The organism is Paenibacillus farraposensis, from assembly GCF_020736845.1.
In the GTDB taxonomy this organism is placed as follows: domain Bacteria; phylum Bacillota; class Bacilli; order Paenibacillales; family Paenibacillaceae; genus Paenibacillus; species Paenibacillus farraposensis.
In genome coordinates, this window is record NZ_JAFFQR010000112.1 from 479,574 (window position 1) to 537,244 (window position 57,671).

Annotated in this window: 54 protein-coding genes, 1 tRNA gene and 1 riboswitch (2 of these 56 cut by a window edge); of the genes, 5 read left to right on the forward strand and 50 right to left on the reverse strand. The window is 46.6% G+C overall.

Annotation, left to right across the window (positions count from 1 at the left end):
• From JO375_RS20800 to metA, 8 genes are all read right to left on the reverse strand, one after another.
• On the reverse strand, positions 1 to 1,296 hold the 5' portion of the coding sequence (locus tag JO375_RS20800) for a S1C family serine protease (protein WP_229526250.1). 285 nt of this gene lie to the left of the window's left edge; only the first 1,296 of its 1,581 coding nucleotides appear in the window; the start codon lies at positions 1,294 to 1,296; its stop codon lies off the left edge, out of view.
• Between the two features lie 195 nt (positions 1,297 to 1,491).
• Positions 1,492 to 1,800 (reverse strand): hypothetical protein, encoded by a 309-nt coding sequence (locus tag JO375_RS20805; protein WP_229526251.1) that lies wholly within the window; start codon positions 1,798 to 1,800, stop codon positions 1,492 to 1,494.
• 84 nt (positions 1,801 to 1,884) lie between these two features.
• Positions 1,885 to 2,460 carry a 3D domain-containing protein gene (locus JO375_RS20810; RefSeq protein ID WP_229526252.1) on the reverse strand — a complete coding sequence of 192 codons (576 nt, stop codon included), beginning with the start codon at positions 2,458 to 2,460 and terminating at the stop codon, positions 1,885 to 1,887.
• A gap of 61 nt (positions 2,461 to 2,521) precedes the next feature.
• Complete coding sequence (locus JO375_RS20815; RefSeq protein WP_229526253.1) at positions 2,522 to 3,403, reverse strand: putative sporulation protein YtxC; 882 nt, start codon at positions 3,401 to 3,403, stop codon at positions 2,522 to 2,524.
• A 403-nt stretch (positions 3,404 to 3,806) separates the two neighbouring features.
• The gene (mqnC, locus tag JO375_RS20820) at positions 3,807 to 4,940 is read right to left on the reverse strand and encodes a cyclic dehypoxanthinyl futalosine synthase (RefSeq protein WP_229526254.1); all 1,134 of its coding nucleotides are present in this window, start codon (positions 4,938 to 4,940) and stop codon (positions 3,807 to 3,809) included.
• Positions 4,941 to 5,370: 430 nt separating this feature from the next.
• Entirely contained in the window at positions 5,371 to 6,549 is a 1,179-nt protein-coding gene (locus JO375_RS20825; RefSeq protein WP_229526255.1) for a trans-sulfuration enzyme family protein, read from the reverse strand.
• The gene (locus JO375_RS20830; protein WP_229526256.1) at positions 6,549 to 7,730 is read right to left on the reverse strand and encodes a PLP-dependent transferase; all 1,182 of its coding nucleotides are present in this window, start codon (positions 7,728 to 7,730) and stop codon (positions 6,549 to 6,551) included. Before JO375_RS20830 ends, JO375_RS20825 begins: the two co-directional genes overlap by 1 nt.
• A gap of 124 nt (positions 7,731 to 7,854) precedes the next feature.
• On the reverse strand, positions 7,855 to 8,772 hold the full coding sequence (gene metA, locus JO375_RS20835; RefSeq protein ID WP_229526257.1) for a homoserine O-acetyltransferase MetA: 918 nt from the start codon (positions 8,770 to 8,772) through the stop codon (positions 7,855 to 7,857).
• Positions 8,773 to 8,890: 118 nt separating this feature from the next.
• Positions 8,891 to 9,016: riboswitch (SAM riboswitch) on the reverse strand.
• Positions 9,017 to 9,553: 537 nt separating this feature from the next.
• On the opposite strand from metA, the gene corA reads away from it, so the two are divergent.
• A complete protein-coding gene (corA, locus tag JO375_RS20840; RefSeq protein WP_229526258.1) occupies positions 9,554 to 10,489 on the forward strand; it encodes a magnesium/cobalt transporter CorA in 936 nt (311 codons plus the stop codon).
• A 113-nt stretch (positions 10,490 to 10,602) separates the two neighbouring features.
• Here corA and JO375_RS20845 read toward each other — a convergent pair whose 3' ends face one another.
• From JO375_RS20845 to JO375_RS20910, 14 genes are all read right to left on the reverse strand, one after another.
• A complete protein-coding gene (locus JO375_RS20845) occupies positions 10,603 to 11,610 on the reverse strand; it encodes an HRDC domain-containing protein (protein ID WP_229526259.1) in 1,008 nt (335 codons plus the stop codon).
• A 165-nt stretch (positions 11,611 to 11,775) separates the two neighbouring features.
• Positions 11,776 to 12,651, reverse strand: a complete 876-nt coding sequence (locus JO375_RS20850) for an ROK family protein (protein WP_229526260.1) — start codon at positions 12,649 to 12,651, stop codon at positions 11,776 to 11,778.
• Positions 12,652 to 12,873: 222 nt separating this feature from the next.
• Entirely contained in the window at positions 12,874 to 13,770 is an 897-nt protein-coding gene (locus tag JO375_RS20855; protein WP_229526261.1) for a 5'-3' exonuclease, read from the reverse strand.
• A 72-nt stretch (positions 13,771 to 13,842) separates the two neighbouring features.
• A complete protein-coding gene (locus JO375_RS20860) occupies positions 13,843 to 14,208 on the reverse strand; it encodes an arsenate reductase family protein (RefSeq protein ID WP_229526262.1) in 366 nt (121 codons plus the stop codon).
• A 47-nt stretch (positions 14,209 to 14,255) separates the two neighbouring features.
• The gene (locus JO375_RS20865) at positions 14,256 to 15,212 is read right to left on the reverse strand and encodes an RluA family pseudouridine synthase (protein WP_229526263.1); all 957 of its coding nucleotides are present in this window, start codon (positions 15,210 to 15,212) and stop codon (positions 14,256 to 14,258) included.
• A 21-nt stretch (positions 15,213 to 15,233) separates the two neighbouring features.
• Complete coding sequence (locus JO375_RS20870) at positions 15,234 to 15,797, reverse strand: cob(I)yrinic acid a,c-diamide adenosyltransferase (protein ID WP_229526264.1); 564 nt, start codon at positions 15,795 to 15,797, stop codon at positions 15,234 to 15,236.
• Positions 15,798 to 15,815: 18 nt separating this feature from the next.
• Complete coding sequence (locus tag JO375_RS20875; protein WP_229526265.1) at positions 15,816 to 16,382, reverse strand: type 2 periplasmic-binding domain-containing protein; 567 nt, start codon at positions 16,380 to 16,382, stop codon at positions 15,816 to 15,818.
• 100 nt (positions 16,383 to 16,482) lie between these two features.
• Positions 16,483 to 16,689: an aspartyl-phosphate phosphatase Spo0E family protein gene (locus JO375_RS20880; RefSeq protein ID WP_229526266.1), complete on the reverse strand. Its 207-nt coding sequence runs from the start codon at positions 16,687 to 16,689 to the stop codon at positions 16,483 to 16,485.
• 125 nt (positions 16,690 to 16,814) lie between these two features.
• A complete protein-coding gene (locus tag JO375_RS20885) occupies positions 16,815 to 17,876 on the reverse strand; it encodes an acyltransferase family protein (RefSeq protein WP_229526267.1) in 1,062 nt (353 codons plus the stop codon).
• Positions 17,873 to 18,067 (reverse strand): YqaE/Pmp3 family membrane protein, encoded by a 195-nt coding sequence (locus tag JO375_RS20890; protein ID WP_229526268.1) that lies wholly within the window; start codon positions 18,065 to 18,067, stop codon positions 17,873 to 17,875. Before JO375_RS20890 ends, JO375_RS20885 begins: the two co-directional genes overlap by 4 nt.
• Positions 18,068 to 18,123: 56 nt before the next feature.
• Entirely contained in the window at positions 18,124 to 19,335 is a 1,212-nt protein-coding gene (locus JO375_RS20895) for an aminotransferase class I/II-fold pyridoxal phosphate-dependent enzyme (RefSeq protein WP_322098765.1), read from the reverse strand.
• Between the two features lie 12 nt (positions 19,336 to 19,347).
• On the reverse strand, positions 19,348 to 19,848 hold the full coding sequence (locus JO375_RS20900; RefSeq protein ID WP_229526269.1) for an Lrp/AsnC family transcriptional regulator: 501 nt from the start codon (positions 19,846 to 19,848) through the stop codon (positions 19,348 to 19,350).
• A gap of 144 nt (positions 19,849 to 19,992) precedes the next feature.
• Positions 19,993 to 20,379 carry a spore coat protein gene (locus JO375_RS20905; protein WP_229526270.1) on the reverse strand — a complete coding sequence of 129 codons (387 nt, stop codon included), beginning with the start codon at positions 20,377 to 20,379 and terminating at the stop codon, positions 19,993 to 19,995.
• Between the two features lie 33 nt (positions 20,380 to 20,412).
• Positions 20,413 to 20,649, reverse strand: coding sequence for a hypothetical protein (locus JO375_RS20910; RefSeq protein WP_025716151.1), 237 nt, complete (start codon positions 20,647 to 20,649; stop codon positions 20,413 to 20,415).
• Between the two features lie 114 nt (positions 20,650 to 20,763).
• Between JO375_RS20910 and JO375_RS20915 the strand changes: the two genes are divergently transcribed.
• Positions 20,764 to 22,002, forward strand: coding sequence for an NAD(P)/FAD-dependent oxidoreductase (locus tag JO375_RS20915; RefSeq protein ID WP_229526271.1), 1,239 nt, complete (start codon positions 20,764 to 20,766; stop codon positions 22,000 to 22,002).
• Positions 22,003 to 22,078: 76 nt separating this feature from the next.
• Here JO375_RS20915 and JO375_RS20920 read toward each other — a convergent pair whose 3' ends face one another.
• The 4 genes from JO375_RS20920 to JO375_RS20935 form a co-directional block, all read right to left on the reverse strand.
• Complete coding sequence (locus tag JO375_RS20920; RefSeq protein ID WP_229526272.1) at positions 22,079 to 23,332, reverse strand: MFS transporter; 1,254 nt, start codon at positions 23,330 to 23,332, stop codon at positions 22,079 to 22,081.
• Between the two features lie 112 nt (positions 23,333 to 23,444).
• Complete coding sequence (locus JO375_RS20925; protein WP_229526273.1) at positions 23,445 to 24,164, reverse strand: hypothetical protein; 720 nt, start codon at positions 24,162 to 24,164, stop codon at positions 23,445 to 23,447.
• A gap of 54 nt (positions 24,165 to 24,218) precedes the next feature.
• Positions 24,219 to 24,632, reverse strand: coding sequence for a DUF350 domain-containing protein (locus tag JO375_RS20930; protein WP_229526891.1), 414 nt, complete (start codon positions 24,630 to 24,632; stop codon positions 24,219 to 24,221).
• A 60-nt stretch (positions 24,633 to 24,692) separates the two neighbouring features.
• A complete protein-coding gene (locus JO375_RS20935; protein ID WP_229526274.1) occupies positions 24,693 to 27,062 on the reverse strand; it encodes an endonuclease MutS2 in 2,370 nt (789 codons plus the stop codon).
• Between the two features lie 150 nt (positions 27,063 to 27,212).
• Between JO375_RS20935 and JO375_RS20940 the strand changes: the two genes are divergently transcribed.
• Positions 27,213 to 27,572 carry a phage holin family protein gene (locus tag JO375_RS20940; protein ID WP_229526275.1) on the forward strand — a complete coding sequence of 120 codons (360 nt, stop codon included), beginning with the start codon at positions 27,213 to 27,215 and terminating at the stop codon, positions 27,570 to 27,572.
• A gap of 151 nt (positions 27,573 to 27,723) precedes the next feature.
• On the opposite strand, the gene JO375_RS20945 is transcribed toward JO375_RS20940, so the two are convergent.
• The 3 genes from JO375_RS20945 to pheS form a co-directional block, all read right to left on the reverse strand.
• Positions 27,724 to 29,748 carry a DNA repair protein gene (locus tag JO375_RS20945; RefSeq protein ID WP_229526276.1) on the reverse strand — a complete coding sequence of 675 codons (2,025 nt, stop codon included), beginning with the start codon at positions 29,746 to 29,748 and terminating at the stop codon, positions 27,724 to 27,726.
• Between the two features lie 205 nt (positions 29,749 to 29,953).
• Positions 29,954 to 32,401 carry a phenylalanine--tRNA ligase subunit beta gene (gene pheT / locus JO375_RS20950; RefSeq protein ID WP_229526277.1) on the reverse strand — a complete coding sequence of 816 codons (2,448 nt, stop codon included), beginning with the start codon at positions 32,399 to 32,401 and terminating at the stop codon, positions 29,954 to 29,956.
• Between the two features lie 28 nt (positions 32,402 to 32,429).
• Positions 32,430 to 33,461, reverse strand: coding sequence for a phenylalanine--tRNA ligase subunit alpha (gene pheS, locus JO375_RS20955; RefSeq protein WP_322098766.1), 1,032 nt, complete (start codon positions 33,459 to 33,461; stop codon positions 32,430 to 32,432).
• 105 nt (positions 33,462 to 33,566) lie between these two features.
• Here pheS and JO375_RS20960 point away from each other — a divergent pair, with 105 nt between their 5' ends.
• Positions 33,567 to 33,707, forward strand: coding sequence for a hypothetical protein (locus tag JO375_RS20960; RefSeq protein ID WP_229526278.1), 141 nt, complete (start codon positions 33,567 to 33,569; stop codon positions 33,705 to 33,707).
• A gap of 183 nt (positions 33,708 to 33,890) precedes the next feature.
• On the opposite strand, the gene abc-f is transcribed toward JO375_RS20960, so the two are convergent.
• The 12 genes from abc-f to ilvB all read right to left on the reverse strand — a co-directional run bounded on the left by abc-f (position 33,891) and on the right by ilvB (position 49,429).
• Positions 33,891 to 35,756: a ribosomal protection-like ABC-F family protein gene (gene abc-f / locus JO375_RS20965; RefSeq protein WP_229526279.1), complete on the reverse strand. Its 1,866-nt coding sequence runs from the start codon at positions 35,754 to 35,756 to the stop codon at positions 33,891 to 33,893.
• Between the two features lie 364 nt (positions 35,757 to 36,120).
• The gene (locus tag JO375_RS20970) at positions 36,121 to 37,158 is read right to left on the reverse strand and encodes a polysaccharide lyase family 1 protein (RefSeq protein ID WP_229526280.1); all 1,038 of its coding nucleotides are present in this window, start codon (positions 37,156 to 37,158) and stop codon (positions 36,121 to 36,123) included.
• 271 nt (positions 37,159 to 37,429) lie between these two features.
• Positions 37,430 to 37,500 (reverse strand) — tRNA-Gly (locus JO375_RS20975).
• 107 nt (positions 37,501 to 37,607) lie between these two features.
• Entirely contained in the window at positions 37,608 to 39,749 is a 2,142-nt protein-coding gene (locus JO375_RS20980) for a bifunctional diguanylate cyclase/phosphodiesterase (RefSeq protein ID WP_322098767.1), read from the reverse strand.
• 337 nt (positions 39,750 to 40,086) lie between these two features.
• Complete coding sequence (locus JO375_RS20985; RefSeq protein ID WP_229526282.1) at positions 40,087 to 41,190, reverse strand: ATP-binding protein; 1,104 nt, start codon at positions 41,188 to 41,190, stop codon at positions 40,087 to 40,089.
• A 337-nt stretch (positions 41,191 to 41,527) separates the two neighbouring features.
• Complete coding sequence (locus JO375_RS20990; RefSeq protein WP_229526283.1) at positions 41,528 to 41,944, reverse strand: hypothetical protein; 417 nt, start codon at positions 41,942 to 41,944, stop codon at positions 41,528 to 41,530.
• A gap of 259 nt (positions 41,945 to 42,203) precedes the next feature.
• Positions 42,204 to 42,743: a peroxiredoxin gene (locus JO375_RS20995; protein ID WP_229526284.1), complete on the reverse strand. Its 540-nt coding sequence runs from the start codon at positions 42,741 to 42,743 to the stop codon at positions 42,204 to 42,206.
• Positions 42,744 to 43,086: 343 nt separating this feature from the next.
• Positions 43,087 to 44,163 carry a 3-isopropylmalate dehydrogenase gene (leuB, locus tag JO375_RS21000; protein WP_229526285.1) on the reverse strand — a complete coding sequence of 359 codons (1,077 nt, stop codon included), beginning with the start codon at positions 44,161 to 44,163 and terminating at the stop codon, positions 43,087 to 43,089.
• 206 nt (positions 44,164 to 44,369) lie between these two features.
• Positions 44,370 to 45,911: a 2-isopropylmalate synthase gene (locus JO375_RS21005; RefSeq protein WP_229526286.1), complete on the reverse strand. Its 1,542-nt coding sequence runs from the start codon at positions 45,909 to 45,911 to the stop codon at positions 44,370 to 44,372.
• A gap of 125 nt (positions 45,912 to 46,036) precedes the next feature.
• Positions 46,037 to 47,029: a ketol-acid reductoisomerase gene (gene ilvC, locus JO375_RS21010; protein ID WP_229526287.1), complete on the reverse strand. Its 993-nt coding sequence runs from the start codon at positions 47,027 to 47,029 to the stop codon at positions 46,037 to 46,039.
• 167 nt (positions 47,030 to 47,196) lie between these two features.
• Positions 47,197 to 47,682, reverse strand: coding sequence for an acetolactate synthase small subunit (gene ilvN, locus JO375_RS21015; RefSeq protein WP_229526288.1), 486 nt, complete (start codon positions 47,680 to 47,682; stop codon positions 47,197 to 47,199).
• A 1-nt stretch (position 47,683) separates the two neighbouring features.
• A complete protein-coding gene (gene ilvB / locus JO375_RS21020) occupies positions 47,684 to 49,429 on the reverse strand; it encodes a biosynthetic-type acetolactate synthase large subunit (protein ID WP_229526289.1) in 1,746 nt (581 codons plus the stop codon).
• A 614-nt stretch (positions 49,430 to 50,043) separates the two neighbouring features.
• Between ilvB and JO375_RS21025 the strand changes: the two genes are divergently transcribed.
• The gene (locus JO375_RS21025; RefSeq protein WP_229526290.1) at positions 50,044 to 50,484 is read left to right on the forward strand and encodes a GNAT family N-acetyltransferase; all 441 of its coding nucleotides are present in this window, start codon (positions 50,044 to 50,046) and stop codon (positions 50,482 to 50,484) included.
• 33 nt (positions 50,485 to 50,517) lie between these two features.
• On the opposite strand, the gene JO375_RS21030 is transcribed toward JO375_RS21025, so the two are convergent.
• The 9 genes from JO375_RS21030 to JO375_RS21070 form a co-directional block, all read right to left on the reverse strand.
• Entirely contained in the window at positions 50,518 to 50,838 is a 321-nt protein-coding gene (locus JO375_RS21030) for a hypothetical protein (RefSeq protein WP_229526291.1), read from the reverse strand.
• 259 nt (positions 50,839 to 51,097) lie between these two features.
• Positions 51,098 to 52,057 carry an ABC transporter permease gene (locus tag JO375_RS21035; RefSeq protein ID WP_229526292.1) on the reverse strand — a complete coding sequence of 320 codons (960 nt, stop codon included), beginning with the start codon at positions 52,055 to 52,057 and terminating at the stop codon, positions 51,098 to 51,100.
• Between the two features lies 1 nt (position 52,058).
• Entirely contained in the window at positions 52,059 to 53,138 is a 1,080-nt protein-coding gene (locus JO375_RS21040) for an ABC transporter permease (protein WP_229526293.1), read from the reverse strand.
• Positions 53,131 to 54,669 carry an ABC transporter ATP-binding protein gene (locus tag JO375_RS21045; RefSeq protein WP_229526294.1) on the reverse strand — a complete coding sequence of 513 codons (1,539 nt, stop codon included), beginning with the start codon at positions 54,667 to 54,669 and terminating at the stop codon, positions 53,131 to 53,133. Before JO375_RS21045 ends, JO375_RS21040 begins: the two co-directional genes overlap by 8 nt.
• A gap of 135 nt (positions 54,670 to 54,804) precedes the next feature.
• Positions 54,805 to 55,842: a BMP family lipoprotein gene (locus JO375_RS21050; RefSeq protein ID WP_229526295.1), complete on the reverse strand. Its 1,038-nt coding sequence runs from the start codon at positions 55,840 to 55,842 to the stop codon at positions 54,805 to 54,807.
• 368 nt (positions 55,843 to 56,210) lie between these two features.
• Positions 56,211 to 56,570, reverse strand: coding sequence for a 50S ribosomal protein L20 (gene rplT, locus JO375_RS21055; protein ID WP_229526296.1), 360 nt, complete (start codon positions 56,568 to 56,570; stop codon positions 56,211 to 56,213).
• A gap of 52 nt (positions 56,571 to 56,622) precedes the next feature.
• On the reverse strand, positions 56,623 to 56,823 hold the full coding sequence (gene rpmI / locus JO375_RS21060) for a 50S ribosomal protein L35 (protein WP_042205713.1): 201 nt from the start codon (positions 56,821 to 56,823) through the stop codon (positions 56,623 to 56,625).
• A 20-nt stretch (positions 56,824 to 56,843) separates the two neighbouring features.
• A complete protein-coding gene (gene infC / locus JO375_RS21065; protein ID WP_229526297.1) occupies positions 56,844 to 57,341 on the reverse strand; it encodes a translation initiation factor IF-3 in 498 nt (165 codons plus the stop codon).
• Between the two features lie 320 nt (positions 57,342 to 57,661).
• Positions 57,662 to 57,671, reverse strand: the end of a protein-coding gene (locus JO375_RS21070; RefSeq protein ID WP_229526298.1) for a glycosyltransferase family 2 protein. It continues 1,229 nt past the right edge of the window; only the last 10 of its 1,239 coding nucleotides appear in the window; its start codon lies beyond the right edge, outside the window — the gene reads right to left on this strand; it ends in the stop codon at positions 57,662 to 57,664.

Here is a 57,671-nt window from a genome sequence, read left to right on the forward strand (position 1 = left end):
CAAATTTAACAGGCTTGCACCAATGAAAGGTACAGGTTCTTTCGGAATAGGCTGATTATTTTTCAGCTTATCGACAACTTCCAGAATCGTATTGGACGGAATCGCAAAACCGATCCCCTGTGCGTCTGCACTCACAGCTACGTTCATGCCAATAACCTGGCCTTGCAGGTTCAACAGCGGTCCACCAGAGTTACCTGGATTTATGGACGCATCCGTTTGAATAAGATGCTTGTATTGAGTCGGTTTTCCAGTCGATTCACTATTAATGGTGATGGTACGTTCTTTTGCACTCAGCACCCCGGCTGTTACGGAATGTTCGAAGCCTTCAGGGTTACCGATTGCTACCATCCACTCACCGACTTTAGCCTTGTCGGAATTCCCTAGCGTTACCGTTGGGAAGTTATTTTTACCGTCTATTTTAAGTACCGCCAAGTCAAGGTCTGCATTTTTGCCTAACACCTTAGCCTCATACGGTTTATTAGTTCCTTCTACAGTAACCTGAACTACGCTTGCACCTTCAACAACGTGGTTGTTAGTCAGAACATAACCCGATTTATCAAAAATAAAACCGGAACCAATGCCAAGCGGGGTCAGTTGTCCGCTGTCGCTGTTGCTGCTGTCGTTTCCATTATTGCTGTTTCCATCACTGTCTCCATACTGATTTCCAAAGAAGTATTGATACAGCGGGTCATTAAAATAAGGGCTGCTTTGTCTGCCGCTTGACTGCTTGGCAAGTGTTTCGATTTTGACGACCGCAGGTCCCGCCTTTTCAACAACGGATTGAACATCTGCGGTACCTGAAGGCATCATCGCCGGAACTGCAGTTGGCGCAGAACCTGCCGATCCTGAATTTGTCGTTTCTCCGCTTTCCGCTGCTGCCGAGGTCATCGCCGTCTCCGGTGTAAACATATTGGTTCGGTCAGCCGTGTACATCAAGACCGTAATAACCAGCATCCCGGCTAAAAAAGATAGAAAAATTGTTTTGAACTGCGACTTGGGTTTATTCGGCTTGAATTGCCAGTTGCCTCCATTTCGACCTGAACCGTTCTGCTGCTCAAACTCAGCTCGATGGTAAGAAGGAGGAAGAGATCTTACTGCCTGCGGTGGCGTAATTTCAACGTCCTTCTCCACTGAATATCCCTCTCTGCGTTGCGCGTCGGACTGAACTGAAGAAAAGGGACCGTAGGAATAATAATATGAAGAACCATTTGATTCGTTCGGTCCAGTTGTTCTATCGGTATCAGCCTGATCGTTGTCGTTCCGGCGTCCGGAATGATCATTTTTGAATTCGTCCATTGTATATCTCCTCCCAAACCCTATGCTTCAAGGTGGTGTTGTTTAACTGACTTTATTGTGCACTTCAAACCTTAATTCCACCTTAAAAAAAATTAAAAAGCAGCTAAAACCTTTGACCTATATGTACTTGCCTATTTCTAGTCAATACGAAATGCCCCGGAAAATTCCGAGGCATTGTTGATTGTATATGCTTTTTTATTTCGTGTTGAAGTTTTCATCGAACTTTTGGTTCGGTGTTTGAGCATTGCTTTGAATTTTATTGCGACTGGAGTTTTGTACTTTTTGGGCTACTGCGCTTGTACCTGCTACATCTGTTGCAAATTCTTCACTATACTTCTCATTAGGTGTTTGGTAGTTGTCTTGAATTTTATTTTGTTCAGATTGCTTCACCTTTTGAGAAACGACACCTATCGTACTGTCTTGTGCAAATTCTGCTTTAAACTGATTGCCTGCGCTTGCTTGGGCACCTTGGTTCATGTTTGAGCTTCCACCTTGCTTTGGCATAAATTTCAACCTCCCAATATGTTTTGTGGGATAAGCTTATCCCGCAACATAGTATGCGGAGTCAGAAAGCACAATATTCAAGGATTAAATGGAAGCATCCAGTGTCGCGGTCGGAATTAATTTATGTCTCTCTATCGCCTTTTGGAGCGATTGTATCATCTTTTCCGTACATTTTCCGTTCCCTTTTTTTATAATTTGCACATTCACATCTTTCTTGCCCCATTCGGAGTACACCTGCCGGATTGTTTTAAAATACAAGTCGATTTTATTGCCCTTAATCGCTGAGCCTGTATCTGCTACAATTCCGTAGCCGTAACCTGGAATGTACAAAATGCTGCCCAAAGGAAACGTCTTGGGATCAGCCGCAATCGTAGACAGTGTGTTTTTGTCACGACGCACTTTTACACCCGAATACGTAATACCATAACCGGGATGATTTGGCCGTTTGCCAGTCGATTCATAGCCTGCTGTATATCCTGTTGCCGTGACCGTCATGGTCGTAATGACCTGCTCCTCGGGCGGGGCCAAAACAGGAGTTGATTGCCATCTCTTGTGCTGGACCGGTTCTTTGTGACCGTAAACCTCATTACCGGGCGTGAATAAACAGCTTGCAATGATCACGGTACCCAAACACCGTTTCCATACCAACATGGATCTCATAAAAAACCTCCCCTTGAGGCACAGGCTTTCCAGAAATCCGCTCGATTATACGAACCATTTATTATTTATGAACATCCTGACCTGGATAGAGGCTGCTCAGCTTTACTTTATCTTCAAAAATATGCAGCAACGTTCGCACAATGGGGGTGTGCTCATCATGTGTATGCAATATAATGGAAGCAGGGGAAATCGAAATCAGCGTGCTGACAATTCGATCCTCAACCTCCATTTCCAGCTCCATTCCCGGCATTTCCACGATGATGTCATCTGCATCCGGAGCCGAGATAGGAACCATGGCACTATCGAGAATGGTAAAATCATGCCCGCCTTGATGAAGCACATGCACGAGCGGAACTTTACTTTCCTGAAAAAACACAAAGTGTTTGAGCAGCCCCATAAATTCTTCATACTGCCTGTCTGCCCAAAATTCCTCCATGGCATAGTCAACAATTTCTTCAAGCTCTTTTTTATATGCATGCAGCCTGAATTGAATAAGCCCTTCTAAATTAATGACAGGAAGCTCCTTAAAATCTTTTTCCAAAAGAGTGGTCAGTTTACCGTGGCGCTTTAAACGTCCATTTGGGCCATCGTCGTTTAACAGGCAGCGAATCATGCTGCAAATTCGGGCCGTGTCCTCTTTGTCCAGCAGCGAACAGGCTTTATCGAGAGTTTGATTCAGCAGCTGCCATTCCTTAACCTGGATAATATAATCCGCTATTGCCGAAGACATGATGCCGTATACACAGGGTAAAAAGCTTGCAAAAGCCTCATTGCTTCCTGTGCCCTTGCAGGTCCATGCCACTTTATTTTTCAGCTGTCTGAAAGTGAATCGAAATCCGCGCCGTGACATATGTAGTCCCTTGGTTCTACTCTTGACCACCTCATAAAAACGATCGGCTTCCTGATCTCCGTCTGTTTCGGTCCATACAGTAAAAAGTTCCATTGGCTCACTCCTTTCGATCACTGCTTTCAGTATATGGCGGCCTCCGAAGGGTTATACGAAGTGAACGGCTGGAAACAGGAAGTCACATATATAAGAGAACAAAGGCCGTTCCCCTGATTCATCTTTTGGATTTGCAGCGCTTCAAGGCGATCATTCAAATGACTGACCCACAGACTGAGATGATATATATGAAGCAATGGAAGATGTAGTAAAAACAAAGGATTTTTACGGCAATACGCTTGTACTCCATTACTCATGCTGACTGGCCATATGATAAAATACAAATAAGATGGATACACTAAAAAAGAGTAAAGATGTTGTAGCATCCTCACTCTTTAGCAACAGCCGTTTATTAAGCGTTTTTAATGATTACGAATATTTACGAATATTTACGAATGTATTTTTAATTTTGCATAATAAAATCATGCTCAATATTGCTGGCGCTATCAAAAGTACGAATAATATCATAGCGGGTATTACGCTGCGCCGGAATGTGACCTGTCTCGCGGATCAACTGCAAGATGGACTCGATGTTGACCTTATGCGTTGCGCCTGCGGCGGAAACGACATTTTCCTCAATCATCGTGCTGCCAAAATCATCGCAACCATAGTATAGCGATTTTTTGCCGACTTCCGGCCCCATCGTTACCCACGAAGATTGGATATGCTTGATGTTATCCAATACAAGACGGCTGATCGCAACAGTTTTTAAATATTCCTCCGGCGTCTGACGCTCCTTCTTCAGGTTCGTGTTGTCTGGCTGGAAGGTCCAAGGAATAAAGGCCAAAAATCCTTCAGAATTATATTTGTTTTCAATACATTCATCCTGGGCATCACGAACACGCAGCAAATGCAGCGCACGCTCCTCCATCAACTCACCAAAGCCGATAACCATCGTGGCAGTCGTGTTCATCCCAACCTTGTGAGCCGTTTGCATCACGTCCATCCAATCTCGCCAAGAGCCTTTGAGACGGCTGATTTTACGGCGAGTGCGGTCATCCAAAATTTCTCCGCCTCCACCCGGCAATGAATCCAGTCCAGCCTCATGAATGGCACGAATGGTTTCTTCCATCGAAAGGCCGGATTTTTCCTTCATCTTATGAATTTCTGCTGGCGAGAAGGAGTGCATCGTAATATCGGGAAAACGCTCTTTAATGCCTTTCAGCAAATCTGTATAATAACTGAACGGCAGATTCGGATTTACACCGCCTTGCATCAGAATTTCGGTGCCTCCTACCTCCTGCGTTTCCTTGATCTTCTGAAAGATTACCTCATCTGGCAGAACATAACCTTCCTCAGAACCCGGTCTGCGGTAAAAAGCACAAAAGCGGCAATATACGTCACACACGTTCGTATAGTTAATATTTCGTCCGATGACGAAGGTTTTAATCGGATTCGGATGCATGCGATTCATGACTTTGTTCGCCGCATCGCCGATTTTTTCTACTTCATCTGATTCGAACAAAGCAACCGTATCCTCTAAATTCAGGCGTTCGCCGCGCAGGGCTTTATCTAAAATATGGTCGATTACACTCATGGTGTATCCTCCTTCGCTTTCACAGGGCAACGAAATGAAAGACAGGACTTATGAACGAGAATGCTTTCACAAACCTGCGTTCGAACCCTGCCGTAATGTATGTTCATGACTGGCCTTGTATGTTGTATTTGCTATTTAGCATAGTAAAACCTACTGATAATACTAACATATCTTTAGGTAAGGAACCATACATATTCCCGCTCCTTTCTGCTTTTCACTTGGAAAAAACATGCACCTGCCACGCTAATTGACAATAATTTATGTATACAAGTGAGAAGAAAGAGGATATCAACATGCAATTCTTCACACTGCCCCTCATGTAAATTATACAGGAAAACAGCAGGCTTCCAGGAGCATTGGAAACTTGCTGTTTTCTACAATGTCTATTCCCTCTCTATCAAACGCAAAATGTTGCGGAGATGCTGACGCTCTAGCGCAGAGCCTCGTTCAAATCGATGATCAGGTCGTCAATATCCTCCAGACCTACTGAAAAGCGAAGCAGTCCGTCTGTAATCCCGCGCTCCAGGCGCACACTATGCGGCATAGCCGCATGTGACATCATCGCCGGGTAAGACAAGATACTTTCCACAGCTCCCAAACTCACCGCAACAATCGGAATGCGCACGCGACTCAAAACTTCCTTTGCCCGCTCACCAGAACCAACATCAAACGATAAAACGGCACCGTAGCCGCTGGATTGGCGCTCGTGGACAGAACGCCCCGGATGATTCTCCAGCCCCGGGTAGTATACAGCTTCAATATCGGTCCGCTCGTTCAGCCAGTTCGCAAGCTTAGCCGCGCTCTTTTCACTGTGTGCCATACGAGCTTCCAGCGTCTTCATGCCGCGCATGAGCAGCCATGACTCTTGCGGGGCCAGTACTGTTCCCATTCCGTTTTGGAGCTGCTTGATCTGTCTCCCCAGCGATTCGGTACGTGCAACGGCAAGCCCTGCCAGCACATCACTGTGCCCACCGAGAAACTTGGTCGCACTGTGCAGAACAATGTCGACGCCTTGCTCAATCGGCCGCTGATAATAAGGGGTCATGAATGTATTATCCACCAGCGTCAAAAGCCCTTTCTCCTGAGCCCAGGAGGTTACTGCTGCCACATCGATAATTTTGAGTGTAGGATTGGACGGAGTCTCCATATACACAGCCTTTGTATTTTCCTGCAATGCCTCTTTTACAAGCTTGAGGTCCGTCATATCAACAAAGGTGGTTTCAATATTCATCCGTTTTAGAATGGAGGTCAGCAGTCGATACGTGCCCCCGTATACGTCCTCAGAAACAATCACATGATCTCCAGCGGACAGAAGCATAAGCACCGTTGAAATGGCTGCCATGCCCGATGCAAAGGCAAATCCTCTGGCCCCGCCTTCCAATAAGACAATATAATCTTCCAGCGCTTGACGTGTCGGATTACCGGAACGGCTGTAGTCATGCTGCGGCGGATTTAAGATATCATGATGATGAAAGGTAGAAGCCTGGTAGATAGGGACACTCGACGCTCCTGTAACACTGTCAATTTCAGATCCAAAATGCAGCAGCTTGGTAGCGAATTTCCGCTCCTTTTCCAGAGCCTGCTCAGCTCCGCTCACATCCTCAATCATTACTGTTCCCCTCCTTCAACTTCTTGACGTGCCGCTTCCAGAGCCGAACGCAAATCTTCAATCAAATCGTCTGTATGCTCAATGCCTACGGAGAAACGCAGGAGCCTGTCATCAACCCCAACGGCATCCCGGATTTCTGCCGGGATATCGGCATGTGTCTGCACAGCAGGATAGGTCATCAGTGACTCCACGCCGCCCAGACTTTCGGCAAAAGCAATCAGCTTAATGTGGCGAAGCAGAGGCTCCACATAGCGTGCATCCTTTACTTTAAAGGAGAAAATACCTGTGTTGCCGCTGGATTGCTTGTTTTGTATCTCACGACCGGGATGACCTTCGAGCCCCGGATAAAATACTTCTGCCACTGCAGGGTGGGTCAATAAATAATTAGCCAACACCGTCGCATTATGCTCATGTCGATCCATACGCAGCGCCAGCGTTTTCATCCCCTTCATCAGTTGGTAGCAGTCACTCGGAGAAAGCACAGCTCCTATCGAATTGTGAAGAAAGGAAATTTCGTCTGACAGCTCCTTGCCCTTGGTTACGATCAAACCTGCCAGTACATCGTTATGACCGCCCAAATATTTGGTCGCACTATGTACCACAATATCTGCTCCCAGTTCCAAAGGACGCTGGAAATATGGCGTTAGCAGCGTATTATCTACAATGGTAAGCAGCTTACGTCGTGATGCCCATCTTGCTACCGCCTGAATATCCGTAATCATCATCAGTGGGTTCGTGGGCGTTTCTATAAATACAGCTTTGGTATTCGGTCGACATGACTGCTCGAGTGCCTCAAGATCGTTTGTATCCACATAGTTTGCCGTCACACCAAATTTAGATAAAATGCGCTCCAGCAAACGATATGTCCCGCCATAGAGGTCCAGCGATACAATGAGATGGTCTCCCTGTCCAAACAATGCGAATACCGTTTGCAGCGCCGCCATGCCGGAACTGCATGCAAAGCCGGCATCACCTGATTCCAGCGCTGCGGAAGCCTCCTCCAGTATCTTTCGCGTCGGATTGGTCGTCCGAATGTAATCAAATCCTGTGCTTTGACCCAGACAGGGATGACGAAACGCGGTAGCCTGATAAATCGGATAATTAATAGCCCCGGTTACTGGTTCCTCAACGGAACCGATTTGTGCCAATCTGCTTTCGATTTTCCACTGTTTCTCACTCATATGAATCCTCCTTTTAACTTCCATTGCAGGTGTATGGCAGATGCTGCAAAAATGGATGATCTAATACTATACTGCTGCGCTGCTGCAGGGTGGTACTGCGAGAGGATAAATTTCAAAGCCCCTTTTAAATCTGGGGCCCGATATCATAAGGTGTTTCTTGGTATACATAATAGTTAAGCCAATTCGAAAATAATAAATTGGCATGCGCACGCCAGATTGAAGGCGGTGTGCGTTTGGGATCATCGCCCGGAAAATAATTTTTGGGGACTTCGACCTCCATGCCTTTGGCCACATCTCGATCATATTCCCATTTCAGCGAAAGCGGATCATATTCAGAATGGCCTGTCACAAAAATTTGTTTCCCATCGCGCGTAGCGATGAGGTACACTCCGGCTTCCGCGGATTCGGATAAAACCTCCAATTCGGCAATACGATCAATATCCTCGCGCCGAACCTCCGTATGCCGGGAATGAGGAGCATAAAAAAGCTCATCGAAGCCGCGCAACAACTTTACCTTAGGCTTACTAACGATGTGTGAAAACACACCAAAGCATTTATAATCAAGTCCATATTTGGGAATCCCGAAATGGTGGTATAGAGCTGCTTGCGAGGCCCAGCAAATATGCATGGTCGAAGTAACGTTTGTTTTCGTCCATTCGAAAATTTGCTGGATTTCCTTCCAGTAGTTCACATCTTCAAACTCAAGCTGCTCCACCGGGGCCCCTGTAATGACCATGCCGTCAAAACGGCTGTTTTTGATCTCGTCAAACGTTTTATAAAACATGTTCAAATATTCCTGCGATGTATTTTTGGATACATGAGACTTCATATGTACCAAAGTAACGTCGACTTGCAACGGAGTATTGCCGACCAGGCGTAACAATTGAGTTTCTGTCGTCTCTTTCGTAGGCATCAAATTCAAAATAGCAATGCGTAACGGACGAATATCCTGATGATAAGCCATGCTTTCATCCATTACGAAAATATTCTCGCCCTCCAGTACTTCCTTGGCAGGCAGTGTATCCGGAATTTTAATCGGCATGCAACTCACTCCTTGTTCGGAAATTTTGCGAAAACCGTCTTGTTGAGATACCGGGGCAATAATATAAAAAAACCTTTCTCAGTTTAGAGAAAGGTCATATTTGTATCGATATGCGCCTCTCTCATCTCTCAGGGCAGCGCACGGTGTATAAAGCGCGCGTCCTGCAAGAATTAGCACCGTACGATCAAAATCGCCGGTTGCCGGGTATCATCGGGCTAGTCCCTCCACCTACTCTTGATAAGATTTCGCTAATATTCATTTGGGGTTCACAAAGTACTTTTTGTTCACTTTAATGCATCGGCTGAACTTCGTCAAGATGAGACTAGCAATTTTGTATTCTGATTCACATTTTGTCTTGCTTATCATAGGTTAAATCATCTGTCTCCTTTTGCTGAAGCTCTTATCATTGCTGTTGATTTAACCTGCGATTTTGCGCTTGAAAGGCCGTAGGCCGAGCGTTATACTATACAAGTGCTAACAGGCCGAACAGCGTAGATAGGAGTGTTCCCGGCGATATTGTGGCAACCTAAAATGACCCTAGTGAGGTGAATCCGGAATGGAAGGCGACCCGAGTCCGAATAGGCGGCGATCCCTGAACAACAGCATAGGAATGACTTCAGCTTGCCGAAAGACGGGACGCCAGGCTCAGCATGCTCCAAAAGCCTGCGGCTTTTGACCGGAATGCTCGCTTATCCGAACCGGCTATCTGGCTAACTGAGTCCATTCCTTATGCTAAAGGTACACGTATTTCCGTTACGACGGAGCATAAGGAGTGACATATATGAAAATCCGTTTGGTAAACAACGGGGTTTTTACCCCTGTCGAAGAAATCGAAAAGGTGCTTGCTGCACCGGCGGAGGGTTTTTATTGGATTGATGCTGATGTTGAAGATCTGGCAGTACTACAGCCTTTATTCTCTATGCATGATCTTGCGGTGGAGGACTGTTTGAGTGAAGAAGAGCAGCGTCCGAAGATTGAAATTTACGAAAGCCACTATTTTATTGTTGTAAATAGTATTCGTTTTGATGATGAAGAAATATTTTTGCGGGCATTAAACATTTTTCTCGGCCGTCATTTTATCATTACAGTAACCAAGCAAAAAATCAATGAGCTTCGCAGCCTGAAGCCTTTACTTTGGGAGCAGGAAGTGAGCCAGCCGGACCGTTTTATGTATCTGCTGATCGACTTGATCGTCGATAACTACTTTCTGGTTGGTGATCGGATTGAGGTACGTATTGAAAAGCTGGAAGAAGATATCCTCATGCACACGAAAAAGTCGCATTTGAATGAAATCATCGGCTTACGCAGTGAAATTCTGTGGCTGAAAAAGGTGCTGGGACCGCAAAAAGAGGTTATAAACACCTTGAATAAACGGGATTTGCGACTCATCGACGATCAATTGCAAAAGTATTTTAGCGACATTTATGAAAATGCGGTGAAAATTTCGGAGACTTTCGAAACTTACCGTGACCTGATGGGCAACCTTCGAGAAGCTTATCAATCCAGCATTGCCAACCGTGCCAATGACATTATGCGCGTATTTACAGCAATTACAACTATATTTATGCCATTGACGGTGATCACCGGTATATATGGGATGAACTTCGATAATATGCCTGAGCTGCATACACATTATGGTTATTTTGTTGTTATCGGTGTTATGGTGGCGCTAGGTGTGAGTATGTTCTTTATTTTCCGTAAGAAAGACTGGGTTTGAAAAGAAACGAGTAGCCAAAGCAGCAGCCGTATCTCTGAAGGATATAGCTGCTGTTTTGTTGTATTGCCTATGCTGCCATTCGGCGAATGACCGGGTCCTCCAATGTGCCCTGTTTATCCCACCTGCAGGTCTGACGCCTCCTGATGCCGATAACGGATACGAACCAGACGCAGGCGCTCATAAACCTGATCCAGCCCGGTTTCTGCCGCCTTTTCCTCCCCATATACTTGCAGCATAACGGGTTTGAGGAGCGTATCCCCCAACTCTTCATACGCTGACCAGATCGCTGCCTGTTCTTCCTCGGATACGTCCGCCAATTCCCTGCGAATGAGCTCCTCCATATCTATTCCGTCCCTGTCCAGCTGCTCCATCGCCTCAATCATCTCTTTGCGCTGCAAATCTGCCTTCATTCCGATGTGCTCCAGCGAAAGGCCATCAGAGATACCTTCCAAGATCATTTTGGTCAGGCTGAATTTGTCCAACTCCTGCCTGTACTGGTTTTCTTTTTGTTTGTATATCCATGACAAAAAGGCTTCTTCTTCCAGCTTCTCAGCTACCCAATCCAGCGGGAATGGTGTAGTCCGGTCACTTTGTGTCGTAATGGTCAACAGCTCCTTCCCATATTGCGACACCTTGCCCTGGCCCATGCCAGGTAGTTCCAGCAATTCCTCTTTCGTATGGGGAAGAAACACGCTAATGAGTCGAAGCAGCCGATTCGTAGCTATAAAATAAGGAGCCTTTCGCTCAGCGACTGCCTTTTGCCGTCTCCACATTGTCAATTGCTCATAAACATCATCACGCGGAAATAAATCGCTGTAGCAGTACAGCTTTTGCAGCGTTTGTCCCCGTCCTGCTGTTCTTTCTTTCTCATGAAAAACCCCATGAATTAAGGGCCTGTAGCCCTCAGCCATCTTGAGCGCCAGCTCGTGGCGGTACACATGCAGTAATTCCTGCCACAAGCTGCCTTCATACCACAGATCATCTGTACTTTCATCCGTTCCATGATGCGTGCTCCAGCCAGCACTCCATATCCCTTCATGCTCCCCTATCCATACCTGGGCAAAGCTCTCATCCCCATGTTCATTTTGCTTGGACAAGCGATTTAAAAATACAACCTCCATAGTTTTCCTCCTGTGCATCATTGATTACAGTCCCGCACAACACAAAAACGCAAAAAAGCACCTATCTCGCTTATTCGCAAGAAAGGTGCTTCCCTTTTTGAGCCGTACTATGCTGTTGCCTATATAATAACCGTACCTTGAATCCGCGTCAACCAGAAATTCTCATTATTTCAGCTTTTCTTTTGCCAAAGCAAGCGCGCCGCACAACCCGGCATTATCCCCCAATCCTGGGGCTACGATATATTGATCAATATCTGTAGTCAGACTCGGATGTTGTACGTAACCGTTCAAAAGCTCTTGAAGCTTGCTGCGAATAAGTGGGAACAACTGCTGCTGTTTCATCACGCCTCCACCCATAATAATCTTTTGCGGTGACAAGATTAATACATAGCTCATCAAAGCCTGTGCCAGATAATAAGCTTCCATTTCCCAGGCTGGGTGATTGACTGAGAGCTCATGCCCCTTAACCTTCCATCTTTTTTCCAGCGCAGGCCCCGCCGCCAATCCTTCTAGACAATCGCCATGATAAGGGCAAGTACCTTCATAGGTATCTTCCGGGTGACGGCGTACCAGAATATGTCCCATTTCCGGGTGGGACAATCCATGAACCAGCTTTCCTCCAACCAAAGCTCCTGCACCGATACCTGTACCTATGGTGATATACAGACAGTTGTCCAATCCTTTGGCCGCCCCCCAGATAGATTCACCCAACGCTGCTCCATTCACATCGGTGTCAAATCCCGTCGGAACATCAAAATGCTCTTTCAGCTTGCCAATCAGATTGTAATTTCCCCAATGCGGCTTTGGTGTTGTCGTAATATACCCGTATGTATCACTGCCCTCAATAGGATCAATCGGTCCAAATGACCCTACTCCCAGCGCTTCAATACCCTTCCCTTCAAAAAATGAAATCACATTCTTCATCGTTTCCGCTGGTGTAATGGTTGGAAAGCTTACACGCTCCAGTACCTCTCCCCGTTCATTGCCAATTCCACATACAAATTTGGTACCGCCTGCTTCAATTGCTCCCAATACTGTCATAGCTTGTGTTGTCCCCTTTCATTCGAAGTCCGTTGCCTTTCACTATATTCACCTGAAACGTCCCTAAGGTCAATCCTCATATCGCAATTGTATACAAATCTTTCACAGGATCGATCCATTTCAGTTGATTCCCATGTACACCAAAAAGGACACTAACACACAAACGTTAGCATCCCTTATGTATGCTTAGTCCGAATGATCATGCGAAGCCCGACTGCAGCATTACGACCCCATCGCTACACCCATCAATGCACATAAGCTTTTCATTTCAAGCTGCTCAAACTTGTCGACAATTTGCACATGATTCAGTGACAGCAGACAGCTGTCCAACCCACATGCTACTGGTACCTCACAGTGAATTGTAGCAAGCTTGCGTGAAATATGCAGCATATCCAGATCGCTTTCAATCTTTTTGCGCACCGATGGCGTCAACTGTTCCAAATTATCCAGAATACCTTCAATAGAGTCGTATTCCTGCACCAGCTTGAGCGCCGTTTTCTCACCTATACCGCGTACTCCCGGGTAATTGTCGCTTGCATCCCCCATTAAGCCCTTGAGATCCACGATTTGGCGTGGCTTAAGCCCTTTTTCGGCCAACAGCGTCTCCGGTGTGTATACCATATAGTTGCCGTGGCCTTTTTTCATAATAATGACCCGTGTCCGCTCATCCACCAATTGGAGTAAATCATGATCGCCTGAGAGAATCATTACATCGATATCCTCATGTTGCGTATAATGGCGTGCGAGCGTACCAATACAATCATCCGCTTCAAAGCCTTCTGCTCCAATGTTGGGAATGCCAAGACTGTCCGTTACTTCACGAATCAATGCAAATTGGGGAATCAAATCATCCGGCGCGTCGCCGCGATTTCCCTTGTACGCAGCAAAATGCTCTCCGCGAAAAGTCGTTCCGCCCATGTCCCAGCAGCAAATGACATGCGTAGGATCAAACGTTTGAACCGCATCCCAAAAATATCGAATAAAACCATATATAGCGTTCGTTGGCACCCCGGCTTTTGTGCGACGGATATATCCGTTAGCAGCGGTTGCATAATATGCGCGAAATAGCAGGGCCATGCCGTCAACCAGCATTATGGATTGTTCATTACGGTGTGTCACAGATTGTATTGCTCCCATTCATCATATTATCTAACCCCAACAGTATAACATATGACGAAGCGGAATTGGGCATTATTGAATGCCCCATACCTTCTCAAATGTTTCCTCCTTGAAACCTACCGTTACTTTGTTCCCGTCTGTTACGATCGGACGCTTGATCAATCTTCCATTCGAGGATAACAGCGAAATTTGCTTATCACGGCTCATATCTCCGAGCTTGTCTTTTAAATTCAGCTCCTTATATACCTCACCGCTCGTATTGAAAAATTTTTTCAGTTCCAGCCCGCTTTTGCTGATCAATTGTTCCAGCTCCGCTGAAGTGGGCGGTTGTTCAAAGACAGGAATCAATTCCAGTTCATATCCCTGATTTTGCAGCCATTTTACTGCATTGCGGCAGGTGCCGCATTTGGAATACTGATAAATTTTCAGTTGACTCATTGTTAGGTTAGCCCTCCATTTGGTTTCAACTACTTTTGCAGATTGTATTACGTACACCCCTGCGTTCTCAGCAACCTCTGCATTTGGGCCATATCGTCCGGTAGAGGAGCGTAGAACGTCAGCCGTTCCCCTGTCACAGGATGCATCAGGGACAACTCTGAGGCGTGCAGCGCTTGTCGGGACATTCGGGCATCCAGCTGTTCATATCGCTCCTGATGCGCCGCCTCATCGGGTATAGCCCGGTACATTTTGTCTCCAATCAACGGACAACCGATGTACGTCATATGCACGCGAATTTGGTGCGTACGCCCGGATTCCAGTTTCAGACCGATGCGGCTTCCTTCGCTCCATGCTTCCTCAAGCTTATACAGCGTCAAAGCGGGATAACCGTCTGGAGTTACCATTCTCACATGCGGATGATCCGGATTGCGGTCAATCGGCCCATCCACCCGTCCTTCCTGTTGCTCAGGGCGTCCGTGTACCAGAGCCGTGTAGCGTTTATCTACCGTTCCCGCGATCATCTGCTCGGAGATATGCTGGTGCACATATGGATTTTTAGCCACAACAAGCACACCTGACGTCTCCTGATCCAGACGATGAACAGGCCGGAACCGGAACTTTTCGCCTTTAGCCTGCCAATAATGCACAACCCCGTTGGCCAGTGTGCCTGTATAATGGCCATGAGTCGGATGGACAATGATACCCGCCGCCTTGTTCACAACTAACAGGTGCTCATCCTCATATAAAATATCAAAAGGAATCGGTTCGGGCAAAATATCATCGGAGCTCTCGCGCTCCATCCGAATTTCCACCCGATCTCCTGCCTTTACCTTGACGCTGATATACACGCGTATCCCGTTCAGCATAATCCCCTGCTCTGTCAGCTTGAGTCTGGAGATCAGCTTTCGTGATATATTCATTCTTTTTTGTAAAATCGTCTTCAGCAGCATGCCCTCCTCCTCGGGAGAGATCATGTAGACGATAGGTTCATAGTACAAGCTCATCACAAACTCCTGGCTGCCTCCTTATTTGCGGAACACTTTCTTGCTCCGTACATATTCGACATCGGGTACACCTTGGCGTACATTCGCCGTGCGGGCCACGACAAAGAAATAGTCGGATAGACGGTTCAAATATCGCCGTACTGCAGGATTGATTTCTGTATGCTTACCCAGTGTGACAGCACGGCGTTCTGCACGGCGGCATACGGTACGGCAGACATGAAGCGTAGAAGCCAAGGTGCTGCCACCCGGTATTATAAAACGCTCCACCTTGGGATTTTCCTCCTGGCATGCATCAATCCAGCCTTCCAGCCGCTCTGCCAGCTCGTCCTTCACCTTATATTTGCTTTCATTGATTTTAACAAAAGCCAAATCCGAGCCGCAATCAAACAGCTCCTGCTGTATTTCCTCCAATTGAGCCCGGATATCCGCGAATTTTTCTCCTTCGGCAAAGCTGATGGCTTGGCCTACAAAGCAGTTCAGCTCATCAATTGTGCCGTATGCTTCCACACGGTCATCGTCTTTGGACACCCGACCGCCGATCACCGAGGTTTGCCCTTCATCTCCTGTTCTCGTATAAATTCCCACCGTACCTCATCCCCCTTATCATTCCGTGAGTGCTTTCAGCACCTTGATCGCTTCTTCCTTATTGCTTGTACGTGGCGGTACGGTAGCAAATAATGTGTTGGAGTTGTATTTTAATTCCCTGAACATTTTCATCTGCTCCACAGGAATACCATATAAATGAGTTTCCTGAATTACATCTGTCCCTTCTTCCCCCTGCTTTCTCTGAAATACGCCGCCCTCAAATACACCTCGGGGATACGTTTTTTTGTCAAAGGCATCGTCTAACGGCAGATTCGAGCCATTCTGTCCGTACAGCTTCATATCCTCTTCCGGTAAAAGAAACAGATCATGCTCGCCAGCCGCATATTCAACGACCAGCTTTTGCTGGTTATACAGCGGGCTGACTGAAATTTCGATTTTGGGAGCCTGCTCTCCCAGCTTGTCCTTAAGCTTTTGTGTCAGCTCATCTCGAAGGACTGAAGCATCCCCTTTATCCATAATAAAAATGGAGAAGCTGTCCTTGTCCCGTCCGCCGCATCCAGCCAATAGTACGAGTGTGAGCATTCCGATCAACCAAGGAGAAAGCCTTTTTAGTCCTGCTCGCATATGTACGCCCCCTCTTCCATGCCACTAATATATCATAAGAGGTGAACGCAAAAAAAGAAGGCCTAGCGGCCTTCTCGAACCTTCAACTAACCTGGCACAGTTATATCCTGCATTCTATACCATACAGCTTCATGTATTCATTGATTTTCAAATCGAGCTTACAGCTAATCTCGATAACAAGATCAGAGGTGAAGGACTGCTCTTCCTCAAATAACCGCAGCATCTCATTACGCAGAAGCAAAACTTCATTTTCCAGGGAGATGTCGTGTCCTATGGAACGCGGTATATGATAAGCAATAGATGACATGAGCATTCCTCCTGCAATGGAAAAATGAATTTTGCTGCTTCGAAATAAAATACTTTTTTTATGATTTACCCACGAGTGGTATTCCAAACTATCATGCAGTATGCACATTATGATTCTGAGAATGTTTATGCTTCATTTAGCGCCGTCCTTTTATCTGGAGAAACGGCTTTTTTCGTTTTTCGAATCCGATCCGTGAACCACCGCTCAATGATCCGGTAGGACAGATCCGAGACGATAAGGGACAGGCTCAGCGATAAGACCGCATAGACCCAGAATGTGGGTGCTCCGATCATAGCGCTGAGTTTTGGGGCGAGTATCTTTAAACCAAACATGACCATCGTGTGCCACATGTACAAGCTAAAACTGATACGTCCAAGGTAGTGCATGACTTGGGATCGGAGCAACTGCGCTAATAGTCCGGACTCTTGCACAATACCGATAAACAGCAGAAAGGCCAGCGGAAGCGCGATGATGATAGGCGTATCCAGCGCGTAGTAGCTCCAAAACATCCCCGATAGATATATTATTCCGCTGAAATAAAAGCCCGGACTCCGATCCCAGCTCCTTGATAGGCTGTTCCGGCTGATATAAAAGATCACTCCCACGGCAAAAAACAACATATCCTTACGGTAATACACCAGCACGACACAGAGCGTAACCAGCAGGGCGTAGACTGCATATTTCGCAATTCTAGGGAGCGAGCAACTTCGGGCGGTGGCCCATACTGAGGCAGCAATTAGATAGAACGCTAATTCATAACTTAACGACCAAGCCACGATCTGAGCAATCGGCAGCGGGAAGATCCCCGGCAGCATAAGCGCGTTTGAGAAGAAATGGATAATGTAATCCCTGACACTTATCCCGGTCATCCATTTATACCCAACGAACGGCCCGACAGCAAATATCATCAAATGGATTGTAAGGAATACCGGGTATATCCGGAGGAATCGATTTTTGGCAAACTCCCAGATGGATCCCTTACTGACGAGACTTCCTGTAATTAGATAGCCGCTTATCACAAAAAATAGATTTACGGAAATTGGCCCCGCGTAGTTCAGGAGGAAGATGGAATTTGTTTGTTCCGGGATGTATCCCTCAAGTACCGATGATCCATAAATATGGTACAGGACAATAGATAGGGCCAAAAGTCCTCTGAGGCCCGTTAATGACTTATTTTCGTTTTTCATTCATTTTGGATCGCTTTGATCAGTTTTTCGTTACGTTTGTCCGCCTTGTGGCTACCTACGACCGCGAATGCATGTATAACCCCTAGTATCCAAAATAGACATCGAAGCAGCAGATTTAATAGCGCCTGACCAGGTTTGCCGCATAGTAGCACCGCTCTAGGTGGTAGAAAAGGGGCTATTAAATATCTCATCCGAACACGTCCCTCTATTTGTATATCCTTCCTTCATTAAATATAAAAAAATAATTTTAACCTTCTTTTTTTATTTTTTCTACAAAATGGCCAATCCGATCCAACGCTTCTGTCAGCTGGCTGACTGAGGTTGCATAGGAGCAGCGAAGGTAGCCTTCGCCTCCCAATCCGAACACATTCCCCGGCACAGCCGCAACCTTCGCTTCTGTCAAAAGGCGCTGTGCAAATTCATCCGAGCTCATCCCTGTGCTTTGAATGCTAGGGAAAACGTAGAAAGCCCCTCGCGGCTCGTGGCATTCCAGACCAATCTCCCGGAATCCGTCAACCATCAGACGGCGGCGCTGATTATACGCTTCGACCATCCGGTCCTTCTCGCCCAAGCCATTTTGCAGGCCTTCCAGTGCCGCAACTTGTCCCATAGAGGGGGCGCACATGACGGTGTATTGATGAATTTTGAGCATAGCTGCAATCAGATCGGGATGTCCGCACGTATATCCAATACGCCAGCCTGTCATAGCAAAGGCTTTGGAAAAACCGCTGACAAGAATGGTCCGATCCATCATCCCCGGCACAGAAGCAAAGCTGACATGCTTCCCGTCATAATTCAATTCAGCGTAAATTTCATCTGAAATAACGATTAAGTCATGCTTTTCCACGACTTCCGCAATCGGGAGCCAATCTTCATAAGTCATCGTAGCCCCGGTCGGATTGCTCGGATAACATAAAATCAGCACTTTGGATTTAGGCGTAATTTGGGCCTCCAGGGCCTCAGCGGTCAGCTTGAATTCATCTTTGGCAAACGTTTCAATGCCAACCGGAATCCCGCCCCCAATCGAGGTGATTGGAGAATATGAAATATAACATGGCTCTGGAACGAGAATTTCGTCACCGGGTACGATCAACGCACGTAAAGCAAGATCAATCGCCTCGCTGCCGCCAACCGTTACGATAATTTCCTTTTTCGGGTCATAATGGACGTCAAATTGCTCATTCAGATATTCACTAATCGCTTCACGCAATTCTGGTGTTCCCGCATTGGACGTATAGCTGGTAAAGCCCCGCTCTAATGAATAGACGCAGGCTTCCCGCATATGCCAAGGGGTTGTGAAATCCGGTTCGCCTACCCCAAGCGTAATAATATCCTTGTTGCCTCCCACCAAGTCGAAAAACTTGCGGATGCCCGAAGACGGGATTTCGCGCACCAGCGGGGACAAATAGGAACTCATAGCTTTGCTGCTATCGGTAAATGCTTCTGATTTGAGATTCATCCTGATCTTCCTTTACGGCGAAATCATCAGACGATTATCTTCCTGATGGTCTTCAAAGATAATTCCGTCCTGCTTATATTTTTTAAGCGTAAAATTGGTCTTGGTCGATAATACCGAGTCAATCGGTGACAACTTTTCCGATACAAAATTAGCAACCTCACGAAGATTTCGGCCTTCAACTTCCACCAGCAAGTCGTATGCCCCGGACATGAGATAAACGGATTTAACTTGCGGATACAAATAAATCCGTTCGGCAATGCCTTCAAAACCTCTTCCGCGCTCCGGTGTAATCTGTACTTCGATCAAAGCAGTGACCTTCTCGTCATCGACTTTATCCCAATTGACCACAGCGGCGTACTTGACAATCACATGCTGGTCTTCGAGCTCTTTTATTGATCTACGCACATCCTGCTCGTCAACCCCCAGCAAAGTAGCCAGCAAAGTCGGTGTTCTTCTTGCATCTTCTTTTAACAATTCCAGTACTTTTAATTTCAAATCATCCAGTTCTGTCATTCTACATAAGACCTCCATTAAAAGAGATTACTATACATCATACAATACGTACTTTAAACCTGCAAAGAAAAACCGTCCGACCCGGTAAATCCGGCAGACGGACGGCTATTATGGGAATTTGCTTTTAAGGATGGAGTGTCGCGTTTACATATAATAAGGGTTGTGCTGTTGGGAAGGCTGACCCTGCTGCTGCATAGGCTGACCATATCCTCTTACAGAGGACGATTTTTGCTGAATGAACTGCTGGCACTCCTGTTGTTTCTTGCGAGCCTCTTGAATCTGTTTGTCCAAATCGACGCGCAGTGCCTTGGACGAGGCAGAATACATATTGTTCTGACTCATCAGACGGTACAAATCGCCTTGCAGACGAAGCGTATCATTCGTAAGGTCGGTGAACAGCTGGCGTACAGATTGACAATTGGACTCGGTAGTCGCCGTTGTATACTCCCCAACTGTACGTTTCATATCAGTAAGAATGGTATGGAGCAAATCTTGTTCGGGCATAAATGACATATTGTTCTGTGAATACATCCTGTCATACCTCCTTTATTGGTGAATGCTAAGTTACTGCTGCGGTTGCATAGGAGCAAGCTGTTGGTGCTGTTGAAGGGCATTGAAGAGCAAGTTTAAGTGGTGTTCGTGTGTTCTCGCGAACTGCAAGCAGGCTTGTTGAATGGCTGGCTGCTGAATAGACGCTGCTGTCGCCGCACATTGCTTGAGCAAAAGTTCTTCATTAGAAATGGAGTCCACGATGTACTCCAGCTCTTTGCCAGTCAAAGGTTGCATGTTCATAGATTGCATAGTCTGTGCCTCCTTAAATGTTTTGTTGCACACTGGTTATCTTGTCCGTTTCACGAAATACTATGTACGACATATATGAGATACTACATATTGCCTATAAGGAGTGCTATGGTTATGGATCTAATTAGTGGAAATACGTTTTGGCGGAGTACCTTGAAGCAGACGCCGGACTTTCCGCCTTTGGCTGAGGATTTGGATTGTGACGTGCTGATCATCGGAGGCGGGATAAGTGGGTCGCTCTGCGCTTGGCTGTTGGGAGAACGACATGTAGACACCGTGGTTATCGACAAGCGCAAGCTGGTACATGGAAGTTCTTTGGCGAATACCGGATTGCTGAAACATAGCAATGATAAGACCTTGACCTCTTTCATCCATACGTTCGGTGAGGCTAACGGCGTGCTGTTTTACCGTATGTGCAATGATGCTCTGGATCAGTTGGAAAAGCTGGCTACCACACTGGATATCGATCCTTTTTTTATTCGACGGAGCAGCCTGTACTATGCGAGTACACCGGAGGATGTGCAGATTCTACAGGAGGAATACAAACAGCTAACCCAGTTTGGGTTCCCGGTGGAATACTGGGATGAGCCGCAGGTGGCTGCGCGGTTTCCTTTTCGAAGACCAGCGGCATTGTACACCCGCGAGGATGCCGAGGTTAATCCATTTCGGTTTGCCCATGGATTGCTGCAATCCGCGAACCGTCTTGGTGTGCGCTTGTATGAGTATACGGAAGCCAAGCATTTGGAATTTGGCAAAAATGAGATCGTTTGCCATACCAGCGATGGCGCCATTCGGGCGAAAAAAGTCATTTTTGCGACAGGATATGAAACTCAGGAGATTAAAAAAGATCGAGGAGCCATACTTGAAAGCTCTTATGCCATCGTCACCAATCCCGTTGGAAATTCATCTTTGTGGCATGAGCAGTGTCTGATCTGGGAAACCGCACGGCCCTATCTATACATACGCTCGACCCGGGAAGGACGTATCATTATCGGCGGTTTGGATGAACCAGTGCTGGACTCGAACCAGCGTGAAATCAGGCTGCTGCACCAACAGAAAAAGCTGTTGCAAGCATTACAGGAGCATTTTCCCGATGTGCCATTTCGGATTGATTATGCATGGGCTGCCGTGTTTGGCTCCTCTCATGACGGACTGCCGTATATTGGTCCGCATCCGCGTTTCCCGAACTGCTACTTTGTAGAGGGATATGGTGGAAACGGGACGGTTACCAGTATGATAGCCGCGCAACTATTGGCTGATGAACTGACAGGCACACAGCGACCTGAACTGGAGCTTTTTTCACTGACTCGCACGACCAGACCATCATCCGAAACAACCAAGCCGCTGACTTAATCATAGGGAAACGCAAAAAACCTCCTTTCGACATCTATACCGATGCTGGAGGTTTTTTTAATTTGAATTTACAAGGCTATTCGGTTTGCTTCTGCCAGCGTTGCGTTTTGGAATGAGTCGCGTCCTGACTTTCTTTTTGTTCCATTTTTATCACATTTCGCATAAAAAACCATCCGCCTACCGGCACTAATGCAAGTCCAATTAACAGCCAAATGATTGCCCCAGGGGCTTTGCTGATACTTAATACACCCAAAAAAATGAAAGTTCCGGTCAACCGGCCAACCATGAGGCATATCTCGCGTAGTACAACCAGTTCCACTCGCTGATTGGCATCACCTTTACTCGTCCCCATCAGATCAAAGCTTGCCGAGATCATAGGAATCAAGTATAGAGGCATGAACAACGCAGTGCCGGTCCCCATGATCAGCAGGGTGCTGTACTCCATACGCCACAATAATGGTAAAATCACAATGACCAACAGCACGGCACCCAGCAGCATTCCAACCGAGCGGTAGCGTGGCTTGAGCCATTTGCCAGCAGCCCAAAAGCTGAAAAATGAAACCGCCGACGTAATAAATGAAAACTGTGCCAGCTTCCACTCCTGCTTTGTCACTACATACACAAGCAGTGTAATCAGAAAGGCAAAAACACCTTCCCGAATGCCTTGTGCTGCAAGAGCTAAAGACAACGGTCGCCACATACTTCCCTGCTGTGACAATCGCTGCTTGGGCTCCTGCCAATTGTAATTTCCTGTGGGTTTGCGCTTACGAAGAAAGAAACTCAGCACCACCCCTATTACATAAAATGCCAGAGAAATACTAAAGATTACGCGATAACCTGCATCATCCTCCATCCGTGCAATAATCCATCCGGATAGCCAAGGACCCACAATACCAGAAAATGAGCCCAGCAAACCGACCCAGCCGTTAAAATGATCACGGTTTACCCGATCGGTGACCTCAAAAAAAATCACATTAAACGCCAGCCAGAATAAGCCTAGCGCTGCCCCCAACAACATTCCGAGCGGCCATATGTAGTTCACAGCCTGCTTTCCTGTATATAATACGATCAGGTAAAATAAGCCGGACATCGCGGTCCCTACGCGCAGGGCATTCATTTTGTTATGTTCTTTGACCCATTTTCCAGCCACCCAGACCATAATCCCTAGTGCAATCTGTTGGCTGACATTAAACCAGCCGATCATTGCGAAATCCTGCCTGCTTTTCCACAAATACACGTTAAGAAAAGTACCTGACAATGCCGCTGCAAATACAAACAATCCATTCAAGCTTAGTAGCAGAATGGATTGTCCGTTAAGGTTTGATTTCAATGCAGTTCCCCCTAACCGAATCACCAATCAGCTTCATACGAGTCAGTTTGCTTTAAGGTCTCTTTGGTTTAAGATGCCGTATGAAGCTTGACACTATCCGGGGAATTGCTATTTAATTGTTGGAAATATCGCTGAGCTTCTCCAGCATCCGCAGTCGATCATCCTCTGAAAGCGTCTGCTGAACGTGGAAGCAGCTAGGGCACACATAAACATTGAAGACAAACGGCAAATCCAGTACAGGTCTGCCAAGCACTGGAGAGGTCGACGGTTCGAATCCTTCCCGTGTTACCGTTTGTGAGCCCGCATGCAGCATGTATTCTCCACACTGGGAGCATTCAAGCACTTCATCCTGTCTATCAAGTATTTGTTCAGCACCTTGCTCATAAGCCATCAAATCCGCACCGCTTTCTTCAAATTTTTGCAACGTATGCAGCACTGGCAGCTTATGAAGCTCATTATCCTGCAACAATGGAGCAGTCCCAGGATTTTTTCTCTTCGCTTCATCCTCTACTTGATATAAAATATTCTGTTCCTCATCATCACCAAGCTGAATGTTCAGTGTGCGATAGCCCTTTAGTTCTTCCTTCTCATGAGAACGGCCCGATGCGTCGGCAGACACCGCATGATCATGCTCATGTTTTACATATTTGTGCGCATGGTCGGCTGCATGTCTGTGTACAGATGTAGAAGCTGCCTCAGACTCATCTTCATCATCAGCTATGTCCGAATACCCTTTCAGGTCATTATGGCAATAAGGACACTCCTCTTCGGGCCCCAATTCTTCATCCCAAATAATCTCCATGTTGCACCATGGACAAATTGTCATTTCCAAGCTTTATCATCCTTCCGTTCCAAGCGTATACCAAGCTCTAGTATACGGGATGTGTCAAGTTACACTGGCACCAATGACGTAAGATAGCGATATTGAAATAATCATGGAGAATAACCCGACAGCACGGTTATCCTCTTTAATCTCTTGATCAATGGAAAATACCGGTGTCAAAAACTCAAACAGAAAGTACGCTGCAAGCAACAGTAAAAAGCCAACGAACGACCAAATCATCGTATCATACACACTGGATTTGGCTTCCATCGAAAAGCGGAGCACGTTGCAAATGCCGAACATTTTCCCGCCTGTAGCCATCGCCACGGAAATATTGCCGTGCTTGATTTCATCCCAGCATTTATAACGGGTTACCAGCTCAAAGCATGATAGAAATACAATAAGCTCCAGCACCGCCACCGAGAAATAGCCCAGCATCATTCCCAACGGATGTGACAGCAATTCATCAATCGCCATCTTCACTTTATCCCTCCCGTTCTACAGAGCGCTGCCGGCCAAAGCCCAGCAACCCCGAGCTCATTTCAGTTCAGCAACAGTCACGCCTGTGCCGCCTTCATTGTAATTACCGATGCGGTAGCTTTTTACATGCTTATGCTTGCGAAGATATTCCTGAATACCGGTGCGTAATACTCCTGTACCTTTGCCATGAATAATATGCACTTGACCCAGATTGGCCAAAAACGCTTCATCCATGAAACGATCTACCTCTATCAGCGCCTCTTCCACGTTTGCTCCGCGAAGATCCAGCTCGTTTCGCACGTTTTCATCCCGCGTTCGTTTGACACCCGTCACTGGCTTCTGCACCATTGGCGCAGCCGTTTGGGCAGGCTGCAGCAGTTCCACATCGTCCAGACTCACTTTCATTTTCATGATGCCCAGTTGAACGACAGCTTCCTTGCTGCCGGATAGCTCAACCACATGGCCTTTTTTGTTCAGGCTATGAACGGATACTTCATCACCAGGCATAATGGAACGAGTACGTACAGCAACAGAACGTTTGACCGCATTTTTCTTGCGCTGCTTCGGTTCAGCCTCATCCAGCTCTTTACGAGCTGCAATCAGCTTATGCTCCTTAACTGATGCTCCTTCTTCCTGAGCCAGCTTGCGCAAATCTGCAATGATTTTTTCTGCTTCGCTTCGAGCCTTATCCACGAGAACTCTTGCTTCATCCTCGGCTTTCTCCAGCATACGGTCCCGTTGTGATTCCAGCTTTTCCAGCTCTGTCTGGTGACGGCTGCGCAATGCTTCCATTTCTTTGCGGAGCTGCTCTGCTTTTTCCCGCTCCTGCTCGGCTGTCAAACGGTTCTGCTCCAGGGACGCGATCATGTGCTCGACGCGCTGGTCTTCTTCCGTTACCTCACCCCGGGCATAATCTAAAATACGGCTCGGCAAGCCCAATCGCTCAGCAATGGCAAAAGCGTTACTACGCCCGGGTACACCAACCAAAAGGCGGTAGGTCGGGCTTAATGTAGCGACATCAAACTCCATGCTTGCATTAATGATTCCTTTTCGCTCATAGGCATAGGCCTTCAATTCGCTATAGTGAGTCGTCGCAACCATACGACAGCCCAGGGCATGAATATGCTCCAAAATCGCAACCGCCAGGGCTGAACCCTCTGCCGGATCGGTTCCGGCTCCCACCTCATCCAATAATACCAGGCTTTTAGGTGTCATATTTCTCAGAATACTAATGATGTTCGTCATATGGCTGGAGAAGGTACTCAAGTTTTGCTCAATGCTTTGCTCGTCACCAATATCTGCATAGATCGCATCAAATACACATAGCTGGCTTCCATCCTCAACAGGCACAAAGAGTCCTGACATCGCCATCAGGCTTAGCAGACCGATGGTTTTCAGTGTAACGGTTTTCCCGCCTGTGTTCGGTCCCGTAACGATAATGGAGGTATAGGAATTTCCCAGCTCCACATCAATAGGAACGACCTTTTCCAGTGGAATTAAGGGGTGTCTGCCCTTTTTCAGCCTCAAAAACCCGCGGTCATTCATTAAAGGCAAGGCGGCCTTCATCTCGCGAGCGAGGCGCGCTTTGGCAAAAATAAAATCCAGATTGCCTAAAATGTCCACATCATACAGCAGCATATCCGCTTGCTCAGCGACAAGAGCAGTCAATTTCTGTAAAATAACTTCAATTTCACGTTCTTCTCTCAGCCGTGTTTCCCTCAGCTTGTTGTTCATCGCTACAATGGATTCAGGCTCAATAAACAACGTTGCACCAGATCCGGATTGATCATGCACAATTCCACCAAAATAAGAACGGTACTCGGCCTTGACCGGGATTACAAAACGATCTCCACGAATCGTAATTAACTGATCCTGGAGCATTTTGGAGACAGTGGAGGAACGAATCATGGAATCCAGCTTTTCACGAATCCGTACTTCACCTGAGCGCAACTCCCCGCGGATTTGCAAAAGCTCCGCACTGGCAGAATCCAGCACCTCCGCATTTTCATCAATGCAGCCTTTAATCGAGTTCTCCAAACTTCTCTGCTCTGACAGCTGCTCACTCCAAAACAGCAAGGTTGCGACAGGGTTTTCCTCGTGCAGACTTGATACGTACACCTGTATACGGCGCGCAGCCTGTACCGTAGTCCGGACACCAAGCAGCTCATGCGGGCTCAGCGTTCCGCCAATACGAGCACGCTTCACTGCCGGAGTAATGTCCACCACTCCGTTAAATGATGGTACCCCTTTGAGCCGATCAGCGGCGTATGCCTCATCTGTGCCTTTCAGCATGTTCTTAATATGCTCCAAATCACCACTGGGCTGTAATTGAAGAGATATTTGTTGTCCCGCTGCCGTTTGGGCATAGTGACTTAGTTTATTTAGAATTTTTTGGTATTCAAGGGTCTTGAAAATTTTAGAGTCCAACTTCACTACTCCTTTCACGTATATCTATATTATACCGAAAGCCGCAAACTTACGCTATTTGCCAGCTCTGTTTTACACATAAGAAAACACCTTATGCCATACACTATTCTTTGTCTAACCCTGATTTCAAAAAAAGAAGGAGGTTATTCCGTGAACATTCTTGGGCACATCGTGCGTTTCATTGTGGCAGCTCTGGTTCTAATGGTCGTAAGCTGGATCGTTCCCGGATTTAGTGTAGGCGGCTTTTGGAGTGCGCTGATTCTTGCGATTGTCATTGCCTTAATTGGCTATATCATTGAGGCAATATTCGGCCGGCGCGTTTCTCCATTCGGACGCGGTATCGTAGGTTTTCTGGTGAGCGCTCTGGTTATCTGGGTCTCTCAATACATCGTGACCAGTGTGAGTGTTTCTGTTCTGGGCGCATTGCTTGCTGCATTGGTTATCGGGATTATCGACCTGTTCATTCCAGTCTCGACACCTTTTGAAGCTGGTCGAAAGAACACAAAATAATTCCAGTTTGCACCTCAGCAAAGCTGTCCCAAGCAGATTTATTCTGTAGAGGACAGCTTTTTGTTAGGTACTTACGTATAATGAATCCAAATTACACAAATAATCCCCGGTGATAAGCAGCCGGGGATTCGCTTGATATCTATATCCGTATCTACTGATCCTGTTCGATAAGTTCAATCCACTCGTTGTACTCCGTTTGAAGCTTGGCGTATTCTTCCTGCAATTGATGTAATTCCTTCGAAACCTTCTCTGCATTTTCCCGGTCTACATCCTGCTGAACTTGTAGCAGACGAAGCTGATGAGCCGCCAATTCGTATTTTTGGCCCACTTCCTCAAGCTCAGCCTGCAAAGCCAGCCGTGTCTGCTCGGTAGATTGCTGCTCAGCCTTCGCAGCTTCGGCCGCTTTAATGGCCAAACGAACTTCGTCCTGCAATTGCTCCTTCTGCTCAACCGCTACGGCTATTTCCCGTTCCCAAGAGGAAAATTCCTCCTTGCGCGCCGCATCTTCGGCCTCCCAACGTTCCACCTCGGTCTTTAGCTGCTCGTATTTAAGCTGCCACTCCAACAATTCCTCTTCGGTACGCTTCAATTCGCTCTGCCGCTGGCTATCTTCGTGCTGAAGCTTCTTTAGGTTCTGCTCCAAGTGCTCAGCCTGGTTCTTCATGCTGCTATGCTGCTCCTGAAGCGTTTTGTAGGCATGTATCCCTTCTTGCTCACGATCGTTTGCCTGCTCCAGTTCATCCTGAACGTGTACGAGTTCAGATGAAAGCTCCTTGATTTTGGCTTCCAGTTGCAACAGACGCTGCTGTTGTTCCGCAAATTTGGTATTGGCCGCTTTGGCTTCAGCTTCAGCCTGCTGCAATTGCTCCTGCGTGAGTTCCTTCTGCTCACGTGCCTCCTGAATCGAAAGCTCCAGCTCGCCGACAGCCTGCTGGCGCTCCTCAGCAAGTTTCTGCCACGACTTCTCACTTTCAGCCAATGCAGCCAGTTCGCTTTGCAGCTTGCGAGAAGCTACATGTGCCTGCTCCAGCAGCTTCTGCATACGGCGCTGCTCTTCCTCCAGCTTGGCCGCTTGCTGCTGTGCGGCCTTGGCTTCCGCAGCCAAAAGATCATAACGGCCTTGCAGCTCTTCACGCGCAAGCGTATCCGCTTGCTCCCGTTCTGCAGCAGACTGACGCTGCGTTTCCAGCTTCGACTCCAGCTCGGCCTGTTGCTTCTTTAATGCTGCAGCTTGCTCCTGCGCTTCTTCCAAACAGGAACTCAACTCCGCTTTCCCTGCTTGGAGCTTATCCAATTGTTCCTGAAGCTGCTCAATCCGAATCTCTTGCTCGAGCGCAGCTTCCTCGGCTTGTTTCTCCGCTTCCTCGTATTGGAGCTTGTTCTCATTCAACACTTGCTGCGCCTGTTTACGCTCCTGTTCCAGCTGCTCATCCAGAGCGGAGCACTTCGTCTGCCATTCAGTTACCTTTTGGCCATGCTCCTGCTGCAAAGCGGTACGCAGCTTGTTCAATTCTGTGCGCAGACGCTCCTGATAAGCCTTCTCTGCAGCCAAAAGCTTGGCTTCAGCCTGCTTGGCTACTTCAGCCAAATCCTTTTTTGTCTGCTCCTCCGCCTGCCGGATACGAGCATTTGCCGCTTCCTGCTGCTCTTTCAGTTTCCGGGAAGCTTCTTGCCGGGACTCCTCCAATTCACGTTTCGCCTGCTTTTGTTCATGTTCAAGGTCGGCTGCTCTTTTCTCCTGCTGTTCCAGCCTTACCTTTAATTCAGCAATTTGCTTGGCTGATGCGGTTTCGGTCTCCGTCAGCTTTTTTTGGGTCGTCTCCTTCTCTTCCTTCAATTGAATTAGGGACTCCTGCATATCTGAATTTTTCTGCTGTTGCTCTCCCAGGACCGTCTGGAGTTGTGCCAACTCTCCCCGGAGCTCCGCCCGTTCTGCAGTTAATCGGTTCATATGACTCTGAATCTCCTGAATTTGTACAGCCTCTTCAGCCATGTGAACTGCAGCCAGCACGGCAATTCGGGGCATATCCAGACGCGAATGAACTTGCGAAATACTGTGCATGCGTTCGTCCACGTAATTAGCAACCTGTTTCATATAATCGGGATTGCTGCCGACAAGTTTATAAGAAGTACCGTAGATTTCTACAGTGACGCGAGTACGATTCGGTGTAGTCACAATTATGCCCTCCTTCAATACTACTGTATGTTGATTCTAAGATGTATCCGATTCTATGGTATCCCGCCTTCGTGAAGCGTTCAACCCATAGTCCGGCTTCCCCGCAGCGGGTGAATATCAGAGTAGAGAGCTTCCATGATGATAGGCCAAAAAGCCGTATCGAACCTCTGTCACTAAGATTCGATACGGCTTCCTGCATTTCCTGCTACTTTCTCAATTCCGCTCCAAAAGTTTGCTCCAGAGACGTAACGACAGGAGAGTGCGCCGCACTAATCTCTTCATCCGTTAGCGTGTGCTCCCGGTGACGGTAGGTCAGGGAAATCGCCACGCTCTTCTTGTCTTCACCAAGCTTGCTGCCTGTAAATACGTCAAACACCCGTGCATCCTGCAGCAGTTCTCCACCTGCAGCATGAATAACACGAAGCAGCTCGCCTGCCTCAACGTCTTTATCAACCACAAGAGCAATATCGCGTTCCACGGACGGGAAGCGAGCCAGCTCTCTGAACTGGATATGACTATCGGCATGTTCAATGACTTGCTGCAAAGCAATTTCAGCTACATACGTATCGTTCAGCCCATAAGACTGCTGCAGCTCCGGATGGATTTGCCCAATGGTACCGATCCGTTGGGAGTTTCCATTCACATCCAGCCAGATTGAAGCAGAACGTCCCGGATGATAGCTTTGCGGCTGGTCAGCTACATAACGAATGCTTGCACTCAAGCCGAAATAGTCAAACACCGTTTCAAGCGCCCCTTTTATATCAAAGAAATCGACCTTCTCAGCACCGATGTTCCATTGTTTTTCACGGCGTACCCCAGTCAACAGCAAGCTGAGCACCTGAATCTCCTGCGGCTGGCGGGTCAAGGTTTGTTCCTCTGTATAAAATACAGTCCCTATTTCGAAGATCGCCAGATTTTCCTGCTTCCGGTTCATGTTGTACACCGCTGTATCCAGCATCTGCGGGATCACACTTGTACGCAGAACACTGCGGTCTTCGCTCATAGGCATCGACAAACGAACCGGATGGCTGCCTTCTGTCAGCGCATTAAACAAGCCTGTACTTTGCGGGTGTACAAATGAATAACTGATCGTCTCTTGCCAGCCGCCATGAGCCAGCAATTGGCGCAGCGAACGGCGCAATGATTGCGATACCGTCAAAGCCCCCGGTGTTGTCGGCCCTTCAATCGGCGTAGTCGGAATGTTGTCGTAGCCATACAGACGAGCCACCTCTTCGATCAGATCCACATCAATAGTAATATCGCCGCGGCGTGTAGGCACTTCAACTTCAATCACACCTTGCTCCGCATCGCCGCAAGCAAAATGAAGTCTGCTGAAAATCGCTTTGACTTCAAGCAGAGACAGTTCTGTCCCCAAATATCGGTTTATTTTGTCTAACGACAGCTTGATCACGCGATTTTTAGCTTTTGCAGAAGCAGCTTCTACAATGCCTTGGTGCACAGTGCCCCCGGCATAACGTTGAATCAACGCAGCCGCATGATTCAAAGCAGGTATAACCGCACCTGGATCAACCTCTTTTTCAAAACGCAGGCTCGCTTCGGAACGAAGCCCAAGCTGACGGGAGGTTTTGCGAACCGTACCGCCGTCAAACTTTGCAGATTCCAGCGCAATGCTGACTGTCGCATCGGTTACCTCCGAATTGGCCCCGCCCATCACACCTGCCAGTGCAATCGGCTTCACGCCGTCTGTAATCAGCAGCATGTGCGGGTCCAGCTTACGCTCCTGATCATCCAGCGTAATTAAGGTTTCGCCTGCATGTGCAAGCCGGACTTCAATGTTGCCATTTTCCAGCTTATCCGCGTCAAAGGCATGCAACGGCTGGCCGTATTCCAGCATGACATAATTCGTAATATCTACGATGTTGTTGATCGGACGAACCCCTGCCGCCATCAGACGGTTTTGCATCCACAACGGGGAAGCGCCCACTTTTATACCTGTGATATATCGGGCCGCGTAGTGTGTGCACAGCTCAGGGGTATCCACCTTTACAGACAAATGCTCTGCCGCCGCATCGCTGATTTCGACCAGTTCTTTGGCCGGATCAGCCAACGTAATGTCACGTCCCAGGATCGCGCTCACTTCATAAGCCGCTCCACGCATGCTCAGGCAGTCCGAACGGTTGGGGGTCAGATCAAAATCCAGCACCTGATCATCCAGCCCCAGCAGCTTCGTAATCGGCGTACCAATTTCAGCATCCTTCGGCAGCACCAGAATCCCTTCCTGCAATTCCTTTGGCAGCAGCTTGTCATTCATGCCCAGCTCCTTCGCCGAGCAGATCATGCCCATGGATACAACACCACGCAGCTTGGCCTTTTTAATATGAAAATCTCCCGGCAGTTTTGCGCCCACCACGGCAACAGGCACCTTTTGCCCTGCATCCACGTTTTTGGCGCCGCACACGATTTGCAGATCTTCTCCCTGACCCACATCCACAACACACACATTCAGCTTATCCGCATCCGGATGCTTTTCCTTGCTTTTAACATAGCCTACAACAACGCCCGTAATCCCTTGGTTGCGATGTTCGACTCCATCAATTTCAATGCCCGAACGGGTAATTTTTTCTGCCAGCTCCTCCGCGCTTACCTGATCCAGCGATACATAGTCGGACAGCCACTCGAATGATACTTTCATATGGGTTCACTTCCCTTGATATAGTTGTTTATTGACGCGCAAACTGTTTCAGGAACGACAGGTCGCTGGTATAAAAATGGCGAATATCGTCAATGCCATATTTCAGAATGGCGATCCGTTCTACACCCATACCGAATGCAAAACCACTGTATACCTCGGGATCAAAGCCGCCCATTTCCAGTACCTTCGGATGCACCATACCACAGCCTAAAATTTCAATCCACACGCGTTCACCATTTTTCTTTACAAAAGTAACGTCTACCTCAGCACTCGGCTCAGTAAACGGAAAGAAGCTTGGACGCAGACGAATTTCGGTCGATTCCCCGAACATTTCGCGTGCAAATTGCAAGAGAGTTCCTTTCAAGTCACTCATGCGAATGTCTTTTCCAATCACAAGCCCTTCAATTTGGTGGAATTGGAAAGAATGTGTTGCATCGTCATCATCACGACGGAAAACCGCACCTGGACAAATGACCTTAATAGGTGTTTCACCCTTCATTGCCTCCATCGCACGAATCTGCACCGGTGACGTATGAGTACGCATCAATAAATCATCGGTCAAATAAAATGAATCCTGCATATCGCGTGCCGGATGGTTTTTAGGCAGATTCAATGCTTCGAAGTTGTAATAATCCGTCTCTGCCTGCGGACCCTCTGCAACTCGATAACCCATACCTGTAAAAATATCTTCGATCTGCTCAATCACTTTGTTGAGGGGATGAAGTCCACCTTGCGGCAAGGCGCGTCCAGGCAGGGTAACGTCGATTTTTTCTGCCTGCAGACGCTCATTCGTTTCCGCCTTTGTGAACTCATCCTGCTTGCGGTTGACCACTTCTTCAATGGCCTCGCGCACTTCATTGGCTACCTGTCCGACAATCGGGCGTTCTTCCGCACTCAGCTTGCCCATACCGCGCAAAATCTCGGTCAACGCCCCCTTTTTACCCGAATATTTAACCCGCAGCTCAGCCAGTTCCTTGGCCGTTGCCACCTTCTCCAATACTTCCAGTGCTTCTTCCTTCAAGGCTAGCAAATGTTCCTTCATTTGGATGGTTTCGCTCATCGCCTGTTCAGTCCCCTTTCTTCATTTCCAGCTTTTCAGACAACAAAAAAAGGTCCTTTCTCCCGGTAAGGGACGAAAAGACCGTGGTACCACCCTCGTTAAACAATGAAGCCCAGCTCACCTGTTGTTCTGCCTGCCAGCCATACAGGTGCTTATTACGCTACGCATCATCATCTCGCTCTGCACGTTGTAACGGTCGTGAACCGGTATCCTCTACTTGCCCATTCGTCACCACTTGACGCCTGAGATTCAAGGAACTGCTCCGGAGCGAACTTCAACAGCCCAATACTTGTAGAAACGCTCTCAATCCTACGGCGCTTCCTCCCTGTTCAATCGGCCACTGCCTACTCTTCTCCATCAAGACATTTTTAAAATTTCGAACTATTGTTCATTATTATATGCAAACTGCCGCCCTTTGGCAAGCCGAGCCTATGTTTCACTCCTATTGATGCTAGAAAAATCCAACCTATTCAGCCTGGCACGAATACGTCTGATTTCTCTCAGATGGTCATCATGTTCATCCAACATCCCGGTCATGCCCATCAGCTCTGTCAGACGCAGCTCTAATCGCATACGCTCCTCGCGCTGCTCCTGATCTTCCGGCTCCTGCTGACGGCTTCGCTCATCCTCCTGCTTTTCGTCGGCTGTTCCCTCATAGATTTCGAATCCGCCTCCAGGCTTCATATCGAGCAGCCGGGTTGCCGTACACCGTATCAGCTCCCGGTCATGTGAGACCAGTACCATGGCCCCGTCATAGCTGCGCAAAGAATTCTCTACAATTTCACGGGTTTCAATATCAAAGTAATTCGTCGGCTCATCAAGCACCAGTAGATTGGCTCCACTAAAGTACAAGCGTAGAAAAGCTGCTCTGCATTTCTCTCCCATACTAAGCGTCCCGATCCTTTTGAATACATCCTCTTTGGCAAACAGAAAGCAGCCCAGCACTGTTCTCGCTTCCGTTTGTGTCATCGTCGGGAGGGAAAGCAGGCTGTCCAGTAATGTCTGATCCTCCGGAAGCTGCTCCAGCTCCTGTGAAAAATATCCGATGTTCAGCTGTGGATTGGCTGTGATGCTCCCGGTCTGTATCTTCAGCTGACCCGTCAATAACCGAAGCAGCGTAGTCTTGCCGATTCCGTTCGGCCCCCGAACAGCAAGGCGGTCACCACGCGCAATGTTCAGATTAAGCTCCTTCACAATAACACGGTCGCCGTAACTAAAGCCAACCTGCTCGGCACGCAGCAAATATTTAGCCTGAAATCCGCTATCGCTTAATTTCATATGCAAAGACGCAGCTTCACGCGGCTTTTCCACCCGATTGGCCTCTAGCCGCTCCAGTTCCCTCTCCTTTGCATGATAACGGGAAATATTTTTATTAGCCCTGGCCTTATAAAAGCTCTGCGTCACAGCCATCTCAACCTTGGAGGCTGCACGATGCGCTCGATTAAACCATTCATTGTAATTTCGAATCGTCTCTTCCAACGCCTTTCTTGCCAGCTCCTGCTTCCGGTATTGGGTTTCCTGCTCGCGCAATTCCCGCTCCTTTTGCGCTTTATACTCCTGATAGCCGCCTTTATAGCGCTCAATGCCTGTGAATGTCAGCTCAACGATGCTGGTAGCCACCTTATCCAAAAAGGCTCTGTCATGCGATACAAACAGCAGCGTTCCATGATACGTAGACAGCCACTGCTCCAGCCACAGCAAGCTTTCGGCATCCAGATGGTTGGTCGGCTCATCCAGCACCAATAGCTTCGGCTGACTGACCATCAGCCCGGCCAACCGCACTCTCGTCTTCTGCCCGCCACTCAGGTCACCATAGGCAATGGACCACGTCTCCGCAGGCATTCCCATTCGGGTTAGTGCCTTTTCGACCTCTGACTCCCAGGCAAAGCCCTGCAGACGTTCATATTCATTCATGAGCGCGCCGTAACGCTCGAGATGACGATCCGTATCCTTCCCGGCACCGGCCAGGTCCGCTTCAAGCTGCCTCAATGCTTGCTTGAGCCCCCAATGCTGAGGGCTAGCCTGCTGTGCTGCCTCCAGTGCGGTTCGAGATCCATTCACCGTATTCTGCTGTTTTAGCCAGCCCCGCTCTTCCGGTGGCAATTCATGCTCGACCTTACCAGAGGTTGGAGCTTCATCACCCAGTAATATTCGTAATAGCGTCGTTTTGCCCGCTCCATTTCTTCCAAACAGCGCGAGCCGTTCTCCCTCCGCCACATCCAGCGACACATGCTCGAACAAAGAAATTCCGTTCCATTCCTTTACAACATCACGAACACGTAAAATGGTCTTCATACCATCATCATCCTTTCCAGTCCGGCCTTTTCGACCGGAAGCAATAAAAAAAGCCGCAGAAGGCTGCGACTTGCATACGAGGAAATAGAATGACTGCTATGAATTGTTTCAAAATACGCTTATGCAAAAATAAAACCATGAACGAAATAAACGACTCCCGTCCTGGAATAAACGTATACGTCCCAATCTCATTTCAGACACACTTCTCCCCGTTGCAGCTTGCAGCCGCCTGCCAGTAACTGTGCAGTTGAATGGGAAAATTAGTGTGCTTACTTCATCGGACGTATGGTTACCTTCCTTTTCATGGGATACTTGCATGCAGTCAGTATAGCAGATCCAATCGCATTTGCAAATAAAACCGGGGTTATTTTCCAAATACCAAGGTTGTATTAGACGAACCGGCATATTTGGTTACAAACTCTTTGGTATACTCAGGAGTTCGAACCTGGTAGCTGTAGTTCTTGCTTGGATTCCAGCTGGTTACACGCGATTTTTGGTTTTTGATGGCGGGATAACTCCCCACATCTTTAAACTCGCCATTGGCTTTATCATCAAGAATACCACCCTTTTCACTACCTTTGCCAAAGTAGTTGTACTCGGAATAAATTCTTGCATTCGTAGCGATGGTGTAAGCCAGTTGGAAGTTATTAATATAGTTATTTTTAACATGGAAATATCCATATCTCATAAGCCCTGGGCCACGGACAAGCAAGTTTTCAAAATAATTATTGGCAATTGTCATATGAGGCATGCCATCATAATTTTTATTGCCATCATCAGGGTAACCCAGAATGAGACCATATTTATGATTAGCAAACTTCGAATTACTAATGGTTACATAATCAGCCGATTGTCCTATATACAAAAGTTTGTCCAAATCTGAACCATTCGGATTATAATTGTGACCCGCAAAAGTAACATGATCAATCCAATAATTAGTACCCGCAGTAAGATTTAGCTGGATGTCATCGTTGCCGTTAATGTTGGCACTGTGCTCAAAGGTTAAATTTTGAAAGATTACATTTCCTGAGTTAGCTGTTGTTTTGAAATGAATATTGACCAGCTTGTTTTGCGCGTAAGAACCAATAAGCGATTTGTTGGAACCCATGTTGATGACGGTTTTGGAGGAAGCAGAAATATGTTTTTCAATCACCAAAATTTTTGGAGTGGAATCCCCTAACTGATTTTTCAAATCGTTTAGATTGTTGATATAAATAACCTGCCCGTTTTTGCCGCCGGTCGTACTAGGCTTGGAAGCCCCATTTTCATTAGCCTGTCCGGCAAAGCCAGTCAATCCGTTCGTCGATGTATTCGGAAAGTCAGCCTCCGCAAACGAAGATCTTGCCGGAAAGCCGAAGAGCACAAACGTTAAGGCTAAAAAAAGAAAAGAAATTCTCCTCATTACAGTTACACCATCCTTTTTTTGTATTATATTCCATCAACCTGACTATACTCAATTTTCAGGGAATGGTAAATAGTTCTTTTATCTGTTTATTTATAGGATATAAGCGAAAAATTTGGATTTACATTTTGTATAATAGTGTAAAATATGGTTCAGAAGAACGTAAAAAACCAGGATACCCAATGGGCCCCCGGCTAAAGTATGTTCATCTAATTATGAGAAAAACAAAAACCCCTGTTAATACAAGGGTTTTTAACGCCTTAAAACAGAAAGCGGGTGATGGGAATCGAACCCACGCTATCAGCTTGGAAGGCTGAAGTTCTACCATTGAACTACACCCGCATTTTTAAAACATCTCTATTCTTTTGTAGACACGCTCAGACTAATGTCATACAACTGAATCGGGATGTTATCTATTATAACTTACCTGTCTGTAAATTGCAAGTAAACTACATACTATCCTGAGCCAGCCAATTCATAGGCTCGCGCAAAAATAATTTTTCAAAGGCTTCGGCCGGAATGGGACGGCTAAAATAATACCCCTGCCCTTCATGACATTCCTGGGCCTGCAAAAAGTGAAGCTGCTCCTCGTTTTCCACGCCTTCTGCCGTAACCTTCAGCTTCAAATGGTGAGCCATGGAGGCAATGGTAGATACAATGGCCGCATTTTTGCTATCGACCAGTACCTCATTTACAAAGGAACGGTCAATTTTAAGACGATCTATCGGAAGGTTTTTCAAGTAATGCAGCGAGCTGTAGCCTGTACCAAAATCATCGATACTGATTGCAACCCCGATAGCCTTTATATTTCTCAACTGTTCAAAAGCCAGATCCTTGTCAAAGGTCATACTCTCGGTGATCTCCAGTTCCAGATAGCGCGGTTCCAATTCTGTACAGGTCAAAATACCTTGAATAACATCTACCAGTTTTTTTTGCTGAAATTGGCGCATGGATAAATTGACCGATATCGGGATCGGTTGGTATCCGGCCTCCTGCCAGCGTTTATTTTGCAGACACGCCTCCCGTAACACCCACTCCCCCAACGGTACGATCAAGCCGCTTTCTTCAGCTACAGAGATAAACTCTCCCGGCATCACCATCCCGCGATGGGGATGATTCCAACGCACCATCGCTTCCAAGCTGGTCAGCTCGCCGCTTTGCAGGTGAATACGAGGTTGATACACCAACGAAAATTCTTCATTTTCGAGCGCCCGTCTTAGATCATTTTCCAACTGGAGTCTTTCGTGCGCCCGCATTTGCATCACACTGACATACCGCTGAAAGTTTACTCCTTGCTCCTTGGCACTGTGAACAGCAGTATCTGCATGATGAATGAGCTGGTCGCTCTGACTCGCATCGAGCGGATACACAGCAATACCTACGCTCGCCATCACATGATAAGATTCTCCGTTAATATCAAAAGGCTGGTCGAACAGTTTCACCAAATCATCAATACGAGTTCCCATCGCATCGCTATTTTCGTACCCTGTTAAAAGAAATGCAAACTCATCTCCGCCCATGCTAAAGACCTCTTCTCCCTCATGGCTAAAATGCCCTAAACGTTCACCAACCGCATACAGCAAGTAATTCCCTGCCGTATGTCCAAGCGAATCATTAATCGTTTTGAAGCGGTCAATATTCAGCACTAAAAGCGCTACACTCTCATCAGGCTTCAGTGAATTACGCAACAATTTGTCCAGGCGTTGGGAGAGCCGACGACGGTTTGGAAGTCCTGTTATATCATCCGTATAGGCAATGTAATTAAACTCAGATTCTGCTGCCTGCTTTTCATGATAGGGAATCAGAACCATAAGCCGGACCAAACCGTTTAACAGATCATAATATCCCGCCGCATTAATCAAAAGTCCTATCAGATGATTGACATCGCTCAGTTGCCCGGAACACATATAAAACAGCTGGCTTACAACACAAAGCCCCGTTCCACGGCTAATAAGCAGCATGCCATATTCCGCAAGGAGGAGTTCGCGATGTTTCCATACACCGTACACAAAACTAGACACGAACAGAAACATGACCGCCAGATTCAATATCAATCCCAGGCTACCCGATTCATATCCCATACGAAGATCTGGCAGCTCTGCACCATAGACCTTAATAACTCCCAGAATCAGTAGAGCGAAGCCTATACCCACCCACAAAGCAACAGTCTTGTATCCGAATTTTGTTTTTCTGAAGGGAAGAAAGCAAATAAGTAAAAGCATCACCGCAGTAAAGGCGCGGTTTACAAACAAAAGCCATAACGAAACATCCGGAGACAAAGCATAGTCCGTCAGGCTTGCGAAACTAACCGAAACGACATGAATAAGGTAAAGCAGGCCTGATACCAGAAATGTTGGAGCAATAAAAAATCTCTGCCAGGACAACTCCTCTAACAGAACAGACCAGGACTGATAAAAAATAGAAAAACAAATTGAGGCACAGGCAAATCCTACAATTGGATAGAACAAGAAAAAAACATTATGAGAGTATAATTTATTCAAAGTTACATGAAATAATTGAGCCAAAGCAAACAGGACTAACGCAAAAATACCAATACCTATTGTTTTCTTTACTTCCAACCGCATATTCATTCAGCCCCCTGTATATCGGAGTTTCCGCTCATCTAAGACGTTTGACAGCTTTGGAAGCCGTTGTATAAGTCTATAGTATCAAAAAAAATGTTGTATTCTGGTATATAATAGCATTTTATCTGTGAAAGGTGAATCATTTTTTTAGCCTTATATTCACGAATTGTTTTTCGCATTTACGCAAAAAAAAAAAAAAAGAGCTTCCAGCATCAAAAAAGCACACAATCTTTTCAGATCATGCGCTCCAGTCGACCTTCTTCAAAAAAATGATACCTAACTTTACCGCTGTGCAATGTAAAAGAAATTGTAACAGCAGTCCTTTTGCGAAAAAGCATACATACTAAACGACAGGAAGCGTGATTATAAATTGCGTCCCCCTTCCATGCTTACTGTCTACATGGATAAAGCCTCCATGATTTTTAATGATTCGATAGCTCACAGCCAACCCCAAACCAGTTCCGCTTTCTTTGGTTGTAAAAAAGGGATCGAATAAACGTGACAATGTATTGTGATCCATGCCCAATCCGTTATCCTCAATGCAAATGTGGACATAGGAGCCCTCAAGCACGGTATGGATATCGATGCATCCCTCTCGTTCCCTACTAATACTTTCGATGGCATCCAACGAATTTTTTATCATATTTAGCATAACCTGTTTAATCTGTTTTACATCAATAGAAACCCTCATAAGCTTGTCATTTTCATTCAGTGCAATCTGGCAACCCTTCATCAACGCCTCGCTTTCTGTCAGCATCACAACCTCTTTCAGCAATCCCATCACAGATACAGCCGTTTTTTGCGGGGCCGAAGGCTTGGATGAATTCAAAAACTCATAAATAATGTCGTTCGCACGATCGATTTCTGTTAAAATAATCCGGGCATACTCATCCCTGCCCAATTCCATCAAATGCGGCCGCAGCAATTGAATAAAACCCCGAATTGCAGTTAGCGGATTACGGATTTCATGAGCTATGGACGCAGAGATGCGTCCCAGCATCGCCAGCTTGTCATTTTGGTATGCCGTTTGCTCAATCTGCTTGTAATCCGATACATCTTTGACGCTGAACAAAAAATCGCCATCCATCTGATCCCCGTAGGTCACTGTCATCAACCAATGCCGACCATACTCATCAATCAACTCGTGATAGCGTTTTCTATGAAAGATAGTTTCTTTATAAATCCTCAAGATTTTCTTCTTCTTAAATCGACTTAACTCAGGAAGATGCAATATTTGCATCAGGTTGCGACCCGCCAGCGAACTACGCGATAATTCCAGCAATTTTGCCATTTGCACGTTAATAAAGGTCAGTACCCCGTCACTGTCAAACAGCATGATACCACTATCCAGGTTCTCCAGCACATTTTCATACTTGTTATTGGCGATCTGTGTGGGAGGGCAAGCTCCCACGGTATCAAGCAAGGCTTCTTGGAATTCACTGATCATGCCAGGCTTCCCCCTTGTTTCGGAATGATAAACTGGCCGTATCGGACGCATAACATTATTGAAGAAGAGAAAGATATCTATCGACTACCCTTCACTGGTGTAGAAAACAGATTCACAGAATTCCGACCATCTCTTTCCAATTCGAGTCTTATTTTATCATAGACAAGACCAAGGACTCGAGTCAATCGGAAAAAGTGTCGAATCCACATTTTTATCCTGTTTTCTTTCGTCATAATATCTGCGCAACATTGCCAAAACGAAAGAATAAGTTAGGAATAAGCGCCCTACACACCAAAGAAGCTCTCCATTCTAGAGAGCTTCTTTGGTGTATAGGAGGTCAACTGCCGCTCTTATTATGTTGAAGCCGGGATCGTCTTTGGCTCATCACAGCCAGTCTTCGCTTAAGCTCCGCTTGCCATTTTTCATCGTTCATCTGCTTGGCTACCATTAACAAATCAAGGGACATATCAATTTGGCGCTTCACAATTTCAAATGCATCTTCACTCTCACGATTTACACAGTTTTCAAATATCGTATCATCATCTTCCATGACATAATCCTGAAAATCAATTTCGGTTGCCCCGTCTCCATGTGCATATTCAGCCAAAATTTCATATTCATTTTCGACTTTATAATGAACTTCAATGCGACGACATACCGGGCAAAACAGCAAAGGAACATTATGAACTTGGGTACGGTAATGCTTCAGCGTTCCCTTGGTTCCAACCATGCTTGCTCCACAGCAATAACTCATCCGGGCTCAGCCTCCTCTGAACAAAACCTGTTCTGCCTTGTTATCTTCTACACTACCTTATTCGCTTTCGTCTGCCAAAATTCCTCTAGAACATAACAACATTTCCATAATTATTTGTTACTCAATATATGCTACTTCATGCACACAGGCTCGCCCTAATATCTTCCAGCATAGCGCAGGCAAGTAAGCCCCCAATATCGGACAGAAATACCGTTTGTTGGGGGCTTGGTTGTTCAGTATTCAATTGGTGGATCTTATATTACAGATTTTTGTCGCCTGGCTTCCAGTTCATTGGGCACAAGCCACCGGATTGCAGAGCTTGCAGTACACGCAATGTTTCATCAACACTGCGGCCTACATCGTTGTGGTTAACCACTTGATATTTCAATTCGCCTTCTGGATCAATGATGAACAAACCGCGCAATGCAACGCCTTCTTCTTCGATCAGAACGCCATAGTCGCTCGCTGTCTTTTTGGTAATGTCAGAAGCCAACGGGAAGTTCAGCTTGCCCAGACCGTTGTTTTCTTTAGCTGTATTAATCCATGCTTTGTGACTGTGCACAGAGTCTACACTGATACCCAGAATTTCAGTATCCAGCTCTTTGAATTGGTCAGCAGCATCGCTCAATGCCGTAATTTCCGTTGGGCACACAAAAGTGAAATCCAGTGGATAGAAGAAAAATACGAGCCATTTGCCGCGGTAATCGGAAAGCTTCACCGAACCGAATTCCTGACCGTCTCCACTCACTGTTTCCAATGCAAAATCAGGTGCGGGTCTTCCTACCAATCTTTCTGCCATAATATGAAATCCTCCTTTAAATATGTAAGAAAAACACCGGTTGTGTTTTCCTCAATCATCTGTATTGGATGAAACAACTTACTTGATAAATGTTATCATTCGCAGATATCAAAGTCAATATTGTAACCATTACTTTATTATAATTATTTTAAACTAGATGAAAAATTCACAATTTATACACATTTTAAACATATCACATCCTATGATTCACAAGCAGCCCCCCTGATTACTCAGGAGCTGCCGTTCAAACTTGGTTTAAATAAAAAGCCTTCGATATGATTCACTCTATTAACATACTATATAATAGGAAGCTTTTTTTTCAGTACAGGCTAATTCTCAGCTTTTAGCGTATTGCTGCTGCGATCAAATTGCCCATTTGAGCTGTCGAAATGGCTTGGGATTTATCCACCGCAATATCGGCTGTGCGATGTCCTGCGTCCAGCACCTCAGCTACTGCTTTCTCAATAGCATCAGCTGCCTTCTCGTATCCAAAGGTGAGGCGGAACATCAAAGCAACGGACAAAATCGTTGCAATAGGATTCGCCAATCCCTCGCCTGCAATGTCAGGCGCCGAGCCGTGCACCGGCTCGTACAGACCAAAACTGCCTTCCCCAAGTGATGCCGAGGACAACATGCCGATCGACCCGGTCAGCATAGCCGCTTCATCACTTAGAATATCACCAAACATATTTTCCGTTACAATGACGTCAAAGCTGGATGGCCGACGCAGCAATTGCATCGCACAATTATCTACCAGTACATGCTCCAGCTCTACATCCGGATAATCTACAGCGACCCGGTTCACGACCTCCCGCCATAAACGGGAAGTTTCCAGTACGTTAGCTTTATCTACTGAGGCGAGCTTTTTGCGGCGTTTTTGTGCAATCTCAAAGGATTGGCGAACAATCCGCTCTACTTCTGTCACATTATATGCACAAGTATCCACTGCTTCCTCACCTTGAGCACTTTCACGTCTGAATTTTTCGCCGAAGTAGATGCCACCCGTCAGTTCACGCACAACGATCAGGTTAGTTCCTTCCAATACCTCCGGCTTTAACGTAGAGGCATCCTTCAGGCAGTCGAACACGACAGCGGGACGAAGATTCGAAAACAGGCCAAGCTCTTTGCGAATACCCAGCAGGCCTGTTTCAGGACGAAGCTCCTTAGGATTGTTGTCCCATTGAGGCCCACCTACCGCCCCCAGCAATACGGCATCTGCAGATTGACATACAGCCAGTGTCTCTTCTGGCAATGGTGTTCCCTTTTTATCAATGGCGATTCCGCCAAACAGCGCATGCTCCGTTTCAAACGAAAAGCCAAACACTTCTTCCGTACGCTTCAAAATTTTCTCCGCCTCGGCAACCACTTCCGGTCCGATTCCGTCACCAGCTATTACTGCAATCTTTTTTACGTCTGCCATCACGTACACTCCCTTTGTTATCCAGCCATACGGGCGTATTTTTCATAATTTCTTTGTAACATATCTGACTGGGCTTTGACTAAGATATAGAATCTATCAAGTCGATAGGCTTAGCCTATAAGCTGGATTTTTCATGTGAAAAAGCAAAAAACAGGACCGGGAACACCCGATCCTGTAAAATATCAATCCCTTTAAACGATATCCATTTAGGAATTGTAATCTACGCGGTTACTATAGTTCTTACGTTTGTCGATCAAACCGTTCAGTGCATCCACATAAGCCCGGGCGCTTGCTTCCAGAATGTCAGTGCTTACGCCGCGTCCTTGCACAGACAGTCCGTTTTGCGTCAGCACCACATGCACTTCACCCAAAGCGTCCTTACCGTGGGTAACCGACTTGATGGAATAATCCGACAGTGCGACGCTCTCGCCGCTGGCTTGATCAATCGCGTTGTAGATCGCATCGACAGAACCGTTCCCTTCAGCCTCCGTCTCAATAACACGGCCTTCATCATTTACCAAACTTACTTTGGCAGAAGGTGTAGTCTTATTGCCATAGGTCACGAACATCGTCTTCAGCGTGAAGACCTCAGGTGTATCTGCCAGCTTTTCTTCTACTAATGCCAGGATGTCATCATCCGATACTTCCTTCTTCTTGTCAGCCAAATCCTTGAACTGTCCGAAAGCACGGTTCAGCTCCTCCTCGCTTAATTCGTAGCCCAGTTCGATCAAACGCTCGCGGAAGGCATGGCGTCCGGAATGCTTGCCCAGAACCAGCTTGCTTTCCTTCAGACCAATACTTTCCGGTGTCATGATTTCGTAGGTCGTTTTTTCCTTCAGCATGCCATCCTGATGGATACCTGATTCATGTGCAAAAGCATTCGCACCAACAATCGCCTTGTTCCCCGGTACCACCATACCTGTCAAACGGCTAACCAGACGGCTCGTACGTGCAATTTCAGACAACCGCAGAGATGTTTTAGCCTGGAAAAATTCCTGTCTCGTCTCCAGCGCCATTGCAATTTCCTCAATAGCTGTATTACCGGCGCGTTCGCCAATCCCATTAATGGTTCCCTCAATCTGATCTGCTCCATTCAGGATTGCAGACAGTGTATTTGCGGTAGCCATGCCCAAGTCATTGTGGCAATGCGCACTCAACTGAATTTTTTCCACATCAATCACATTTTCCTTGATATGTTTAAAAATATTGCCGTACTCATAAGGCGTCAAGTAGCCCACTGTATCTGGAATATTGACGACAGATGCACCTTCCTGTACAGCCATCGTGACCATTTCAACGACAAAATCAAGCTCTGTACGACCTGCATCTTCCAAAGAAAATTCCACTTTGGGCAAATATTTTAACCCATAACGAATGGCGGAACGGGCGGTCTCCAATACCTGTGCCTTCTCCATCCGCAGCTTATGCTGACGGTGAATCGGAGAGGTTGCCAAAAAGATATGGATACACGGGTCTTGTGCTCCCTTGAGCGCCTCGCGAACTGCATCAATATCCTGCTCTCTTGCACGTGAAAGCCCAATGACTGTTGAATTTTTGACAGCTCTGGCGACCGCATTAACAGCAGCCAAGTCTCCTGGTGAAGCAGCCGGGAATCCGGCTTCCATACGGTCGATGCCCAGCTTTTCCAGCTGATGGGCAATCTCTACTTTCTCACGGGTATTCAAGTTCACGCCTGGTGACTGTTCTCCATCTCTCAACGTTGTGTCAAATATATATATTTTACGCAACGTAACACACCTCCCTCAGGTTAAGACCTTTAAATTACAATGCGGCTCACGCAATAAGCAGGGCCGCATTGAATAATAAGCTTTATAAATGAATCATGTTATCGAGCTCATGATGCAAAAAGAACTTATTTTTTGATCCAGTGCATCATTTCGCGCAATTGTCCCCCTACCACTTCAATCGGATGGTTGGCTTCGTTACGACGAGTAGCCGTCAAGAATGCACGTCCGGATTGGTTTTCAAGGATAAAGTCACGAGCAAATCTACCTTGCTGAATATCAGTCAAAACTTCCTTCATCGCTTTCTTTGTATCTTCGGTTACCACACGTGGTCCTGTTACATAATCACCGTATTCTGCTGTATTGCTGATGGAATCGCGCATAGATGCCAATCCGCCTTCATACATTAGGTCAACAATCAGCTTAAGCTCATGCAAGCATTCAAAGTAAGCCATCTCAGGAGCATAACCTGCTTCAGTCAATGTTTCGAAGCCAGCTTTTACGAGTGCACTCACGCCGCCACACAATACTGCCTGCTCACCGAACAGATCCGTTTCCGTTTCTTCACGGAAGGAGGTTTCGATTACGCCCGCACGTGTACAACCGATGCCTTTTGCGTAAGCAAGACCGATTTCTTTGGCTTGGCCCGTTGCATCCTGCTCAATTGCGATCAGACCGGGTACGCCAAAACCTTCCACATAGGTACGACGTACCATATGTCCTGGGGATTTTGGAGCAACCAACAATACATCGCTATCTTTAGGAGCTACGATTTGTCCAAAATGAACGTTAAAACCATGGGAGAACATAAGAGCTGCGCCTTTTTTCAGATTAGGTTCAATTTCATTTTTGTACACAGAAGCTTGTGTTTCATCTGGCAACAAAATTTGAACCACATCTGCACGGCTTGTTGCATCAGCTACGTTCAGAACTTCAAAGCCGTCGTTTCTTGCGACATCAGCTGACTTGCCTTCACGCAAACCAATAACAACATTCACACCACTGTCACGCAAGTTTTGTGCTTGAGCATGTCCTTGGCTACCGTAACCGATTACGGCAACTGTTTTTCCTTTCAATACGCTAAGCTCTGCATCTCTTTCGTAGTACGTTGTAACTGCCATGGTTAATTTCCTCCTTTTAATTGGACCCTTCATAATGAGCGGGTACTCCAAGAGATTTGGCTTTGCTTCGTCAATTGTATCTGAAAATCCCCTCGAGTCCCCGCTCTTATGCGGGCGGTTCTTTATTGATGTAATGCGCTGTAACCGTAATTCGTTAAAGCTCCATATTAAGCATTGCCACGCACCATGGCTGTGACCCCGGTTCGGGTCAGCTCACGAATGCCGTAAGGCTTCAACGATTCAATCATGGCGTCTATTTTTTCGGTATCGCCAATGACCTGAACGATCAGGCTCGTCGTTCCAACGTCGATTACAGCTGCTCTGAACGTATCCACCACACCCATGATTTCCGGTCGCTGAGGCGGCTCCGCCTTTACCTTGATCATCGCCAATTCACGGGCAACCATCGGCTTGGAGCTAAGATCGATGACCTTGATCACATCAACCAGCTTATACAGCTGCTTTTCAATCTGCTCCAGGTTGTTCTCATCTCCTATAGTCACAATGACCATACGGGATAAACCAGCTTCTTCCGATTGGCCGACGGTTATGCTATCAATGTTAAAGCCACGGCGACCAAACAGACCGGACACACGCTGCAAAACGCCGGGATGATCATTTACCAGTACAGCAATGGTATTTTTAGTCGTCATTTTACTCGTCCCCCATCAACATTTGATCAATGGTCGAACCTTGCGTCACCATCGGATATACATTTTCTTCCTTGTTGACTACAAACTCGACAACGACCGGTCCGGGTGTATCAAGTGCCTCTTGCCAAACCCGGCGTGCCTCTTCCTTGTTCGTAGCACGCAGACCTTTTACACCGTATGCTTCAGCGAGTTTGACAAAATCCGGGCTGCCAGCCAAATCAATGTGACTGTACCGGTTGTTATAAATCAATTCCTGCCATTGGCGAACCATCCCCAGTACCTGATTGTTAATGATTACGATTTTGACCGGGATGTTATTGATAGCACAGATCGCTAACTCCTGCGAACACATTTGCATACCGCCGTCTCCGTTGATCGAGATTACCAATCTGTCGGGATTGGCCACCTGAGCGCCAATCGCTGAAGGAAAACCAAAGCCCATCGTTCCCAGTCCACCAGATGTCACCCACGAGCGCGGCTGATTGAATTTATAATACTGGGCTGCCCACATTTGATGCTGGCCCACATCCGTCGCTACGATTGCGCCACCCTTGGTCGTTTCATCCAGCAGTTCAATAACCCATTGCGGCTTGAGCACGGTATCGGAATCTTTATAAGAATAAGGCTTCTCGTTCTTCCATTGCTGAATTTGCGCTCTCCATGCATCTGCCAGGTTCGCGCGTTTCACATCCTGATTCAGCAATTCCAGTACCGCCTTAACATCGCCTACAATTGGAATATCGGTTGCTACGTTTTTGCCAATTTCAGCAGGGTCGATATCAATGTGGACGATTTTGGCTTGTGGGGCAAATCCATCCAGTTTGCCTGTTACCCGATCGTCAAAGCGAGCACCGATACAGATCAGCAGGTCCGACTGCTGAATAGCCTGATTGGAGGTGTATGTTCCGTGCATTCCCGGCATTCCCATCCAGAGCCCATGTCCGCTCGGGAAACCTCCCAGACCCAATAATGTTGTCGTAATCGGAATTTCCGTTTTACGAACAAATTCATAAAGTGCCTCATGTCCACCGGAGTATACAACTCCGCCACCGGCCAGAATGACCGGACGTTCTGCCTCGGAAATGGCCTGAGCCAGCTTGTCTAGTTGAATTTTATTAGGGAGCACTGTCGGATTATAGCCCCGCATGTTCACAGGTTCTGTTTGTGGAACAAACAGTGTTTGAGCTGCCGAAACATCCTTCGGGATATCGATCAGCACCGGTCCCTTGCGGCCTGTATTAGCAATATGAAATGCCTCATGGATGATCCGCGGCAATTCCTCTACGTCTCTTACCAGGTAGCTGTGCTTCGTAATCGGCATTGTAATTCCCGTAATATCAGCCTCCTGGAAAGCATCCGTTCCAATCAGGGAAGATACAACATTACCCGTGATGACTACCAACGGCACCGAATCCATAAAAGCTGTCGCAATACCAGTTACCAGGTTTGTCGCACCAGGTCCGGAAGTCGCGATGCAGACCCCAACTTTACCGCTTGCCCGTGCGTAACCATCTGCAGCATGAATAGCTCCTTGCTCGTGACGGGTGAGAACATGCTTAAAATCCTTAAAGCCATACATGGCATCATAGATATAAAGCACTGCACCACCAGGGTATCCGAAGACACAATCTACTCCCTCCAGCAACAGGCTACGGAGCAAAATTTCCGAACCTGTAATCACCTCAGGTTTCATCCACTTTTGACGTAATTCATCAGTTGGCCGAACTTCAGGAATTTGTGCACTCATTGGTCATCCTCCTTTACAAAATTTACATACAGCTGACATTTGTAAAAACAAAAAAACCTTCCATCCCTAGAACAGACTTGCTGTTACTGAGGGACGAAAGGCTGTAGCTTCCGTGGTACCACCCGTGTTTGCCCGACATCTCGCGATATCGAACCTTGGCAGGTACAGAAATCACAAAGGATTCCTATATCTGGCGTCTGTAACGTAGACCGTACGATTTTCCCTAATAGGTGATTCAGCGCACCGTTAAATTTCATCGGTCCGAAAGACTTTTCAGGAAAACAGCTCCGAGGTGAGCTCGTTAAAAAGGGATTTTGGTGAAGCTTGCAGCTAATGCTTCACTCTCTGAACAAAAGAGCCCTAATCACTTCGTCCTCTTCATTGCCGTTGAGTTCATGTTATTCTTTCAAATGTTTAGACACATTATATGTCCCCTATCTGGGATAGTCAATACCCTGATTTCATAAAAAATAATGTTTTTCTTTTGAAGCGCCTCAGAGTCGCACGCATGTAATCGGTACCCGCATAGTATAAAAAGACCACATGATAAGACGGGTAAACACCTCCAAAGTCACATCTTGTCTTGTTAGCAGGGGAGAAAAGGAGGCACGCTTATGATCCGCAAACGCATAGCTCAGGATAATGCAACCATTTTCCGACTCATCGAGCAAGAGCTCGTCCCCCTATCACATTTAAGCGTTCAGGAAATGGATCAAATACGCAAAGAATTACCCCGGCGCTTAAACCGGGGCATCACTTTTGTGGCTTGCAGGCCGGATAATGCGCAGGTTGTTGGGTTCATTCATGTTATGCTGCACGGGGAACTGTTATACATTGATTTGATCGCAATTTCTTCGGCTCATCAAGGTAAGCGCTACGGAAAAAAATTGCTGGAGCATGCTGAGCAATACGGGCGAATACGACGCTGCAAGCGAGCCAAAGTCATGGTGGACGAAGACAATATCCGGGGAATCCGCTTTTATCTGCGGCACCAATATCATATACTGCGCTTCGTAGCCCTAAGCCGATGCTACGAACTGGAAAAATCACTATGAAGAGCGGCTTCTTGGGATGCTGATCTTGTTATCCTAAAAAAAACCAGGGGAATATGGATAACCTAATCCAGGATACCCCCCACCAGCATACGGGGCAGGGTCGTATCCATAACCTGGTCCGTAGCCATTATATCCGTAGGCATAAGGAGCCGTGCCGATGGCGAGCAGATCAAATAACACCAGGGGAATAATCGCCTTCGTGTGCATTTTTTTATTGCGGTTTGGCTGAAGAATCAGTCGGTTACCCGAAATGCGGATCAGCTTGCCGCTGACCTGGGAACCATCCTTGCGAGTAGCATAGATGACTTTGCCGACAAGCTTCTCCACCTGCTTTCTGGTTACTGCCTGTTTCATCGTATTTCCTCCTTCTTTCAACGGATGGACAGATTGAACGGCTCCTTGATAGCTCTCCACCACCATAAAATAGACTGGAGCTGACAGGGGCCGAGCGTCCGTCCAATCTGCATAGCACATTCTATTCTGTTCATGCCAGAAGCGTATGTTTAAATGCCTGCACAACCTAAAAAATCCGGTGCCTGCGGATGCAGATACCGGATTTTCAGATGTTTAATTTCAGTTTTAAAGAATACAGTTTTTAGCTGATGATGGCTTATTAACGCTTGCTTGGATCATAAAGCTGACCCAATGCGGCCGGAGCTCGTGACCGGCCTACAGCTGCTACCAGTACAATAATCGTCAAGAGGTATGGCAGCATAAAAATAATTTCCTGGGGAATACTTTGCGACCATGCAAAGAGCTGTACATAGTTGCGAATGGCTTGAGAGAACCCGAAAAACACGGCTGCGCCAAAAGCACCGAGCGGATTCCATTTGCCGAAAATCATAGCGGCAATCGCAATATATCCCTGACCGGAGACCGTATTGTGCGAGAACATATTGGTTGTAGTCAGGGTGATTGTAGCTCCGCCAATCCCAGCTAACGCACCACTGATCATAACACCGATATAACGCAGGCGATTTACCTTGATTCCCACTGTGTCCGCTGCACCCGGATGCTCCCCAACCGAACGCAAACGCAAGCCAAACGGAGTTTTATACAAGACAAAATATCCGATAATAACCAGCAGAATAGCCAGAAAGGTTGTTGGGTAGGCTTGAAAAAACGCTTTTCCTGCGATGGGAATATCTGCAAGATAAGGGATGGATATTTCGTTAAATCCCTGAATACGACCGGTGTCACCGTCACCCTCAAATAAAAGCTTGACCATATACAGCGTACTGCCTGCCGCCAGAAAGTTAATGACAATCCCGCTTATGACTTGATCGGCTTTAAACGTAATAGAGGCTACAGCATGAATCAGCGAAACCGCAATACCGAACACCGCAGCTGACAGCACGCCTACCCAAGCCGCAGCAGTTCCTCCTAGTCCAGCTTGTTCAGCGTAATATCCGCCGACACCAGCCGCAAACGCCCCAAATACCATAAGGCCTTCCAATCCGAGATTCGTTACACCGGATTTTTCTGAAAAAACTCCGCCGAGAGACGCAAATATAATCGCCGTCGCAAAAACGAGCGTCGTATGGATTAATTCACCAAGTGTTAACCAACTCATTTTACAACACCTTCTCTTTCTTCCGCTTGGAGTAGAGCGGCTTCACAACCCAGCGCACAATGCCTTGGGCCGCAATGAAGAAAATAATCGAGCCAATGACCACCCGGATAATTTCCGGCGGTACATCCGCGCTAAAGCTCATCCCTGCGGAACCATACGTAAGCGTTCCAAACAAAACAGAGCCTAACAGCACACCGAACGGATTATTCATCCCGATGAGAGACACGGCGATACCGTCAAAGCCCGTTCCCGGCGATCCTGCCATAACGGATTGGTAATGAAAGACCCCCAACACTTCAAATGCACCCGCCAAACCTGCAAAAACGCCACTAATAAACATCGCTTTTACGATATTGCGATTTACATTCATACCCGCATAACGGGATGCATCCTGATTAAATCCGACAGCCCGAAGCTCGTAGCCCTGTTTTGTTTTCCACATGAAAATATAGAAAAATACCGCCGCCAGCAAAGCAATCACGGTGCCCCAATGAACCCGGGCATTTCCCATCATCTGTGACAGCCAGTCGATGGAGATTGAGGCCGAAGGCTGAATGTCCACAGAACGATTTTCACCTTCCAATAATGCGAACTGATTAATCACCAAGTTGGCCAAATACAGGCCAATCCAGTTCATCATAATGCAGGTAATGACTTCATTTACTCCCCGCTTGGCCTTCAAATAGCCCGCAATCGCAGCCCACAGGCCGCCGAAAACAGCCCCTGCAATGACAGCCAGCGGAGCATGAATTATAGCAGGCAGTCCATGCAGCTTGATGCCCACGATGGAGGCAGCTGTCATACCTACCAGAAACTGACCTTCACCACCAATATTAAATAAGCCGGCGCGAGCCGCAAAAGCAAATGCCAAACCCGTCAAAATCAGTGGGGTCATTTCACGGATAGCCTCGCCAAAATTGTATGAATCTCCGTATACACGGCTAAACAAAGCGGAATAAGCGACAATGGGATCATATCCGCCAATCAGCATTACGACAGCTCCCAGAAGAAGACCCAAAATAATAGAGACCAGTGCCAGCACAAAGGAGTCTTTCGTAAATATTTTCAATAGGTTAGCCATTCTCTGCTCCTTTCTTCACTGCACTTCCTGCCATCATCATTCCCAGCTCCTGGTCATTCGTTTCTTCCGGCAACACTTCCCCCACAATCTTGCCTTCATAAATGACAGCAATCCGGTCGGATACATTCATAATCTCATCCAGCTCAAAAGAGATCAGCAGCACCGCTTTGCCTTGATCCCGCTGAGCAATCAGTTGCTTCTGGACAAACTCAATGGCTCCAACATCCAGCCCCCGTGTAGGCTGTGCTGCAATCAGGAGATCCGGATTTTTATCAATTTCGCGCGCAATAATAGCTTTTTGCTGATTCCCGCCAGACAACGATCTTGCCTTGGTGTGAATATCTGGTGTTCTGACATCGAACTTCTCAATAAGGCTCTTGGCCTGCTTGTTAATAGCATCTTTGTTTAAAAAGCCATTTTTACTGTAAGGTGCCTGGTAATACGTTTCCAGCACCATGTTTTCGCTCATGGAAAAATCGAGTACCAGCCCATGCTTATGGCGGTCCTCTGGTATATGTGAAACACCTGCCTCGGAAATTTTGCGTGGCGACTGATTGGTGATCTCTTGTCCCAGCAATTGAATGCTTCCGCCGTCGATCTTGCGCAAACCTGTCAAAGCTTCGATCAGCTCACTCTGTCCATTTCCATCAACTCCGGCAATCCCCAGAATTTCGCCGGCCTTGACCTTTAAATTCAGCTCATTCAGTACATGAATGCCATCCTTGTTTTTAGATACCACATTGTTCATTTCCATTACAGTTTGACCTGGCTGTGCACGCTGCTTGTCCACTTTAAAGGACACACGGCGACCTACCATTTTCTCTGCCAGCTCATTTGGTGTTGTTGCTGGCGTTTTGACGGTATCAATAACCTGACCGCGACGAATAATGGTTACCGTATCTGCAATTTGCATGATTTCTTTGAGTTTATGCGTGATAAGGATGATTGATTTTCCTTCCGCTACCAAACGTTTCATAATATCCAGCAACTCAGTAATTTCTTGTGGTGTAAGCACTGCTGTAGGCTCATCGAAAATGAGAATGTCTGCACCGCGATAGAGCGTTTTGATAATTTCCACACGCTGCTGCATACCAACGGATATATCCTCAATTTTGGCATTGGGATTCACCTGAAGACCGTATTGCTCAGACAACCGCTGTACTTCAGCGACAGCCTTTTTATAATTGATTTTCAGACCCTTACGCGGCTCCGAGCCCAGAACAATATTTTCGGTAACGGTAAACGGCTGCACGAGCTTAAAGTGCTGATGTACCATGCCGATTCCCAGATCAATCGCCTTATTGGGGCTATCAATCTGTACCGGTTTCCCATCCATTTCAATTGTCCCTTCGTCTGGCTGATACAGTCCGAAAAGAATATTCATAAGCGTAGATTTACCCGCACCATTTTCACCCAAAAGAGCATGAATTTCTCCTTTATGCAGCTTGATGCTGATGGAGTCGTTGGCAACGATGCCGGGAAATCGTTTTGTAATCTTCTTCAATTCAACGACGGGGGTCGCTGCATCCATGAAATCACCCTTATACACTTTATAGTATGTGCTCCAATGAGCTGATTATCTTTATGATTCGTTTAACTCCAGACGTAAGAACAAGGCTAGTCTTGTGAACCAGCCTTGTCGCCACCTTTATATTCTTCACACCAATTATTTCGAAGGAACTTTAATTTCGCCCTTGATAATTTTTTGCTTATATTGCTCTACAAGATCGAGTACATCTTTAGGGACGTTTTTCGTCGATGTATCGGCCAGACCGACTCCGTTATCCTTCAAAGCCAGTGTTTCAACACCACCCTTGAACTTGCCGTCGATAACTTCTTGAGATACACGTTTTACTGCTTCATCTACATGTTTTACCATGGAGGTCAACGTTACTCCGTCACCAAACTCAAGCGATTGGTCTTTATCTACACCGATAACCCATACTTGCTGGCCTTGTTGCTTGCGTGCGAGCGCTTCATTAAATACACCCGTACCCGATCCGCCAGCTGCATGGAAAATAATATCTGCACCAGAGTTGTAGATTGTTGCAGCAGCAGCCTTTCCGAGATCCGGCTTATCGAATGCTCCTGTGTAGTTTACTTCCAATTTTGCATTTGGGTTCACCGCTTTGATTCCTGCTTCGAAGCCTTTCTCAAAACGTTTGATCAGCGGGCTGTCTTGTCCACCCACAAAACCAATTTTGTTTGTTTTGGTAAGTTTACCAGCTACAACCCCCGCCAGGAAGGAGCCTTCATTTTCAGCAAAAACAACCGATTTTACGTTAGGCGCATCCACGACACTATCGATGATCGCCAGATTTTTGTTCGGGTTCTCTTTTGCCACTTTTCCAATTGCATCCGCCAGATTAAAACCAATGCCCCAAGTCAGATTAAAATCACCTTTAACAAATTGGTTCAGGTTAGGAATATAATCTTGATCGGATTTACTTTGCAGGTATTTAACTTTAACGCCTGTATCTTTCTCAACGGCTTGCAGCGCCTCCCAGGCAGATTGGTTAAATGATTTGTCGTTTACTCCGCCCACATCTGTAACCATGCCGATTTGGACATTTGATGGTTTGGCAGAATTGCCTGTGTCCCCACCACTTGCGTTGGACGCTCCTTGATTTTTGTTACCGCAACCTGCGAGAATAACCGAGATCGCCAGCAGCATAACCAAAGACATACTGAACATTTTCTTCATGCTGATACTGTTCCCCCTTAGTGTTAGATCCCTGGACTGTCTTCTTTTCTTTGAAATAACATGCTTATACATGTCGTTTTCTGACGAGACAGATCACACAGAAGACTTACTTTAGAGATTATACAATTATGATCGGCTAAAATCTAGATGATTAATAACCTTGGGTTAATTTTTTTTGAATTTCTACAAATGTAAGCGTTGCATTTTTAAAAAAAACATACATTCTGCCATCACACGTCATATTTATTCGTATTTTGAAGAAAATATACTATTCCGTATCACTGAATAAATACAAAAAAAGGCATCCCTGCACAGCATACTGCTCGGGATACCTCTTGTACCACTTTCGCGGTCTCCACGCTTAAAAATTAAGCGTTGATTTTGCCTTTGGCAACAGTTGCCAAAGAGTTGAACGCATTGATATCGTTGACTGCAAGATCAGCCAGGATTTTGCGGTTAATGTCCACACCAGCCAATTTCAGGCCGTGCATCAGTTTGCTGTAAGACAAACCATTCAAACGAGCTGCTGCATTGATACGCACGATCCACAGTTTGCGGAAATTACGTTTTGTCTGACGACGGTCACGGTATGCGTAAACAAGCGATTTCATTACCTGCTCGTTAGCTGTTTTAAAAATGCGGTGTTTGGAACCAAAATAACCTTTAGCAAGCTTCAATACTTTTTTATGACGACGACGAACGACGAATCCGCCCTTTACTCTTGCCATATTAAAAGACCTCCCAAATAATTTTATGCTTTATTCATTGCCGTGCTATATGCTACTTGAGGTTAGCAAGACCTTGTTTCAGACGTCTAACATCCCCAGGTGCCATCTCAGGGTTAGTACCCAGAACGCGTTTTGCACGTTTGGACTTGTGGGAAAGCAGATGGTTTTTGTAAGCTTTGTAACGCATTACTTTACCAGTACCGGTAATCTTGAAGCGGCCTTTAAGGCTGCTATGTGTTTTCATTTTAGGCATTGAACTTCCTCCTTAATTTATCATTGACTCTTTGGAGCCAATATCATAATCATGCTGCGTCCTTCGAGCTTGGGTTGACGCTCTACGGTACAAAGATCAGCAACTTCCGATTTCACACGTTCTAGAATTTTTTGGCCCACGTTAGCATGGGTAATTTCACGGCCGCGGAAACGAACGGAGCATTTTACCTTATCTCCATCTTTCAGGAACTTCACCACATTGCGAAACTTGGTCTGGTAGTCGTGTTCCTCGATGTTGGAACGGAACCATACCTCTTTGATGTCAACGATCTTCTGGTTCTTACGGGCTTCCTTTTCTTTCTTCTGTTGCTCATAACGGAATTTTCCGTAATCCATAATCCGACACACGGGCGGCTTCGCTTGAGGCGCCACGTTCACGAGATCCAGGTTGGCGTCAATCGCCATTTGCAGAGCTTCACGAGTCGGTGTAATCCCGATTTGTTCCCCGTTCGCACCAACAAGACGTACTTCTCTCACCCGAATCTCATCATTGATCATATGTTCCTTACTAATAACCCTCCACCTCCAGAACCTGTTATATTTGTATTTTTGTGTCTAGACACAAAAAAGGGATGACGACTATGCAGCCGACATCCCTGTCTGATACTCAATTCATCATGAAAGCTCAATTCACAAATCATTGGATCATGACCAGCCAGTAATACCGGACAGGTGAGAAGTCGGACCTTCTGCTTGTTAATCCACACTTTTCAGTTAACATACTCAAGTATCTTATCACGTTACAAATGAGACGTCAATACCTTTCAAAGAAATAATTGACGTCTCCCTTCTCCGGGATATGGATACCCTGCCAACAATTATCCCTGC

Bases quoted from the DNA above. Each gene is read 5' to 3' on its own strand.
- JO375_RS20805 (WP_229526251.1), bottom strand. From the start codon at position 1,800: ATGCCAAAGCAAGGTGGAAGCTCAAACATGAACCAAGGTGCCCAAGCA.
- JO375_RS20810 (WP_229526252.1), bottom strand. From the start codon at position 2,460: ATGAGATCCATGTTGGTATGGAAACGGTGTTTGGGTACCGTGATCATT.
- JO375_RS20815 (WP_229526253.1), bottom strand. From the start codon at position 3,403: ATGGAACTTTTTACTGTATGGACCGAAACAGACGGAGATCAGGAAGCC.
- mqnC (WP_229526254.1), bottom strand. From the start codon at position 4,940: ATGAGTGTAATCGACCATATTTTAGATAAAGCCCTGCGCGGCGAACGC.
- JO375_RS20825 (WP_229526255.1), bottom strand. From the start codon at position 6,549: ATGATTGAGGATGTGAGCGGAGCTGAGCAGGCTCTGGAAAAGGAGCGG.
- JO375_RS20830 (WP_229526256.1), bottom strand. From the start codon at position 7,730: ATGAGTGAGAAACAGTGGAAAATCGAAAGCAGATTGGCACAAATCGGT.
- metA (WP_229526257.1), bottom strand. From the start codon at position 8,772: ATGCCGATTAAAATTCCGGATACACTGCCTGCCAAGGAAGTACTGGAG.
- corA (WP_229526258.1), top strand. From the start codon at position 9,554: ATGAAAATCCGTTTGGTAAACAACGGGGTTTTTACCCCTGTCGAAGAA.
- JO375_RS20845 (WP_229526259.1), bottom strand. From the start codon at position 11,610: ATGGAGGTTGTATTTTTAAATCGCTTGTCCAAGCAAAATGAACATGGG.
- JO375_RS20850 (WP_229526260.1), bottom strand. From the start codon at position 12,651: ATGACAGTATTGGGAGCAATTGAAGCAGGCGGTACCAAATTTGTATGT.
- JO375_RS20860 (WP_229526262.1), bottom strand. From the start codon at position 14,208: ATGAGTCAACTGAAAATTTATCAGTATTCCAAATGCGGCACCTGCCGC.
- JO375_RS20865 (WP_229526263.1), bottom strand. From the start codon at position 15,212: ATGAGCTTGTACTATGAACCTATCGTCTACATGATCTCTCCCGAGGAG.
- JO375_RS20875 (WP_229526265.1), bottom strand. From the start codon at position 16,382: ATGCGAGCAGGACTAAAAAGGCTTTCTCCTTGGTTGATCGGAATGCTC.
- JO375_RS20880 (WP_229526266.1), bottom strand. From the start codon at position 16,689: ATGTCATCTATTGCTTATCATATACCGCGTTCCATAGGACACGACATC.
- JO375_RS20885 (WP_229526267.1), bottom strand. From the start codon at position 17,876: ATGAAAAACGAAAATAAGTCATTAACGGGCCTCAGAGGACTTTTGGCC.
- JO375_RS20890 (WP_229526268.1), bottom strand. From the start codon at position 18,067: ATGAGATATTTAATAGCCCCTTTTCTACCACCTAGAGCGGTGCTACTA.
- JO375_RS20895 (WP_322098765.1), bottom strand. From the start codon at position 19,335: ATGAATCTCAAATCAGAAGCATTTACCGATAGCAGCAAAGCTATGAGT.
- JO375_RS20900 (WP_229526269.1), bottom strand. From the start codon at position 19,848: ATGACAGAACTGGATGATTTGAAATTAAAAGTACTGGAATTGTTAAAA.
- JO375_RS20905 (WP_229526270.1), bottom strand. From the start codon at position 20,379: ATGTATTCACAGAACAATATGTCATTTATGCCCGAACAAGATTTGCTC.
- JO375_RS20910 (WP_025716151.1), bottom strand. From the start codon at position 20,649: ATGCAATCTATGAACATGCAACCTTTGACTGGCAAAGAGCTGGAGTAC.
- JO375_RS20915 (WP_229526271.1), top strand. From the start codon at position 20,764: ATGGATCTAATTAGTGGAAATACGTTTTGGCGGAGTACCTTGAAGCAG.
- JO375_RS20930 (WP_229526891.1), bottom strand. From the start codon at position 24,632: ATGGCGATTGATGAATTGCTGTCACATCCGTTGGGAATGATGCTGGGC.
- pheT (WP_229526277.1), bottom strand. From the start codon at position 32,401: ATGAAAGTATCATTCGAGTGGCTGTCCGACTATGTATCGCTGGATCAG.
- pheS (WP_322098766.1), bottom strand. From the start codon at position 33,461: ATGAGCGAAACCATCCAAATGAAGGAACATTTGCTAGCCTTGAAGGAA.
- JO375_RS20960 (WP_229526278.1), top strand. From the start codon at position 33,567: ATGAAGCCCAGCTCACCTGTTGTTCTGCCTGCCAGCCATACAGGTGCT.
- abc-f (WP_229526279.1), bottom strand. From the start codon at position 35,756: ATGAAGACCATTTTACGTGTTCGTGATGTTGTAAAGGAATGGAACGGA.
- JO375_RS20970 (WP_229526280.1), bottom strand. From the start codon at position 37,158: ATGAGGAGAATTTCTTTTCTTTTTTTAGCCTTAACGTTTGTGCTCTTC.
- JO375_RS20980 (WP_322098767.1), bottom strand. From the start codon at position 39,749: ATGAATATGCGGTTGGAAGTAAAGAAAACAATAGGTATTGGTATTTTT.
- JO375_RS20985 (WP_229526282.1), bottom strand. From the start codon at position 41,190: ATGATCAGTGAATTCCAAGAAGCCTTGCTTGATACCGTGGGAGCTTGC.
- JO375_RS20990 (WP_229526283.1), bottom strand. From the start codon at position 41,944: ATGAGTTATTGCTGTGGAGCAAGCATGGTTGGAACCAAGGGAACGCTG.
- JO375_RS20995 (WP_229526284.1), bottom strand. From the start codon at position 42,743: ATGGCAGAAAGATTGGTAGGAAGACCCGCACCTGATTTTGCATTGGAA.
- leuB (WP_229526285.1), bottom strand. From the start codon at position 44,163: ATGGCAGACGTAAAAAAGATTGCAGTAATAGCTGGTGACGGAATCGGA.
- ilvC (WP_229526287.1), bottom strand. From the start codon at position 47,029: ATGGCAGTTACAACGTACTACGAAAGAGATGCAGAGCTTAGCGTATTG.
- ilvN (WP_229526288.1), bottom strand. From the start codon at position 47,682: ATGACGACTAAAAATACCATTGCTGTACTGGTAAATGATCATCCCGGC.
- ilvB (WP_229526289.1), bottom strand. From the start codon at position 49,429: ATGAGTGCACAAATTCCTGAAGTTCGGCCAACTGATGAATTACGTCAA.
- JO375_RS21025 (WP_229526290.1), top strand. From the start codon at position 50,044: ATGATCCGCAAACGCATAGCTCAGGATAATGCAACCATTTTCCGACTC.
- JO375_RS21030 (WP_229526291.1), bottom strand. From the start codon at position 50,838: ATGAAACAGGCAGTAACCAGAAAGCAGGTGGAGAAGCTTGTCGGCAAA.
- JO375_RS21035 (WP_229526292.1), bottom strand. From the start codon at position 52,057: ATGAGTTGGTTAACACTTGGTGAATTAATCCATACGACGCTCGTTTTT.
- JO375_RS21040 (WP_229526293.1), bottom strand. From the start codon at position 53,138: ATGGCTAACCTATTGAAAATATTTACGAAAGACTCCTTTGTGCTGGCA.
- JO375_RS21045 (WP_229526294.1), bottom strand. From the start codon at position 54,669: ATGGATGCAGCGACCCCCGTCGTTGAATTGAAGAAGATTACAAAACGA.
- JO375_RS21050 (WP_229526295.1), bottom strand. From the start codon at position 55,842: ATGAAGAAAATGTTCAGTATGTCTTTGGTTATGCTGCTGGCGATCTCG.
- rplT (WP_229526296.1), bottom strand. From the start codon at position 56,570: ATGGCAAGAGTAAAGGGCGGATTCGTCGTTCGTCGTCGTCATAAAAAA.
- rpmI (WP_042205713.1), bottom strand. From the start codon at position 56,823: ATGCCTAAAATGAAAACACATAGCAGCCTTAAAGGCCGCTTCAAGATT.
- infC (WP_229526297.1), bottom strand. From the start codon at position 57,341: ATGATCAATGATGAGATTCGGGTGAGAGAAGTACGTCTTGTTGGTGCG.